The organism is Bacteroides sp. RCH18 (assembly GCF_058231005.1).
Window position 1 is genome coordinate 2,075,895 of the sequence record NZ_JBIPTC010000002.1, and the last position, 57,671, is coordinate 2,133,565.

General features: G+C 41.7%; 48 protein-coding genes and 1 pseudogene (2 of these 49 cut by a window edge). 34 read left to right on the forward strand and 15 right to left on the reverse strand.

What is annotated here, in order from left to right:
- From ACHLI0_RS23305 to ACHLI0_RS23325, 5 genes are all read right to left on the reverse strand, one after another.
- A protein-coding gene (locus ACHLI0_RS23305; protein WP_490750134.1) for a SusC/RagA family TonB-linked outer membrane protein crosses the window boundary here: on the reverse strand, positions 1–888 show its 5' portion. The gene continues 2,262 nt to the left of window position 1, outside the view; the window shows 888 of its 3,150 coding nt (coding positions 1–888); it begins with the start codon at positions 886–888; its stop codon lies off the left edge, out of view.
- 4 nt (positions 889–892) lie between these two features.
- Positions 893–2,668, reverse strand: coding sequence for a RagB/SusD family nutrient uptake outer membrane protein (locus tag ACHLI0_RS23310; protein WP_490750135.1), 1,776 nt, complete (start codon positions 2,666–2,668; stop codon positions 893–895).
- A gap of 12 nt (positions 2,669–2,680) precedes the next feature.
- Positions 2,681–5,764: a SusC/RagA family TonB-linked outer membrane protein gene (locus ACHLI0_RS23315; protein WP_490750136.1), complete on the reverse strand. Its 3,084-nt coding sequence runs from the start codon at positions 5,762–5,764 to the stop codon at positions 2,681–2,683.
- A 19-nt stretch (positions 5,765–5,783) separates the two neighbouring features.
- Positions 5,784–8,093 carry a LamG-like jellyroll fold domain-containing protein gene (locus tag ACHLI0_RS23320; protein ID WP_490750137.1) on the reverse strand — a complete coding sequence of 770 codons (2,310 nt, stop codon included), beginning with the start codon at positions 8,091–8,093 and terminating at the stop codon, positions 5,784–5,786.
- A gap of 229 nt (positions 8,094–8,322) precedes the next feature.
- The gene (locus ACHLI0_RS23325) at positions 8,323–12,585 is read right to left on the reverse strand and encodes a hybrid sensor histidine kinase/response regulator transcription factor (RefSeq protein WP_490750138.1); all 4,263 of its coding nucleotides are present in this window, start codon (positions 12,583–12,585) and stop codon (positions 8,323–8,325) included.
- Between the two features lie 155 nt (positions 12,586–12,740).
- Between ACHLI0_RS23325 and ACHLI0_RS23330 the strand changes: the two genes are divergently transcribed.
- Genes ACHLI0_RS23330 through ACHLI0_RS23340 form a run of 3 tightly spaced genes read left to right on the forward strand, consistent with a single transcriptional unit; the run spans position 12,741 to position 17,257 of the window.
- Complete coding sequence (locus ACHLI0_RS23330; protein ID WP_055217423.1) at positions 12,741–14,282, forward strand: arabinan endo-1,5-alpha-L-arabinosidase; 1,542 nt, start codon at positions 12,741–12,743, stop codon at positions 14,280–14,282.
- A gap of 25 nt (positions 14,283–14,307) precedes the next feature.
- Positions 14,308–16,290, forward strand: a complete 1,983-nt coding sequence (locus ACHLI0_RS23335) for an alpha-L-arabinofuranosidase C-terminal domain-containing protein (RefSeq protein WP_490750139.1) — start codon at positions 14,308–14,310, stop codon at positions 16,288–16,290.
- Position 16,291: 1 nt separating this feature from the next.
- Complete coding sequence (locus ACHLI0_RS23340; protein ID WP_490750140.1) at positions 16,292–17,257, forward strand: glycoside hydrolase family 43 protein; 966 nt, start codon at positions 16,292–16,294, stop codon at positions 17,255–17,257.
- A 119-nt stretch (positions 17,258–17,376) separates the two neighbouring features.
- On the opposite strand, the gene galK is transcribed toward ACHLI0_RS23340, so the two are convergent.
- From galK to ACHLI0_RS23355, 3 genes are read right to left on the reverse strand one after another with little or no spacing between them, the layout of a single operon-like run.
- Positions 17,377–18,531: a galactokinase gene (gene galK, locus ACHLI0_RS23345; RefSeq protein ID WP_008760656.1), complete on the reverse strand. Its 1,155-nt coding sequence runs from the start codon at positions 18,529–18,531 to the stop codon at positions 17,377–17,379.
- Between the two features lie 42 nt (positions 18,532–18,573).
- A complete protein-coding gene (locus ACHLI0_RS23350) occupies positions 18,574–19,884 on the reverse strand; it encodes a sugar MFS transporter (RefSeq protein WP_008760657.1) in 1,311 nt (436 codons plus the stop codon).
- Positions 19,885–19,937: 53 nt separating this feature from the next.
- Positions 19,938–21,035, reverse strand: a complete 1,098-nt coding sequence (locus ACHLI0_RS23355) for an aldose epimerase family protein (protein WP_008766110.1) — start codon at positions 21,033–21,035, stop codon at positions 19,938–19,940.
- A gap of 228 nt (positions 21,036–21,263) precedes the next feature.
- On the opposite strand from ACHLI0_RS23355, the gene ACHLI0_RS23360 reads away from it, so the two are divergent.
- The 20 genes and pseudogenes from ACHLI0_RS23360 (at position 21,264) to ACHLI0_RS23455 (ending at position 42,467) form a co-directional block, all read left to right on the forward strand.
- Entirely contained in the window at positions 21,264–22,235 is a 972-nt protein-coding gene (locus tag ACHLI0_RS23360) for a type I phosphomannose isomerase catalytic subunit (RefSeq protein ID WP_008760658.1), read from the forward strand.
- Between the two features lie 87 nt (positions 22,236–22,322).
- Positions 22,323–22,520 (forward strand): annotated as a pseudogene (locus ACHLI0_RS23365) (PD-(D/E)XK nuclease domain-containing protein); the annotation flags it as partial.
- Between the two features lie 113 nt (positions 22,521–22,633).
- A complete protein-coding gene (locus tag ACHLI0_RS23370) occupies positions 22,634–23,599 on the forward strand; it encodes a tyrosine-type DNA invertase cluster 3b (protein ID WP_234118568.1) in 966 nt (321 codons plus the stop codon).
- Between the two features lie 336 nt (positions 23,600–23,935).
- A complete protein-coding gene (locus ACHLI0_RS23375) occupies positions 23,936–24,514 on the forward strand; it encodes a UpxY family transcription antiterminator (protein WP_234118566.1) in 579 nt (192 codons plus the stop codon).
- A gap of 26 nt (positions 24,515–24,540) precedes the next feature.
- Positions 24,541–24,909, forward strand: coding sequence for a UpxZ family transcription anti-terminator antagonist (locus tag ACHLI0_RS23380; RefSeq protein WP_490750188.1), 369 nt, complete (start codon positions 24,541–24,543; stop codon positions 24,907–24,909).
- Between the two features lie 15 nt (positions 24,910–24,924).
- Positions 24,925–27,336, forward strand: a complete 2,412-nt coding sequence (locus tag ACHLI0_RS23385) for an SLBB domain-containing protein (RefSeq protein ID WP_490750141.1) — start codon at positions 24,925–24,927, stop codon at positions 27,334–27,336.
- Positions 27,337–27,350: 14 nt separating this feature from the next.
- Positions 27,351–28,481: a chain-length determining protein gene (locus ACHLI0_RS23390; protein WP_490750142.1), complete on the forward strand. Its 1,131-nt coding sequence runs from the start codon at positions 27,351–27,353 to the stop codon at positions 28,479–28,481.
- A 37-nt stretch (positions 28,482–28,518) separates the two neighbouring features.
- On the forward strand, positions 28,519–30,447 hold the full coding sequence (locus ACHLI0_RS23395) for a polysaccharide biosynthesis protein (RefSeq protein ID WP_490750143.1): 1,929 nt from the start codon (positions 28,519–28,521) through the stop codon (positions 30,445–30,447).
- Positions 30,448–30,668: 221 nt separating this feature from the next.
- Positions 30,669–32,207, forward strand: a complete 1,539-nt coding sequence (locus tag ACHLI0_RS23400) for a lipopolysaccharide biosynthesis protein (RefSeq protein ID WP_490750144.1) — start codon at positions 30,669–30,671, stop codon at positions 32,205–32,207.
- Between the two features lie 65 nt (positions 32,208–32,272).
- Complete coding sequence (ispD, locus tag ACHLI0_RS23405; RefSeq protein WP_490750145.1) at positions 32,273–32,932, forward strand: 2-C-methyl-D-erythritol 4-phosphate cytidylyltransferase; 660 nt, start codon at positions 32,273–32,275, stop codon at positions 32,930–32,932.
- 6 nt (positions 32,933–32,938) lie between these two features.
- Positions 32,939–33,634 (forward strand): SDR family oxidoreductase, encoded by a 696-nt coding sequence (locus tag ACHLI0_RS23410; RefSeq protein WP_490750146.1) that lies wholly within the window; start codon positions 32,939–32,941, stop codon positions 33,632–33,634.
- A gap of 21 nt (positions 33,635–33,655) precedes the next feature.
- Positions 33,656–34,465 (forward strand): LicD family protein, encoded by an 810-nt coding sequence (locus ACHLI0_RS23415; protein WP_490750147.1) that lies wholly within the window; start codon positions 33,656–33,658, stop codon positions 34,463–34,465.
- A 316-nt stretch (positions 34,466–34,781) separates the two neighbouring features.
- On the forward strand, positions 34,782–35,990 hold the full coding sequence (locus ACHLI0_RS23420) for a hypothetical protein (protein ID WP_490750148.1): 1,209 nt from the start codon (positions 34,782–34,784) through the stop codon (positions 35,988–35,990).
- Positions 35,977–36,930: a glycosyltransferase family 2 protein gene (locus ACHLI0_RS23425; RefSeq protein ID WP_490750149.1), complete on the forward strand. Its 954-nt coding sequence runs from the start codon at positions 35,977–35,979 to the stop codon at positions 36,928–36,930. The genes ACHLI0_RS23420 and ACHLI0_RS23425 overlap by 14 nt, the downstream gene beginning before the upstream one ends.
- 6 nt (positions 36,931–36,936) lie before the next feature.
- Positions 36,937–37,746, forward strand: a complete 810-nt coding sequence (locus ACHLI0_RS23430) for a glycosyltransferase (protein ID WP_490750150.1) — start codon at positions 36,937–36,939, stop codon at positions 37,744–37,746.
- 4 nt (positions 37,747–37,750) lie between these two features.
- Entirely contained in the window at positions 37,751–39,058 is a 1,308-nt protein-coding gene (locus ACHLI0_RS23435; RefSeq protein ID WP_490750151.1) for a UDP-glucose dehydrogenase family protein, read from the forward strand.
- On the forward strand, positions 39,058–40,080 hold the full coding sequence (locus ACHLI0_RS23440; RefSeq protein ID WP_490750152.1) for a glycosyltransferase family 2 protein: 1,023 nt from the start codon (positions 39,058–39,060) through the stop codon (positions 40,078–40,080). The genes ACHLI0_RS23435 and ACHLI0_RS23440 overlap by 1 nt, the downstream gene beginning before the upstream one ends.
- Before the next feature lie 269 nt (positions 40,081–40,349).
- Entirely contained in the window at positions 40,350–41,567 is a 1,218-nt protein-coding gene (locus ACHLI0_RS23445; RefSeq protein WP_490750153.1) for a DegT/DnrJ/EryC1/StrS family aminotransferase, read from the forward strand.
- Positions 41,564–42,151, forward strand: coding sequence for a sugar transferase (locus ACHLI0_RS23450; RefSeq protein ID WP_490750154.1), 588 nt, complete (start codon positions 41,564–41,566; stop codon positions 42,149–42,151). Before ACHLI0_RS23445 ends, ACHLI0_RS23450 begins: the two co-directional genes overlap by 4 nt.
- 82 nt (positions 42,152–42,233) lie before the next feature.
- Positions 42,234–42,467 carry a DUF4248 domain-containing protein gene (locus ACHLI0_RS23455; RefSeq protein WP_008760682.1) on the forward strand — a complete coding sequence of 78 codons (234 nt, stop codon included), beginning with the start codon at positions 42,234–42,236 and terminating at the stop codon, positions 42,465–42,467.
- A 70-nt stretch (positions 42,468–42,537) separates the two neighbouring features.
- On the opposite strand, the gene ACHLI0_RS23460 is transcribed toward ACHLI0_RS23455, so the two are convergent.
- The 4 genes from ACHLI0_RS23460 to ACHLI0_RS23475 all read right to left on the reverse strand — a co-directional run bounded on the left by ACHLI0_RS23460 (position 42,538) and on the right by ACHLI0_RS23475 (position 46,203).
- Positions 42,538–42,981, reverse strand: coding sequence for an N-acetylmuramoyl-L-alanine amidase (locus ACHLI0_RS23460; RefSeq protein ID WP_490750155.1), 444 nt, complete (start codon positions 42,979–42,981; stop codon positions 42,538–42,540).
- A 9-nt stretch (positions 42,982–42,990) separates the two neighbouring features.
- A complete protein-coding gene (locus tag ACHLI0_RS23465) occupies positions 42,991–43,092 on the reverse strand; it encodes a smalltalk protein (RefSeq protein WP_008766084.1) in 102 nt (33 codons plus the stop codon).
- A gap of 34 nt (positions 43,093–43,126) precedes the next feature.
- Positions 43,127–43,624: an HU family DNA-binding protein gene (locus ACHLI0_RS23470; protein WP_011107253.1), complete on the reverse strand. Its 498-nt coding sequence runs from the start codon at positions 43,622–43,624 to the stop codon at positions 43,127–43,129.
- Between the two features lie 251 nt (positions 43,625–43,875).
- On the reverse strand, positions 43,876–46,203 hold the full coding sequence (locus ACHLI0_RS23475; protein WP_490750156.1) for a DUF3987 domain-containing protein: 2,328 nt from the start codon (positions 46,201–46,203) through the stop codon (positions 43,876–43,878).
- A gap of 153 nt (positions 46,204–46,356) precedes the next feature.
- Between ACHLI0_RS23475 and ACHLI0_RS23480 the strand changes: the two genes are divergently transcribed.
- Positions 46,357–46,716 (forward strand): hypothetical protein, encoded by a 360-nt coding sequence (locus ACHLI0_RS23480; protein ID WP_055217453.1) that lies wholly within the window; start codon positions 46,357–46,359, stop codon positions 46,714–46,716.
- Between the two features lie 23 nt (positions 46,717–46,739).
- Here the strand turns inward: ACHLI0_RS23480 and ACHLI0_RS23485 are convergent, their stop codons facing one another.
- Genes ACHLI0_RS23485 through ACHLI0_RS23495 form a run of 3 tightly spaced genes read right to left on the reverse strand, consistent with a single transcriptional unit; the run spans position 46,740 to position 47,603 of the window.
- Positions 46,740–46,997 (reverse strand): hypothetical protein, encoded by a 258-nt coding sequence (locus ACHLI0_RS23485; RefSeq protein WP_008760686.1) that lies wholly within the window; start codon positions 46,995–46,997, stop codon positions 46,740–46,742.
- Between the two features lie 8 nt (positions 46,998–47,005).
- Positions 47,006–47,365, reverse strand: coding sequence for a phage holin family protein (locus ACHLI0_RS23490; protein ID WP_048698453.1), 360 nt, complete (start codon positions 47,363–47,365; stop codon positions 47,006–47,008).
- A gap of 28 nt (positions 47,366–47,393) precedes the next feature.
- Positions 47,394–47,603, reverse strand: coding sequence for a YtxH domain-containing protein (locus tag ACHLI0_RS23495; protein WP_008760688.1), 210 nt, complete (start codon positions 47,601–47,603; stop codon positions 47,394–47,396).
- A 201-nt stretch (positions 47,604–47,804) separates the two neighbouring features.
- Between ACHLI0_RS23495 and ACHLI0_RS23500 the strand changes: the two genes are divergently transcribed.
- The 10 genes from ACHLI0_RS23500 to ACHLI0_RS23545 all read left to right on the forward strand — a co-directional run.
- Positions 47,805–48,575: an SDR family NAD(P)-dependent oxidoreductase gene (locus ACHLI0_RS23500; RefSeq protein ID WP_008760689.1), complete on the forward strand. Its 771-nt coding sequence runs from the start codon at positions 47,805–47,807 to the stop codon at positions 48,573–48,575.
- 117 nt (positions 48,576–48,692) lie between these two features.
- Positions 48,693–49,187 (forward strand): SPOR domain-containing protein, encoded by a 495-nt coding sequence (locus ACHLI0_RS23505; RefSeq protein WP_008766080.1) that lies wholly within the window; start codon positions 48,693–48,695, stop codon positions 49,185–49,187.
- A 250-nt stretch (positions 49,188–49,437) separates the two neighbouring features.
- Positions 49,438–50,262: a 3'(2'),5'-bisphosphate nucleotidase CysQ gene (gene cysQ / locus ACHLI0_RS23510; protein ID WP_490750157.1), complete on the forward strand. Its 825-nt coding sequence runs from the start codon at positions 49,438–49,440 to the stop codon at positions 50,260–50,262.
- 11 nt (positions 50,263–50,273) lie between these two features.
- Positions 50,274–51,827 (forward strand): SLC13 family permease, encoded by a 1,554-nt coding sequence (locus ACHLI0_RS23515; RefSeq protein WP_008766078.1) that lies wholly within the window; start codon positions 50,274–50,276, stop codon positions 51,825–51,827.
- 16 nt (positions 51,828–51,843) lie between these two features.
- Positions 51,844–52,449, forward strand: coding sequence for an adenylyl-sulfate kinase (cysC, locus tag ACHLI0_RS23520; RefSeq protein ID WP_011107257.1), 606 nt, complete (start codon positions 51,844–51,846; stop codon positions 52,447–52,449).
- An 8-nt stretch (positions 52,450–52,457) separates the two neighbouring features.
- On the forward strand, positions 52,458–53,378 hold the full coding sequence (gene cysD, locus ACHLI0_RS23525) for a sulfate adenylyltransferase subunit CysD (protein ID WP_255309879.1): 921 nt from the start codon (positions 52,458–52,460) through the stop codon (positions 53,376–53,378).
- A 39-nt stretch (positions 53,379–53,417) separates the two neighbouring features.
- The gene (gene cysN, locus ACHLI0_RS23530; protein WP_055217458.1) at positions 53,418–54,875 is read left to right on the forward strand and encodes a sulfate adenylyltransferase subunit CysN; all 1,458 of its coding nucleotides are present in this window, start codon (positions 53,418–53,420) and stop codon (positions 54,873–54,875) included.
- 11 nt (positions 54,876–54,886) lie between these two features.
- Entirely contained in the window at positions 54,887–55,993 is a 1,107-nt protein-coding gene (locus ACHLI0_RS23535) for a cholesterol-responsive sulfotransferase (protein ID WP_008760696.1), read from the forward strand.
- A gap of 18 nt (positions 55,994–56,011) precedes the next feature.
- Complete coding sequence (locus ACHLI0_RS23540; protein WP_490750158.1) at positions 56,012–56,980, forward strand: PCMD domain-containing protein; 969 nt, start codon at positions 56,012–56,014, stop codon at positions 56,978–56,980.
- 318 nt (positions 56,981–57,298) lie between these two features.
- Positions 57,299–57,671, forward strand: partial view of an OmpA family protein gene (locus ACHLI0_RS23545; RefSeq protein WP_008760698.1) — the 5' portion only. Its footprint extends 773 nt past the window's final position; 373 of the gene's 1,146 nt are visible here — the first part of the coding sequence; its start codon is at positions 57,299–57,301; its stop codon lies beyond the right edge, outside the window.

The following is a 57,671-nucleotide window of genomic DNA, read 5'->3' on the forward strand; positions in this document are numbered from 1 at the left end:
GTCCAGGTCTTCATCGGAATATTCGGGACTTAATCCGTCCAGATATCGTGCCTGATTACGGCTCAGCGCATAGTTATAAGAATTCTGGCTTTCGGGAATTCCGGCAATGGTCTGGAAGCCGACTTCTTGTGTGAAGTTGATTTTAGTCTTACCGGTTTCTCCGCGTTTGGTCGTTACGAGTACTGCGCCGTTGGCTCCACGCATTCCATAGATAGCAGTGGCGGCGGCATCCTTCAATATCGTAATCGATTCAATAGGGTAGGCATCGAGGAATGAGAGGTCACGTTCCACATTGTCAACGATGATCAGCGGACTGCGTGCACTGGCATTCATGGTACGGATGCCACGGATATACATAGCCGTTTCACTCCATCCCGGTTCGGATTGCGCCTCATACGTCTCTACACCGGTGACAGTGGAGGTAAACGCATTCTGAAGAACGGTTACCGGATGTTTTTCCAGTTCTTCTCCGGTGACGATGGAGGTGGACTCTGTCACAAACTTCTTGGGTTTGCGATTGAAAGGAAGCGGAGTCGTATGAGCATATTCATCCAGGTCGGCATCCATGACAATCTTGAAGTTCTCTTCAAAGTCGGCAATGGCTGTTGTCGGCAGATAACCTACGCTGCTTACATAAAGCTCGTCGGCAGGTTTTACATTCTTCAAAGTGAAGAAACCGTCCTTGTCCGAGAGTGCGATGCGGCTTGCTTCCGCTACGTTGACCACCGCACCTGCGATAGGTTCACCCTCTGCATTTACGATTCGTCCTTTCAGGACTTTAGCATCTTGCGCCCATCCATTGCCCAGCATGAAAACTGCGGCTACGGTGAGCAGGATTCTTTTGAATCCTGTCTGTATGTTATTTAATTTCATCGGTTGCATATTCATTCAGTTAATTGTTCCAACCCGGGTTGTTTTCGATATTCGTTTTCCATACTTCTCCTTCCGGTATCGGGTAGAGATACATTTTCTCTGTAAATACCCGGTTCTGGGCAACTTTACGTGTATAGACAAACTTTCCGTTTTCCTTGGTAATCTCCATTCCGTAGATAGGACGTGCCAATGCTTTTTCCGCTACATTCCAGCGACGTACGTCCCAGGCGCGATGATCTTCAAAAGCGAGTTCGACGGTACGTTCCTTGCGGATGAAGTTGCGGCGGTCGGCAATGGTCTGAAGATCGCTGCGGTCTGTGAGTTTGGCAGTCATCCCTACACGGTTGCGGAGAGGCTGGATGGCGTTCAGTACGTCCGAGCGTGAACCGCCGGCTTCATTCAAGGCTTCTGCGTAGTTCAATAAGATTTCTGCATAGCGGATGATAATCCAGTTACGGTAGTTGCTGCCGGTATGGTTGTTGTTCAGGATCACTTCCGGAATATACTTGCGGGTATAGTATCCGGTCGGTGTTGCATTGGCATTTCCTTGCGGGTTATCCCGTTGTCCTTTGAGTACATTAATGATGCCATTACCCCAGTTCACACCGTTGTAGAGTACGGTAGCCGCCAGACGTGGGTCACGGTTGCTGTATGGATCATTGCTCTTGTATCCGCTGGCATTGTTGATGGCCGGAGTGGCTGTTTCGTTATAAACAGGGGCACCGGTTTCATCATAACTGCTGAAAGGAGACTGTCCGTTCGCCATATCATACATATCCACTAAATTCTGTGACGGACACAAACCTCCGTTGCCGCCTTCGCCTACAGGCGTATCGTTATAGATCGCTCCCCATCCTACAGCCACATCATTACGCCAGAAGATCGTTTCATTATTTTTCTCGTCATGTGCGTTCTTCAGGATGGCGTTGGTATAGCATGTCTTCGGGTCGGTGTCGGTCGTGTAGAGTCCGTAGAGCGTTCCGTAATCTGTCATGAAGCTTTGCGCTGCATCGGCGGCTTGCTGCCAGCTGATACCCGATTCATTTCTGAAACGGTCGCTTGCCATGTAGAGCATGACACGTGAATACAGTGCACGTGCCATTGGCTGGCTGATACGTCCGGGATTGCCCGATTCGGCAGAAGTGGCTTTATCCATCAATCCTTCTTCGCAATCTTTCAGTTCTTTCAGAATGAAGTCAACTACATATTCTTTCAGGGAAGGGCGGGTGGTATAGTTGCTCAGCAAGTCTCCGTCCGGATCGAGTACATCTGTAACCAAGGGGACGGGACCGTAGCGGAGAAACATTTCCCAGTAGAAATAAGCACGGAGGAAATGAGCTTCCGCCTTGTATTGTTTCACATAGGTAGCGTGTGCTTCTTCCGAATCGTCCGTAGCTTTGGGCACGTCGTCGATGTTCTTTAAAAGCATATTGCATTTACGGATACCCCGGTAATAGTGTTCCCATGTGCCGGTAAGTTCAGTGGCGGCACCGCTGGCATAATAGTTACCGATGTTGAAACTTGTACGCGTGCCGCCGCTGGCGTAGCTGGTTTCGGCTAAGTCGGTAGCTGCATCCATCCATGAGTTGTTGATGCGGCAGGCACCGTGGCGCAGGAAGTTGTAAGTATCGAAATGGAACTCACGGGTAGTAGTCCATTGGCTGAATACCTCTTCTTCTGTCAGTTCGTTGCTGGGCTGTTTGTCCAGAAAACCACCGAATATGTCTTCACAGGAAGTCAGGGCGATTCCGGCGGTTGCCAACCAAAAGGCAGTATATATGATTGTCTTTTTCATGTCTTATATCTGTTAGAATTTAATGTTTACACCAAAGTTCACAGTCTTCATAATCGGGTAACGGTTGGAACCTTCACTTTCCGGATCGCAAAGACCATCCAGTTTATCCCACGTGATGAGATTGTTTGCATTTACATAGACGCGGCATTCGTTCATGGCTACTTTTCTGATCCATCGGGTCGGAAGCGAGTAGCTTAGTTCGATATTCTTCAGACGAAGGAAGTTACCGTTTTTCAGGAAGAACGAGTTTTTACGCTGGTTATGGTCGCCGTAGCTGTCATAATGGAGCAGCGGATAGCTGGCATGGGTAAGGTTGTATGCTTCCGACTGATTGGGATTCCAGCGGTTCAGATGATGTTCTTTTACCTTACCGCCATTCACGAAAGCGTACATTGCTTCCGCATCATAATATCTGGAAACATGATCTACTCCCTGAAACATGATGCTGAATCCGATGCCTTTGTATTCGCATCCCAGAGACAAGGCGTAAGTGTTTTCGGGAACATCGCTATAGCCGATAAATGTTTCGTCACGGCTGTCGATAAATCCGTCTCCGTTCATATCACGGTATTTCAGGTCGCCTACCTGTACATTGCCGAAAGTAGAAACCGGAAAATCGGGATTGTTCAAGTCGGCTTGGGTTACAAAACCATCGCACACCAGACCGAAGTATTGGTTGATCGGATGACCTTCCTGCTTGCGATAAGCTGTCTTTGTGGCGGGTTCGTCCATGTTCCGGATTTCATTGCGGGCGTGTGAGAAAGTCAGACTTGCATTATAGGTAAAGTCCTTTCCGATATGGTTCGCATGTTTCAGTTCGATTTCGAAACCCTTGTTGTTGGTTTCTCCCAGATTGCCGGCAGCCATATTGACGCCTACCCATTGCGGACGGGTGAGATAAGGAGTCAGGATATCGTTTCTCTTTTCGTAGAATACGTCGATATTACCGTTCAGCAGTCCGTTCCATAAACCAAATTCCAGTCCCAGGTTGTATTTGTGAGCACGTTCCCAAGTCACTGCATAGTTAGGGTACTGGCTTTCATAGATACCGGTATATCCGGTTGTTCCGAAGTGATAGTCGTTGGCTATCTGTGTCCACACTGCCTGATACAGGAAACGTTGTTTTACGCCATTCACTTTGTATACATCGTTACCTACTTCACCGTAGGATGCACGGATCTTCAGATTGTTCAGCCACTCCTCCGTTCCTTTCATGAAAGCTTCGTTGCTGATTCTCCATCCTACGGAGAAAGAAGGGAAGAAACCGAAGCGTCTGCCTCGCATGAAGTTTTCCGAACCGTTATAGCCGAAGTTGACTTCTGCCAGGTAACGGTCGTCGTAGCCGTATGTGGCACGCCCTACCAGTCCTTGGTAACGTTCGGCAAGGTCTGCCTGATAACGGTAGTCATTCTGGTTGTACAGTGCCATAGCGGTAATGTCATGTTTGCCGAATTTACGTGCCCAATTCAGCTGGAATTCCATGTAAAGTTTATAAGTAGTAGTCTGATCATTGCCCAGATAAGCAAGTTCCGTGTCCGTATTGAACTGGGTATAGGCGTCTATCGAATTGTAGTTAGTACGGTCATTCAACTCATAAGTGGCAAAGTCGGCACTGAAAGCACGCCTATAGTAAGCGTCGTAGTCGAAAGATACCATTCCCTTTGCTGCCAGCCCTTTGGTGAGCCAGTCCATCTTATAATCCACAATGAAATTTGTTTCATTGATCGTATTGGTGGAGCGGTAGAAACCGGCTTTGGCAAAACGGGCCACAATATTATTCTGATATTGTGAACTGCCGCTGTACAATGTCTTTTGGTCTTCACCTTCACCTACGGTATAGGATACCGGAAACAACCATCCCGGTGTATGATTCATTTCATAAAATGCCTGACTGTAAGTTCCGTCTCTCGATTCATTCGAGTTCGGGCCTCTGCGTTCTTCGAAACGTGTCCCGAAGTTGACGGAAAGAGTCAGGTCTTTGGTCATCAGGAAGTCGAGATTGGCACGGAAAGCGAAACGCTTGAAGCTGGAGTTTGACTTGTTTCCGTATTCGTCCTGACTGAATTCCTTGAACAATCCCTGTTGGTTATAATATTCGGCGGAAGTAAAGTAACGCATACGTTTGGTACCGCCCTGTATATTGACGTTGTAGCGTTGTGCCGGTGCACTGTTGCGCAAAACGGTGTCATACCAGTCTACATTCGGGTAGAGGAGGGCATCGATTCCGCTAAGTTGTCCGGCTGAGGCTCTTTTATACATTTCGATGTCGGATGCCGAATATTGAGAAGGCAGTCCGTCGTTAGCCAGCGCTTCTTCCAGCAATACAACCGAATTGTAAGAATCCAGATAAGTATCCTGGCGGGTAGGGGACTGTATTTGCCAGTTGGCGGTCAGGCTGACGGTCGGTTTCTGTTCCTTACCACGCTTCGTTGTAATCAGCATCACACCGTTTGCACCACGTACACCATATACGGCAGTAGCGGAAGCATCTTTCAACGTAGAGATCGATTCGATATCATCCGGAGCAATCTGTGAGAACTCACGTTCTACGCCGTCTACCAGAATCAATGGTTGGTTGTCTCCTGCGAAAGAAGCACGGCCACGGATATAAATCTTCATATCGTCAGCTCCCGGCGCACCGGAAGTCTGAGAAGTGATTACACCCGAAATCTTACCGGCAATCGCCTGTGAAATGTTGGCTGCCGGAGATTTCAACAGTTCTTTGGAAGAAACCTGTGAGATGGCACCTACCACACTCTCTTTCTTCTGCGCACCGTAACCGACCACTACGACTTCATCCAGCACTTCCGTGTCTTCCTCCATGGTGATATTCAGTTTCGTCTTGTTGGCTACAGGAATTTCCTGTGTCTTATAGCCGATATAACTGATTTGTAACACGGCTTTCGGTCCGACCGTCAGTTTGAAGTTACCGTCAAAGTCGGTAATGGTTCCGTTTGTAGTTCCTTTTTCAAGTATGCTTGCACCAATGGCGGCTTCGCCTTTGGTATCAACTACCCGTCCGGTGATCTGCTTGTTCTGCGCATACACCCATTGGCTGAATGTGGCGAGGCAGAGTATCAGTATAAAATTCTTCATGTATACTAAACTTTAAGGTTTAATTCTTTTTCTTTTTCATAATAGCCTGTATCTCATCGATTGTCAGTGCTTTGTTGTAGATAGCGATGTCGTCGAACATAAATCCGGGATCAGGATCGCCCCATGTCCATGCCTGGTTTCCGCCCAATGAGATGTATTTCAAGTCTGCACCGTTGGTGAATATTCCGGAGATGGTATTGCCGTCACCGCTGCCTGACACCGTCCATGAGTTGGCGACTTCTCCGTCAATGTAGATTTTACAGGTGGTAGACGTGAGAACGGCTGTGTAAAGATGCCATTCATGATCCTTCAGCCAGTCTTCCTCACAAACGATTCCATCTGCTGCATATTCCGAGCAATAAACGGTGTTGACACCTTTCTCGTTCTGTGCGGCGGTGAAGTCTGTCCATCCGTTACAGTTTATCTGGGCGAGACCGCGTGATTGCAGGACAAACAATGGCCATATATTCTCTGATCCTGCTGACGGCTCATTTCCGTATGCCGTGAAAAGCGGTGAATAACGGTAATCATCCGACCCTCCTGCATTCTTGGCATTCACCCATACACTGATACTCACTTCTTGAGATTCTACGGAGTGAGAAAGAGCATCCTGAGGCAACATCAGATAATTAGTGCCTTTAGAACCGGCTACATTCTGGAATATCTGTCCGAACCCTTTGTCTTCCACTGAAACTATTTTGCCCGAACCTACGATTTTTGCATCTCCGGCTCCTTCTTCAAAGGTATTGATGTAGACAGGAGTTGGTAGAGCCAATGTCTTGTCTTCCATAATTTGTTTGATCTGTTCCGGAGATAATTCTTTGTTATAGACTGCGAAGTCGTCAAACATGAATCCCGGATCGGGATCGCCCCAGTCGAACGCCTGATTTCCGCCTAAAGTGATGTATTTGTAGTTGGCACCATAAATGAATGCACCTTCAATTGTATTATTATCTCCGGTACCAGCCACCTGCCATTCGTTCTTCAGTTCGCCATCCATATATACTTTGGCGGAAGTAGCGGTGAGAGTTACTGTATAGTAATGCCATTGATGATCAGCCAACCAGTCAGTGGCGTCATGATATAGAGCATTGGTACCATTTACATTCTGTGCATCATCAAAGTTGCACCATCCGGCATTATTCAGTTGTAATGTTCCTCTTACATACAATGCAAACATAGGCCAGTTGTCTGTATTGGCAGTACCTGCTATGCCCGGTGCCTGTCCGTGAGCACTGAATAATGGTGACCACATATAAGTAGATGAGATTCCGGCATCCTTCGCATTCACCCACATTCCGATAGACATTTCCTTCGTTTCGGCAGAATGTGACATTACATCTTCCGGAAGCAACAAGTAATTCTGACGCATTCCTCCGGGGATATTCTTGAATACGGTTCCGAAGGCGCTATTATCATCTGTAACAAAGCTGCCACCGCCAATGATCTGTAGTCCGGTAGTCGTTTCGAAAGTAGCTTTATAAACAGGATCGGGCACATGTATTCCGCCACCGATATTCGGTCCCTGAGCATCGCTGTCCGAGAAAGTATTTGTCCAGATCTTCAGATTATCATAATAGGCTTCGGCTGTTTCCGTATCCGAACCATAGCCTAAATATATATAGGTCGCAGATGACAATAAATCGATCATATTGGAATAATCGAAGTCACCTACGCTCACAGCCCTTGTCTTTCCGGAACTGATGCTGGCATGGTTGTTGGTATCGTATTTCTTGGTGCCATCGATATAAATGGCGTATCCTTTCTCTGTGAAAGTCAAGGCAACATAATGCCATGTCCCGTAAGGCATTGCGTTCGTTACACTGACTTCCGGATCATTTACGTCCAGATAGCCTCCTGTGCCGGTATAGCTCAAAAAAGCATTTGCAGTGAAATACAGTTTGTTTGTTCCGTCACTGAATGAGATCAGTGCGCCTGTATGGTCTGTTTTAGTAGATTTTACGAAGAAACTAAATGAGACTCCTGTCTGGATATCTGCACCGATAAGAGGGTTGGGAATGCGGAGGTATCCGCCGTTGGCGTGCATAACTCCACTTTCTCTTTCATCATCCTGTACGATTTCCGGAATCTCCTGATCTGCACTGTATGCAAAACCTTCCCCCGATATAGGTGTTTCGCCTTCGGTGGCAGTAGAGTTGAAATCTTCGTCAAATGTAAATTCAGCTATTAATTTAGCGGAGGTATCCGGCTTTGCCGGAAGTTTTTGATTTCCTGCCGGTGGGTCGGCTTCTCCCCAATCCTGACAAGAACTCATGCTGAGAACGGTAAGAATTGCCATAAGTAGTAACGGCCATTTCCTTGTCTTCATAGATATTGATATTAATGGTTCAACAATAATTCTACTCGTTGTAGTGTCGCAAAAATACAACCGATGAGTATATTAAAGGTGGACAAATGAATTTTCGAGGTGGATAAACGACTATATAAGTGTCTTTTTTACACTTTGGGTATAATCTCGGACGGATGTCTCTTAAAATGAGCTCATTTTAAGACGAAGGGCTGCTATCATTGTTTCATAATAGCAACCCTTATATCAGTTATTCTTCGTTATTTAGCAGTGCGCTTGGTGTCACATTGAAATGTTTCGTGAAGCATCTTGTAAAATATTTGGGATCATTGAATCCTACTTCGTAGGCAACTTCCGCTATATTCATATTCTTCGTTTCCCGATTCTTCAGAATCAATTCCCGAGCGATGTTCAGTCTGTAATTCCGGATGAACTGTCCGGCGGACTGACCGATTAAGTTTTGCAGTTTTTTGTTCAGCAGGCTTTTGCTTACCCCGACGGCTTCACAAAAATCGCTGACTTCAAAATAGGAGTTCTTGTAGTTCTCTTTGATAACCTCCATTACTTGATTGAGGAACTTCTTATCACCGGATTCTTCTTCCATATTAAGTACGTCCACGTCCATATCAAGCGTAAATTTACGTTGATATCGTTTCCGGTTCTCCAGAATATTCTGAATACGGGTCAATAATAATGTCTCATCAAAGGGTTTCAGCAGATATTCATCCACTCCCATACGATAGCTTTCCAGTCGGGCTTCTTGTGAGGTTTTGGCAGTCAGCATCAGGAAAGGAATATGCGAAATGGTAAATGTTTCTTTTACCTTTCGGGACAGTTCGATTCCGTCCATGACGGGCATCATCAAATCACTGATAATAAAGTCTATTGGATTACTATTAAGTATATGTAATGCTTCTTCGCCATTGGCAGCTTCCAGTACATGATACTGTTCACGAAGAATAGACCGGATATATCCCCGCATATCAGCATTATCCTCCACAACCAGTATACTTAAAGCCTCTTTCTCTTTTGGAGAGCCGGAATCCTGAACAGGAATTGCGGACGAATCGTTGTGATCAATAATGATTGTCTTTTCGTCTTTTCCTTCTTCCCGTTGCAAGGGGAGGAGGATGCGGAAAGAGCATCCTGCATGACGGTTATTGAATGCTTTGATCTCTCCGCCGTGCATTTGTACAATCCGTTTGCAGAGGTATAAACCGATGCCTGTTCCTGCTTGTCCGTATACCGGATATTTCACTTGATTCTGCGACTGGTAGAAACGGTTGAAAATTCGGTTGAGGTCTTCTTCAGGGATGCCCGAACCACTGTCTTTGACACAAATATACAGAGTCTCTTTTTCACTGTCTTTGGCGAAAAAAGCAGATAGGTAGAGAGACACAGTTCCCCCGTTCGGAGTAAACTTGATAGCGTTACTCAACAGATTGGTGACCACCTTACGCATTGCTTCCTCATCGTACAAAATCTCCGGCATCTCCATCCGGTAATAGCGTTTGAGCACAATGTTCCGCTCTTGGGCGAATACTTCAAACGGAGTGATCAGTGAATCGATAAATTTCAGAAAATTTCCCCGAGTCTTCACAATCTCCAGTTTGCCGGACTCTACCTTCCGGAAATCCATCAACTGATTGACGAGAGACAATAGATATTTGGAATTGCGTTCCACGAAGTTCAATTGCTCAATGACTTGCGGATTGTAGCTTAATTTCAACGCACGTTCGATAGGACCGATAATGAGGGTAATCGGTGTACGGAATTCGTGAGTAATATTCGTAAAGAATGAAATCTTGTCAAGCGTCAATTCCTGCACTTTACGGGACATACGAATCAGTTGTGCCTTCTGCCTCGTGATTTTCTCATTCTGCTGAATCAGCATCTGGTTTTGGCGTGACAGCTCATCCGTTTGATTTTCTAACAGATGCTTTTGCTGTTCCAGTTCATGAGTACGTTCTTCTACCGTGCGGTGCAGATATTCTTTCTGTCGTTTCAGATTACGGATGCGCCATTGATAGAATTGCCATACACTGACAGACAACAATACGATGATGAATAGAATAAACCATACGGTCTTATAGAAATAAGGTACAATCGTAATCTTCAGTTCCGTTATGTTTTCTCCCTCGTTTTCGCCGTCAGGAGTATATCTGACCTGTAGAGTATATGAACCGGGAGGTAAATTCGTATAACTGGCAAAACGTCGGTTGCCCGGAACCTGTACCCATTTATCGTCAAAACCGACCAGACGATAACTGTATATGGCTGTATTGTTTGACTCAAAGTTAAGCGCTGCAAATTCGAGTGAGAAAGATTTCTCTTTTTCATGCAGTTTCAGTTCCGTCGTTATGGCAATATCTTCCGACAGGTATTCGCTGCCTGGCAATATTTCTTCATTACCTATCCGCAGACGGGTGAAACGTACTTTGGCAGCCGGAAGAGACATCGCCGGACGATTACTTTCGATTGCAACCAATCCGCCTACACTGCCGAAATAGAGTAAGTCATGAGAAGAACCGCATGAGGCGTTCCAATAAAACTGTGTGTCAATCAGACCATCCTGTATGGTATAGTTAATGAAACGATTCTCTGCCTGGTGATAACAGGAGAGTCCATTATTGGTACTGATCCATAAGTTACCGTTGTTATCTTCCAGTATTCCCCGAATACTGTTGTTCGGTAATCCTTGCGCTGTGCTATAAGAGATAAACTGTTCTTTTCCTTGAGCATCGATTTTTCGTTGATAAATGCCATATCCGTTACTGCCCAGCCATAAAGTTCCGTCCTTACCTTCATAAAAGCAGGTTATTTTCTCAATCAGGCGGGAGGACGGATCGTCCAGTTTGTAGTTCAGGTGCCTGTACTGGAATTCTCCTTTAGAGGAACGGGAATGCAGATTGATGATATAAACCCCTTCCAGACAACCGACCCAAAGTTTACCCTCCTTATCGATGATGGAACCGATACAGCCATGAATATTTTCAGCAGCCTTATCCGGTAATGGAGCAGTTATTTCCTTTTTTACCGGATCATAAAAATAGAGTCCTTGATTGGCGCCTATCCATATACCTTCATTAATAGGGTCATAATTCAATACTCCGATAAAGTTAATCGGAAAGCCTCCGCCGGTCTGTGAGGAAATTATCTCTAGTATCTGTCGGGGAGCTTTCAGATCAAGCAGATTGAGACCTCCTCCCCATGTACCTATCCATAAGTGATTGTCGGTATCGGCAGTCAGGGCACTCACGGAGTTGTGACTCAGCCCTCCGTGTTCACGTGTATAATGGGTGAAATCTTCGCTGTTCCGTTCTTTTCTGTTCAGTCCGCCTTCTACTGTCCCTACCCATAAGGTTCCGTATACATCTTCATAAATTGCATTGACAGGATTATAGGATAAACTTGACGGATTTTCCTTGTCATGCCGGTAGCTCCGTATTGATAGTTGCCGTGGATTCAACAGATTGATACCTCCGGTTTCCGTACCGAACCAGATATGTTCTCCATCAGTCAATATGCAATTAATAAAGTTACTGTTCAGCAGATTGGTGCCGCCATTTGGAAGGTCACAGGCTATACGTTCAAAATTATCCGTCATCGGGTTATAGATATTAATACCACGTAGTGTCGCGACGATTAATTGTTTGTCATCGGTGATAGCTAAATTTGTCAGATAATTTTGCGACAGGGAATAGGGATTGCCGGAATCATGCTCATATCGTTTTATCATATTGCCGCTTTTATTATAACGGAATAGTCCGCGGTCACTGGAGATCCAGACTTCATTCTCTTTGCTGAGGAAATCCGAAATATAAGTTCCCGCTTCGAACTTCAGGCAGTCGGCTATGGGAATGGTTACCAGTCTCTTTTGCGGACTTAATGCCACTTTTCGTATTTCTCCATTGTTTCCCATCCATATTTTCCCATCCTCGTCAATGTCTTTCAGAGCAATGTCCGGACCATTCAGATAGACAGGGCTGAGTGTAGACAGAATTTGCACTTCCCCTTTGTCATTGAATTCGATACGGTGAAGGGTGTTGTCGCAATGAAGCCAGATACAGCCTTGCGTATCTTTCATGATACGGGTAGCCGGTAGTTCCAGTATCTTTGGAAGTATCCCTTTCGGGTCATGGGGGATAATCGGTTTTAAAGTAGATAAGTCAATAATATCCGTTCCCCCTTCGGAGACGATCCAAAGGCGTTGGAAGGCGTCTTCACAGACATTGCGTATAAAGTTGCTTTTTAGTTTGCATTGGTGATTATTGGGAGTGTAGTTTACAAACTCATAGCCATCATAACGGGAAAGCCCGCCTCCGGCAGTCGAAATCCACATAAACCCCCGGCTGTCTTTGTACAAATCGTCGATAAAATTATGTGGAAGCCCCTCGTTCATGGTCACATACGTAATATTATAGCGGTCGGCAAAACGTTCCTGTGCCCGAACCTGTCCGGCCAGTGAACAGATACTATATATTATAAGGTATATAAGTAGGTGGTTTTTCATATATGTACGTATTAATAAGGGCAAAGTTAGAAGAATCTCTTCAATCACAAAAATGAGAAGAGCTTCTTTTCAGCAGATTATCGGATTGTCCACCAATCGTGTTCGTATGTCCACCTTCCATAGGGGAAACGGGACGTATTTTTGTAACATAATTGATGAACGAATACACAGATATTATGAAAAACTTGTTTTTGCCAGTTCTTTTAGTAGCAGGCAGCTTCTTTGTAAGTTGCACTTCTTCCGTGTTTACTCCGACTCCTTCTGCTAATCCTTGGGATGATAATTATTTATCAGTAGCCAAAATGGAAGATTACCGTCAATGGGGAACATACAATGTACACGATCCGTCCTGCCGGAAGCTGGGCGACTATTATTATATGTATTCTACAGATGCGATTTTCGGTGAGAACCGGAAAGAGGCGAGAGAGAAAGGCGTGCCGTTGGGATTTATCCAGATGCGCCGTTCTAAAGATTTAGTACATTGGGAATTTCTGGGATGGGCATTTCCCGAAATACCGGAAGAAGCGGTTCAATGGGTACAGTCTCATGCAGGAGGGCAAGGGGCGACCAATATCTGGGCACCGTATATCATCCCTTATAAAGATAAATATCGCCTCTACTATTGCGTATCTGCATTCGGACGTAAGACATCCTATATCGGACTTGCCGAATCAACCTCTCCCGAAGGGCCGTGGACGCAGAAAGGCTGTATTGTTAAAACAGATGATTCTACCGCCATGAATGCTATCGATCCGAGCGTCATAGCTGACGAAAATACCGGAAAATGGTGGATGCACTACGGCTCCTTCTTCGGTGGTCTGTATTGCGTCGAACTGAATCCGGAAACCGGATTAGCTCTAAACGAAGGCGATTTGGGGCACCTTGTAGCACGGCGTGCCAACTATCGGAAGGACAATCTCGAAGCACCGGAAATAATCTATCATCCGGAGCTGAAACAATATTATCTTTTCACTTCCTATGATCCGCTGATGACGACTTATAATGTACGTGTCAGCCGTTCGGATGCTGCCGAAGGTCCATTTACGGACTACTTTGGCAAGGCTGTGAAAGATACGACCAACAACTTCCCGATACTGACTGCACCATATCGTTTTGAGAACCATACCGGATGGGCGGGTACAGCGCATTGTGCCGTCTTTTCTGATGGTGAAGGAAACTATTTTATGGCACATCAGGGACGTCTGTCACCGCAAAATCAGTTAATGGTGTTGCATATACGGCAGTTGTTCTTCACTCCCGAAGGCTGGCCGGTTGCTTCTCCCGAAAGATATGCAGGGACTGCTCCACGTCAATTCAGCAAAGAAGACCTGGTCGGTGAATGGGAAATCATCCGAGTGCAGGAACCAAGGTATGAGCGCCAGCTGGAAGCCGGACAGATCTTATGGGGAGAGGGAGAACTGAAAGAGAAGGAATGGAACCTGTCCACCCGAATGACTTTGGCAAAAGACGGCACGTGCGAAGGGCAGATGACCGATAATGGATGGAATATAGTTCAAATGAATGGAAAATGGTCCTTTTTGACCGAAAAACATCTATTAATGGTAGATTTGAACTCGGAGAAGATTGAGAATCTGGTTATCTTTGCAGGACACGATTGGGAGAATGAAACCGAAACAATTCTCTTTACCGGACTCGATAGCCGGGGACGTTCTGTCTGGGGAAAAAGAATCAAATAACTATATATAATTTTTATTGAAAACCATGAGAAGATACACAGAATTACTGGCTGCATTAGCCTTATCTACCGGCATGGCACTTCATGCACAAACCAATGAAATGGTGATCCAGACTAAGAAGTTGGGTGCTGAAATCCAGCCGACAATGTACGGACTCTTTTTTGAAGACATCAATTATGCTGCCGATGGCGGACTTTATGCCGAACTGGTAAAGAACCGTTCATTCGAATTCCCTCAGCGTCTGATGGGATGGAAGACTTATGGAAAAGTGACTTTGCAGGATGACGGTCCTTTTGAACGCAATCCGCATTATGTGCGTCTTGATAATCCGGGACATGCCCACAAGCATACCGGACTGGATAATGAAGGCTTCTTCGGCATCGGGGTTAAGCAAGGTGAAGAATACCGCTTTTCCGTGTGGGCACGTTTGCCGCACGGAGGTACAGGTGAAAAGATACGTGTGGAACTTGTAGATACCAAATCTATGGGCGAACATCAGGCTTTTGCCTCTCAGACACTGACCATTGATTCCAAAGACTGGAAGAAATATCAGGTAATCTTAAAAGCGGGTGTTACCAATCCTAAAGCAACGCTTCGTATTTTCCTTGTTTCCCAAGGTACGGTAGACTTGGAGCATATTTCCCTTTTCCCTGTCGATACTTGGAAGGGACATGAGAATGGTCTTCGAAAAGACCTTGCGCAGGCTTTGGCGGATGTTCATCCGGGAGTCTTCCGTTTCCCCGGTGGTTGCATCGTTGAAGGTACGGATCTCGAAACCCGTTATGACTGGAAGAAATCCGTGGGGCCGGTAGAAAACCGTCCATTGAACGAAAATCGTTGGCAATATACCTTTACCCATCGTTTCTATCCAGATTATTATCAAAGCTACGGACTGGGATTCTATGAATATTTTCTTCTTTCTGAAGAAATGGGAGCGGCACCGCTTCCGATCCTGAATTGCGGACTTGCCTGTCAGTATCAGAACAATGAAGAAAAAGCTCACGTAGCAGTTTGCGACCTGGACAGCTATATTCAGGATGCACTCGATCTGATCGAATTTGCCAATGGAGACGTGAACACGACTTGGGGGAAAGTACGTGCCGATATGGGACATCCGGTACCTTTCAATTTGAAATATCTGGGCATCGGTAATGAACAGTGGGGAAAAGAGTATCCCGAACGTCTCGAACCGTTTATCAAGGCTCTTCGCAAGGCGCATCCGGAAATCATGATTGTAGGCAGTTCCGGCCCGAACTCCGAAGGAAAAGAATTCGATTACCTGTGGCCTGAGATGAAACGTCTGAAAGCTGATCTGGTAGACGAACACTTCTACCGTCCCGAAAGCTGGTTCCTTAGTCAGGGAGCACGCTATGATAACTACGACCGTAAAGGACCGAAAGTATTTGCCGGCGAATATGCTTGTCATGGAAAAGGAAAGAAATGGAACCACTTCCATGCTGCCTTGCTCGAAGCAGCCTTCATGACCGGATTGGAACGCAATGCCGATATCGTACACATGGCTACTTATGCGCCGCTTTTCGCTCATGTGGAGGGATGGCAATGGCGTCCGGACATGATTTGGTTTGATAACCTCAACTCGGTGCGTACCGTAAGTTATTATGTGCAGCAGCTATATGCACAGAACAAAGGAACGAATGTACTTCCTCTCACTATGAACAAGAAACCGGTAACGGGGGCGGAAGGACAAAACGGACTTTTTGCCAGTGCAGTCTATGATAAGGATAAGAACGAACTGATTGTCAAAGTAGCTAATACTTCCGATAAGACACAGCCTGTATCCTTGACTTTCGAAGGTCTGAAAAAGCAGGATGTATTGTCCGAAGGACGTTGCATCACTCTTAGCTCACTCGATCAGGACAAAGATAATACGCTTGACCAACCGTTTGCCATCACTCCGCGGGAGACACCGTTAACGATCAATGGTCATGCGTTAACCACCGAACTCGGACCGAACACGTTTGCAGTTTATAAATTCACGAAGAAATAAAATGAATAGCGTTAAACTAGTTATGATTTCATGCGTATTGGCAGCCTTTTCCGGGCTGTCTGCGCAGAATGACACTACTTTTGTAGCCAATGGCAATCCCATCATAAAATATAAATATACAGCCGATCCGGGTGCTATGGTGCATAACGGTAAGGTGTACATTTATGCCGGACATGACGAATGTCCTCCTCCCAGAGAACATTACCAGTTGAATGAATGGTGTGTATTCTCGTCTCCCGATATGAAGACATGGACGGAGCATCCTGTTCCTTTGAAAGCCAAAGATTTCAGTTGGGCAAAAGGGGAAGCATGGGCTAGTCAGGTGATAGAACGTGACGGGAAGTTCTATTGGTATGTGACGGTGGAACACGGCACTATTCACGGAAAATCCATCGGTGTAGCCGTATCTGATTCGCCTGTCGGTCCTTTTGTGGATGCCCGTGGTTCTGCGCTGATCACCAATGATATGACGACCGAATTTACCAAGATCTCTTGGGAAGATATCGATCCGACCGTTTTTATTGACGACGACGGACAGGCATATCTTTATTGGGGGAATACCCAATGCTACTATGCCAAACTGAAACAGAATATGATCGAGCTGGATGGTCCTATCGTACCGGTTCATCTGCCCCGATATACGGAAGCTCCGTGGATACATAAGCGTGGAGACTGGTACTACCTTTCATATGCTTCTGAATTTCCGGAAAAGATATGCTACGCCATGAGCCGTAGCATTACCGGACCTTGGGAATACAAAGGCATCCTTAATGAGATAGCCGGCAATTCCAATACCAATCATCAGGCTATTATCGAGTTCAAGGGCGACTGGTATTTCATTTATCATAATGGAAGCATCAATACAGCCGGAGGCAGTTTCCGCCGTTCCGTCTGCATCGATCGTTTGTATTATAACGAGGACGGTACCATGAAACGCATTCAGATGACAACGGAAGGCGTACAATAAACAGGAAATTATAGGGTTAGGTTAGATAATAGGTTTTTAGATTTTTGTTAATTGAAAAGTAAGGGCGTCCTTCCATTCCGGAAAGACGCCCTGCTTATTTAATTCTGATGAATAATAACTTATTCTACTCTGCGTGAACCGTCACCGATTACTACATCATATACTTTCGGGCTTCTGCCGAATTTAGCTTTGAAAGCTTCTTTTGTCTTTTCAACGAAGTTGTCATACAGTTCGTTCTTGACAAGGTTGATAGTACAACCACCGAAGCCACCACCCATTACGCGTGAACCGGTTACACCATATTCTTTAGCGCAATCGTTCAGGAAGTCAAGTTCTTCGCAGCTCACTTCGTACAATTTACTCATACCGTGGTGAGTTTCGTACATCTTCTGACCTACTGTTTCGTAATCGTCTTTTTCCAGCGCATCGCAAACATCAAGTACGCGTTGGATTTCTTCGATTACATATTCGGCACGCATATAATCTTCAGCGCTGATATCAGCTTTCGCTTCTTCCAGCATGTCCATTGTACAGTCACGCAGGAATTCTACATGCGGATGTTTTTTCTGGATAGCAGCAACAGCAGCCTCACAGCTCTGACGACGCTTGTTGTAAGCGGAAGAAGCCAGTTCGTGTTTCACTACTGAATCCATCAATACCAGACGATAACCTTCCGGATGGAATGGGAAATATTGATATTCCAGTGAACGGCAGTCCAGACGGATCAAGCTGCCAGCTTTACCGAATACAGAAGCGAACTGGTCCATGATACCGCAGTTTACACCGCAGTAGTTGTGTTCAGTAGCCTGACCTACTTTAGCCAATTCAAATTTGTCGATTTTACCTTCACCGAACAGTTCATTCAATGCGAAAGCATATGTACTTTCCAGAGCAGCAGAAGAAGACATACCTGCACCCAGAGGCACATCACCGGAGAAAGCGGTATTGAATCCTTTCACGTCTACGCCACGTTTGATCATTTCACGGCATACACCGAAAATGTATCTTGCCCAGCTTGCACGGGGAGCATCCTCTTCGTTCAGACCAAATTCTACATAATCTTTCAGGTCGATAGAATAAGCTCTTACTTTGTCAGTGCCGTTCGGTTTGATTTCAGCAAGCATACCTTTGTCTACAGCTCCGGGGAATACGAATCCACCGTTGTAGTCAGTATGTTCGCCAATCAGGTTGATACGACCCGGAGAGGCATATATAAATCCTGTAGTTCCATCAAAATGCTTAATGAAGCGACTTCTTACGTGTTCTATATCCATGATAAATCAATTTTATAAGGTGAATAAATTAAATTCAGAGTTTTATTCTACTGGAATGTCTTTATTAACGTTCTTGCAACCTACCAGACCGTAGTACAGCAAGTAAGCCAGAGCAGCGATAATTACCCAATAGCTAGCCATGAAACCGGCTACGTCAGCTACCCATCCTTGAATTACAGGCAGGATACCTCCACCGCATACCAGTACCATAAACAGACCGGAAGCAGCAGCCAGATATTTACCCAGTCCTTCTACAGCAAGGTTGAAGATACCACCCCACATAATAGAAGTACAGAGACCAACTAATACCAAGTACATAGCGTTAATGGGCACTTCTGCAAAACCGAATGACAAACCGCCAGTTGCGCTTTGTTGAAGTACAGGCAGATTCACCAATGTTCCTGTAGAAGAGAAGATAGCAAGGAATACTAAAATCAATCCCAGAGCGGATGTAAATGTAAGCATCGCTTTACTGGAAACTTTTGCACCGAGTGAAGCACCGGCCAGACGACCGATCAACATCAGGAACCAGTAAGTTCCTACTACGAAACCGGAGATTGTAGAAGCGATACCGGCACCGCCTTTTTCTACAGGGTCAGTAAGGAACAGGTTCAGAGTACCTGGTACACCTACTTCAATACCTACATATACAAAGATAGCGATAGCGCCCAATACAAAGTGACGGAACTTCAAAGCACCTTTCATCAGTGTGCTGATTGGTTCAGTTGTAGCAGCAGCGTTCGGTTCCGGAATGCGTACAAACAGGAGTACGAAGAATGCGAAAGCGAATACAGCCATTGCAGTGTACATTACAGGGAAAATCTGAGAGATAGTAGCTTTTTCGATAGATCCGGCGATCAGGATACCAACGAACATCGGAGTGATGGTAGCCATTACAGAGTTGAAAGAGCCGCCCACTTGGATAAGCTGGTTACCTTTGTTACCTTCACCACCCAGTTTGTTCAACATCGGGTTTACTACAGTGTTAAGCAAACACATAGAGAAACCTGCTACGAATGCACCAATCAAATAAACGGCAAAAGCCATCTCAGGGCTTGAATGACCGGACAGGAACTGGATACCTACGCCGATAAAACCGATAGCTACTGCGATAAGTGCTGTTTTCTTATATCCCACACGTTGCAACAAGATACCGCTGGGGATACCCATTACTGCATAAGCTATAAAGTTACCGAAGTTTCCCAGCATACCCAAAGCATTGGATACGTCGAATTGGTTCTTCAGCACAATACCCATAGGAGCTGCGAGGTTAGTAACGAATGAAATCATACCGAAAAGGAAAATCATCGTGATAATGGCAATGATTTTTCCATTCTTTTTTTCTTGTGTCATGGTTCTATTAAAAATGTTAGTTTATAAAATTAGGTTAGTTATTTTTTTATCTTTTATTTTTCCACACCGAATTTGTAGATAGTCACCTGCTGGTATTCATCGCCCGGCAATAAAGTAGCCGAGGGGAAATGAGGTTTGTTCGGAGTGTCGGGGAAACATTGTGCCTCGAAGCAGATAGCGCTTCTTGCAGGGAATGTAGCACCGTGAGCACCTTCGAAACCATTCAGCCAGTTACCGGTGTAAAGTTGTACACCTGCTTCAGTAGTGTATACTTCCATGGTACGACCGCTATTCGGTTCGAAACAAGTAGCAGCGAGATCCAGTGAACCTGTTTCAATCTTGTTCAGTACGTAGCAGTGGTCGTATCCGGCACCGTTAATCAGTTGTTGGAATTTATCGTTGATACGTTCGCCTACGGTATGCGGAGTGGTGAAGTCCATTGGAGTACCTTCTACTTTGGCAACTTCTCCGGTTGGGATAGAAACTTCATCGATAGGCGTGTAGAAATTAGCGTTGATAGTAACAATATTGTTTTCGATAGTAGGAGTAGGATTGCTGATACCAGCCAGATTGAAGAAACCGTGATTGGTCAGGTTGACTACAGTAGCTTTGTCAGTTGTGGCACGATATTCGATTACCAGTGCATTTTCTTCTTCTTCCAGGCGATAAACCATTTCAACCTCCAGATTGCCGGGGAAACCTTCTTCGCCGTCGGCTGAAACATAATTGAACTGGATTATATTTTCAGCCAGTTGGTCGGCATCCCAAACGCGGGCGTGAAAACCGGTAGGTCCTCCGTGCAGGGAGTTGGGTCCGTTGTTGATAGTGAGCTCGTGCTCTTCTCCGTACAATGTGAATTTTCCTTTGGCGATGCGGTTGCCATAGCGTCCGATAGTAGTGCTGAGGAAGGGTTCCGGGCTGTTGACAACGTGGTCTATGCTGTCGTGTCCGAGGACAACGTTTGCATATTTTCCATCTTTATCCGGTACCATGATAGCGAGAATGGCGCATCCGTAATTAGTTACGGCGACTTCCATTCCCTTTTTATTTTTGAGGATAAATAAATCAGTTTCTTTATTATTTATCTCCTTTTGGAAATCTTTCCGGCTGAGCCCTGATAGATTCCCTTCCGTTGGGAATGTGTTATTCATGTCTGGTATTCTTAAAATTTTCTTGCAAATAAAGGTAAATTCTTTGTTACTCACAAATTATTCCGGCTAAATATGGTGGGTAGTTTAGGAAAGTTTAGCGTTCTCACTTAGGTTTCTGTATTTTTCATCCTTCTTTTCTTTTAAAGTGAACAATTTTTCGTATGTTTGTTCCCGGATTATTATAATCCGGGAGAATTTAATCTAAGTTTATTAACAAGAAAAACAAAAATGTATCCATTAAAATTCGAACCTATTCTGAAGCAGACGCTTTGGGGGGGCGACAAAATTATTCCGTTCAAGCATTTGAATTCAGACTTGAAAGGAGTAGGAGAAAGCTGGGAGATTTCCGGCGTAGAGGACAATGAATCTGTTGTGGCTAATGGCCCGGACAAAGGTTTAACTCTGGCTGATATGGTGAGAAAGTATCGCGAGGAACTGGTTGGCGAAGCGAATTATGCTCGTTTTGGCAATAAATTCCCACTGCTTATCAAATTCATCGATGCAAAGCAGGATTTATCCATTCAGGTGCATCCGGCAGATGATTTGGCAAAGAAAAGGCACAACTCAATGGGTAAAACCGAAATGTGGTATGTAGTGGATGCTGATAAAGGAGCGAAACTGCGTTCTGGATTTTCCGAGCAAATCACCCCGAAAGAATATAAAGAGCGCGTGCTGAACAATACGATCACTGACGTATTGCAGGAGTATGAGATCAAGCCGGGAGATGTATTCTTCCTTCCTGCCGGACGTGTGCACAGTATTGGCGCTGGTGCGTTTATTGCCGAAATCCAGCAGACTTCGGATATTACTTATCGTATCTATGACTTCAACCGTAAGGATGCAAACGGAAAAACTCGTGAACTGCATACTGACCTGGCGCGTGAAGCCATCAATTACGAAGTGTTGGATGATTATCGTACCAAATACGAAGCGGTGAAAGATGAGCCGGTAGAACTTGTAGCCTGTCCGTACTTCACTACTTCCGTGTATGATATGACCGAAGAAATCAGCTGTGATTATTCAGAACTCGATTCATTCGTGATCTTCATTTGTATGGAAGGTGCATGCAAGATAAAAGACAATGAAGGTAATGAACTGAAAGTAGGTGCCGGAGAATCTATTCTGCTTCCTGCTACAACACAGGATGTAACAATTACTCCGGAAGCTGGAAACGTAAAATTGCTGGAAACATACGTGTAAATAATAGACAATATTATTGATAAAAGTATAGACCGGGCAGGCGAGAAAAACTTTCTCGCCTGCTTTGCGTTGTAGAAAGAAAGGTGTATCGATTTTGTCTTACAGACTGACAAATTCATATATGTGATGGAATTTAAGTTGGATGGTACTGCTGAAGAAGCTATCAAACAGATTAATGAAAAGCATTATGCACTTCCTTTTGAGACTGATGAACGCAGACTATTCAAAATTGGTGTCAATTTTAGCTCAGAAACACGCAATATTGAGAAGTGGATAGTGAAGTAGCATCAATTCTATCCCCGTTCAGTTTTATATAATTTTTGGAAAGGTTTTGAACTTCTGTTGCTAAATCGTTTTTTTCGTCTTATCATTGTATAAATTTACTAGTGATATATAAGATGAAGAAAAATGGATTTAGCCGTTGTGCAGAGTTGTACATCGGTCTTTTAAAAAAAGAGGGGCGTTATTCCACAGCACATGTTTATAAGAATGCTCTTTTCTCTTTTACTAAGTTTTGTGGCACTGCTAATGTGTCTTTCAGACAGGTCAGCCGTGAACGTTTGCGTTGTTATGGAGAGCATCTTTATAGTTTCGGTTTGAAGCCTAATACAGTTTCCACCTATATGCGCATGCTTCGTAGTATCTATAATCGTGGAGTAGAGGCAGGAAATGCACCATACGTGCACCGCCTGTTTCATGATGTATATACAGGTGTAGATATCCGTCAGAAGAAAGCGTTGCCGATTGGTGAACTTCACCGTCTTCTCTATGAAGATCCCAAGTCAGAACGTTTGCGCCGTACTCAGGCTATTGCTGCTTTGATGTTTCAGTTTTGTGGCATGTCCTTTGCCGATTTGGCACATTTGGAAAAGTCCTCTTTGGATGGTTGCAACATTCTCCGGTATAACCGTATCAAAACGAAGACCCCAATGAGTGTCGAAGTCTTAGATACAGCTAAGGATATGATTGACCAGCTTCGCAATGACAAGCCTTCTCTTCCTGATTGTCCAGATTACCTGTTTAGCATCCTTCATGGCGATAAAAAACGCAAGGACGAATGTGCCTATCGTGAATATCAATCTGCCCTCCGTTTGTTCAATAATCATTTGAAGTGTTTGGCAAAAGCTCTACGACTAACTTCTCGAGTGACTTCTTATTCGCTTCGTCATTCTTGGGCTACCACTGCTAAATATCGTGGAGTCTCCATTGAAATGATCAGTGAATCGCTTGGGCATAAATCGATTAAGACGACACAGATTTATTTGAAAGGTTTCGGCTTACAAGAACGTACGGAAGTGAATCGAAAGAATTTATCTTACGTGAAGAGTTGGACTTTAGGACGGGGTGAAGATGCAAAATGTTAATAATCAATATTAAAGTATGTGTGTTACTTCTTAGGTAACAGAAGCAAATTTTGGGCAAAGATAGACAAAAACACATGTAACAAACAAATAAAACCCCATTTTTTTTAGCCTTATTCGAAATATAAGGCAAAAATAGATGTAGACATGAAAAAAAACTTATTTTCATGTCCTGACTCTTATATACCTAATTTCTTCTAGTATATCCTCTTTCTCTTAGAGTTTAAACGCTCTTTACAACGCATTTGTCGGTGTTTTTCAGTATTCTCATCTTATTTGGTTTGGATGTGTGATTTTCTGTTACCTAAGAAGTAACAGAAACACATGGGGTAAAATATTATGATTCTAACAAAAGAGAAATCAGCCATCCTCGGGACCAAAAATGGGACAGGGGAGGGCGTAGCATGTTCAAAACGCTGGTATGTGGCTCATGTACGCATTCATCATGAAAAAAAAGTAGCTGAACTTTTGGGGAAAATGGGAATTGAGACTTTTGTTCCTGTCCAACAGGAAATTCATCAGTGGAGTGATCGTCGCAAATTAGTTGAGGCTGTTCTTCTTCCAATGATGGTATTTGTCCATGCTGATCAGAAGGAACGGATGGCTGCTTTGACCATCTCCACAGTAAGTCGCTATATGGTGTTACGTGGTGAGGGAAAGCCTGCTGTGATTCCTGATGATCAGATGGCACGTTTTCGCTTTATGCTTGACTATTCAGATAAGACCATATCTATGAATTATTCTCCTTTGGCTCGTGGTGAGAGAGTCAGAGTGATCAAAGGACCTTTGATGGGACTGGTGGGTGAGCTTGTCACGTTGGATGGGAAAAGTAAAGTTGCTGTTCGTCTGGATATGTTGGGATGCGCTTGTGTTGATATGCCTATCGGCTATGTTACGCCTATTTCTACAAATGTTTGAGTAAAAAATGAAATTTTAAGGGTGAGATTATGGGGATATTACTACAGAAAAAGATAGCGGATCTGTATTCTTTGGCAAATCGTTTACTTCACATCGGTGATAATGAGGGGTATGTTTACGCCGATGACCTTTCTGTATTACAACAATCAATCCACGAACAGATAAACGATTTATATTCACAACGGGGGGAGACACCGGAACAGGATGCTACCCTGTGTTTGGCTATCCTTCAGGGATATAATGTGTCGATGTACGCCAATCCGGAAGACGAGGATAGAAAACGGTCTGTCTTGCAGCGTTCTCTGACCCTTCTTGATGCTCTTCCCCCTTCTCTTCTTAAACAACAGTTGTCTGCGGTCTGTCACGGTATGCAGGAACTGTGTGAAACCAACTAACTTTTTTATTTGTCAATGAAAATACAACGACTTTTTAGCATTCTACTTTTTTGTTCTATGCTGGGAAGTGGCTCGCTTATGGCCCAGTCCATGAGTGACTCACAGGTACTGGAATATGTAAAGGACGGTATCCGGCAAGGCAAGGAACAGAAACAGCTTGCTTCCGAACTTGCGCGTAAAGGTGTGACCAAGGAACAGGCTATGCGTGTGAAGCAGCTGTATGAGCAGCAGAACAATGTAAACACCTCCCAATCTACGGGTACGGATATCAACGAGTCCCGCCTTCGTGAAGAGACAAAGGAGAATACTTCCGACATGCTGGAAGATCATCCGACTACGGAAGATTTGGCCCGTGAGGACCAGGTTTTCGGGCGCAATATTTTCAATACCCGCAACCTGACGTTCGAGCCTAGTGTCAACCTTGCCACTCCTGCCAACTATCGTCTGGGTCCCGGTGATGAAGTCATCATCGATATTTGGGGTGCCAGCCAGAACACGATCCGCCAGCAGATCTCTCCTGAAGGCACCATCAATATTCAGAAGATCGGGCCTGTCAACCTTAGCGGTATGACAGTCTCCGCCGCCAATGACTATCTGAAGAACGCCCTGAATAAGATTTATAACGGCCTGAACAATACTACCGACCCTACTTCCGACATCCGTCTGACGTTAGGTAACATCCGTACTATTCAGATCAACGTGATGGGAGAAGTCGTACAGCCCGGTACTTACGCCCTTTCTTCCTTCTCTACCGTCTTCCATGCGCTTTACCGTGCAGGCGGTGTGAGTGATATCGGCAGCCTCCGAAACGTTCAGTTGGTACGCAACGGAAAGAATATCGCCACCATCGACGTCTACGAATTTATCATGAAAGGCAACACACAGGATGACATCCGCCTTCAGGAAGGTGACGTCGTGATTGTTCCTGCTTATGATGTCTTGGTAAAGATCAGCGGTAAGGTAAAACGTCCTATGCGTTTCGAAATGAAGAAAGACGAGAACCTTGCCACTTTAATCAAATATGCCGGCGGCTTTGAAGCTGACGCCTACACCCGTTCATTACGTGTTGTCCGTCAGAATGGTGAGGAATACGAAGTCAACACAGTCAAGGATATGGACTACAGCATCTACACAATGCGTAACGGTGACGTTGTAACAGCCGAAGCCATCCTTAACCGCTTCACAAACAAACTGGAAATCCGTGGTGCGGTCTATCGTCCCGGCATCTACCAGCTCAGCGGTAAACTGAATACGATCCGCGAACTTGTCAATGAGGCTCAGGGTCTGACCGGTGACGCTTTCCTGAATCGTGCCGTCCTTTATCGCCAGCGTGAGGACCTGACCAGTGAAGTTGTTCAGATAGATATCAAGTCTATCATGAACGGTACTTCCCCGAACCTCGCCCTGATGAAGAATGACATCCTCTACATTCCGAGCATCCACGATCTGGAAGATCGTGGCAATGTCATAGTTCATGGTGAAGTCACGCACCCTGATTCCTATCCCTATGCTGATAACATGACACTTGAGGATCTGATCATCCAGGCCGGTGGCTTGAAAGAAGCCGCCTCCACTGTCCGCATTGATGTGTCGAGACGAATCAAGAATCCCCGTAGTATCGCGGATAATGATACTATCGGTCAGATGTATACCTTCTCTTTAAAGGATGGTTTTGTCATCGACGGTCAGCCCGGTTTTATCCTTCAGCCTTATGACGAAGTTTATGTCCGTCGCAGTCCGGGTTATCAGGCGCAACAGAATGTAGTCATTGATGGTGAAATATTGTTTGGAGGAAATTATGCCATGACCAACCGTGAGGAACGTCTTTCCGATCTGGTGAATAAAGCGGGTGGTCCTACTAACCTTGCTTATCTTCGTGGTGCAAAGCTGACCCGTGTGGCAAGTGCCGGTGAGAAGAAACGTATGGGAGATGTGATTCGCCTGATGAGCAGGCAATTGGGTGAGGCCATGATTGACTCTTTGGGTATTGGTGTTGAGGATACCTTTACGGTAGGCATTGATCTGGAGAAGGCTTTGGCTAATCCTAAGGGTAGTGCCGACCTTGTCTTACGTGAAGGTGATGTGGTCTTCATACCAAAGAATACTAATACTGTAACTATCAATGGTGCTGTCATGGTCCCCAATACGGTTTCTTATATGAAGGGCAAGAATGTGGATTATTACCTGAATCAGGCCGGTGGCTATTCTGATAATGCAAGGAAGAGTAAGAAATTCATTGTTTACATGAATGGTCAGGTGACTAAGGTTAAGGGTAGTGGTAAGAAACAGATTGAACCGGGATGTGAGATTATTGTGCCTAGTAAGGCTAAGAAGAAAGGGAACATAGCTAATATTTTAGGTTATGCTACTTCTTTCAGTTCTTTGGGTATGATGATTGCTTCCATTGCTAATCTTATAAAGAAATAATAGAATTTACTTTTATGTCAGAACAACGACAGGATAAAAACTTGCTCTCTGAACCATACAAAACAGAAAGTGATGAGATAGAAATTGATTTGGTCGATATCTTTCGCAAGATTATTGCTATTCGTAAAAAATTATACAAAGCCATTGGAATTGGTTTTATTATTGGAATAATTGTAGCGGTGAGTATACCTAAACAGTATACAGTAAAGGTTACCCTTTCTCCAGAAATGGGGAGTTCTAAGAGTGGTAATGGTTTAGCGGGACTTGCAGCATCTTTTTTGGGAAGTTCGGCTGCTACAGGAGATGTTTCTGATGCTTTGAATGCATCTCTTTCTTCTGATATTGTTTCTTCTACACCTTTTCTTTTAGAATTGTTAGAAATGAAGGTTACTTTATCGGATGAAAGAACAGTTGTAACTTTTATGGATTATTTGGATAGGCAATCTTCTCCTTGGTGGATTTATGTTATAGGCTTGCCTGGGAAAGTAGTGGATAGTGTGAAGTCCTTGTTCAATAGTAGCGATAATGACAATCCTATTAATAACGTGAAATATGGCACTATTGAACTCACGAAAGAAGAAAGTATAAAAATCACTGCCTTAAAAAAGAACATAGCTGCCTCTGTTGATAAAAAGACGGCTATCACAAGTGTCTCGGTTACTTTACAGGATCCTAAAGTAACTGCGGTTGTTGCAGATTCTGTAGTTCATAAATTGCAAGAATATATCATTGGTTACCGTATTTCTAAAGCGGAAGAAGATTGTATTTATCTGGAAAAACTATATAAAGAGCGCCAACAAGAGTATTATGTTGCTCAAAAGAAATATGCGGATTATGTAGATACACATGATAATCTCATACTTCAAAGCGTCCGTACGGAGCAGGAACGATTGCAAAATGACATGAGTCTTGCTTATCAGGTATATAGTCAGGTTGCTAATCAGTTACAAGTAGCCAGAGCAAAAGTTCAGGAGGAGAAACCTGTTTTTGCGGTATTGGAACCGGCGGTTGTTCCACAACAACCATCTGGAATGGGGAAAAAGGTTTATATTCTGCTTTTTATTTTTCTGTCGCTAGTACTTGCTATTGCATGGGAACTGTTAGTGAAAGATATATATAAGAAGATGAAAAGAGAACTGAACTAGGATATTAAAAAAGAAGTATTTATCTATAAATGAAATTATGAAAAAATCAATAGAAAGATTCCTGCAATACATCAGTCGGAATTTTTTTAGCTGTTGGATTGTATTAGGGGTAGATACTGTTATTGCCAGCCTGTGTACACTATTCACGTTCATCGGTATCCATTATATTACAGGGATAGGATGGAATGTCTTTCAATTATTAGAGGTTGTAGCAATTGCTTTTTTGGCAAGTATTGTTGGGGATTTATTATTTAATACTTTCCGGAATACCATCCGCTATTCTGAAATAAAAGACTTGTGGAGAATAACTTGCAGTGTGTTATTCAAAACTGCTTGTATGGCAATCTATATATTTATCTTTTTTAGCGGTACCCGGTTATTCGGTAGCCAAAGTCTTGTTTTCGTTATCTCTGACGGAATGTTAACGTTAATTTCTTTGATTGGACTTCGTGTTGTAGTGATTGTGATATATGAATCATTGATAGGAATGGTCAGAAAAACTGATATGCGAATTCTTATTTATGGTACCGATGATAAGAGTGTGGCCCTTAAAACTCGTCTACGCAAAAGTTCTCATTATAAGATTGTTGGGTTTTGTGTTTTTAGCTCTGATAATAGTCGGAGAATATTAGCGGATTCGCGAGTCTATTCTTTTAATAACAAAGTGGATTTTGATCTGTTGGTCAGTAAACACGATATTCAAGGTATCCTTTTTTCTCGCTATGATTCAATAAAAGAGGAAGAAAACAGATTGCTTCAATATTGTAAGAGTAATGGAGTAAAAACTTTAATAGCTCCTTCAATCAGTGAAACGGATGTGAATGATCTTTCTTATCAATTTGTTCGTCCTATTCGAATAGAAGACTTGTTAGGGCGTGAAGAAATAAAGATTAATATGCAGGAGATAACTTCGGAATATCAAAATAAGATTATATTGGTTACCGGAGCGGCAGGAAGTATTGGGAGTGAACTTTGCAGACAGTTGGCGCAAATAGGAGTCCGCAAATTAATATTGTTCGATTCTGCTGAAACACCTCTTCATTATGTACGTCTGGAGTTTGAGAAAAAATATCCGGGCATTGATTTTGTGCCTGTAATAGGTGATGTGCGTGTGAAACAGCGTCTGCGTATGGTTTTTGAACAGCACCATCCGGAAATCGTGTTTCATGCTGCTGCTTATAAACATGTTCCCTTGATGGAGGAGAATCCATGTGAGGCTGTTTATGTGAATGTTGTTGGAACTCGTCAAATAGCAGATATAGCAGTGGAATTTGGCGCAGAAAAGATGATTATGATTTCAACGGACAAGGCTGTGAATCCTACCAATGTGATGGGAGCGTCCAAACGTTTGGCAGAAATCTATGTTCAGAGTTTGGGATATGCTATTGTGGAAGGAAAGGTAAAAGGAAAGACTAAGTTTATTACTACTCGTTTTGGTAATGTTTTAGGCAGTAATGGTTCTGTAATACCTCGTTTCAAGGAACAGATTGAAAATGGGGGGCCTGTTACTGTTACACATCCTGATATCATTCGTTATTTTATGACTATTCCTGAAGCTTGTCGTCTGGTTATGGAGGCTGGAATGATGGGAGAGGGCAATGAGATTTTTGTATTTGAGATGGGTGAGCCGGTGAGAATAGTCGATCTTGCAACCCGGATGATCGAACTGGCTGGTTATCGTCCGAACGAAGATATTAAGATAGAGTTTACAGGACTGCGACCTGGAGAGAAACTATATGAGGAATTATTGAGCACAGAAGAGAATACACTTCCTACATCCAATAAAAAGATTAAGATAGCTAAGGTTCGTCGTTATGAATATAATGAGGTGTTGGCTGATTTTTCAGCTTTTGAGGGCTTGGCACGAAATGTAGAGATAATAAATACAGTCACTTTAATGAAAAAGATTGTGCCTGAATTTATTTCTAAAAATTCACGATTTGAGATTTTAGATAAATTGAAATAAATTCTATGTTAATATTTGGAAAAAAAACTTATTTTTCTAATGAGTAAATTAAATAATATGAATTTTATAATAGATATGGCTTGTTGATTATTGATGAAGGTATTATGTATTGTTAGATAAATAAAAAAAATGTATGTACAAGGATACAGATAACTGTATTTATATGGTGAAGTATTTAGTATTCATTAAGTTAAAAAGTACGAGCTTTATTAGTAAATTATATGTCAGTAGTAGAATCTCGAACAGCTAAAAGTCTTAAGAATGCAAAGATAGCTGTTGTCTTTTATTTTATAAATCTAATTCTTCAGTTCTTTTCTCGAAAAATTTTCTTGGAATATTTAGGAGCCGAAGTGTTGGGGCTAAATACTACAGCACAAAATTTATTGGGTTTTTTGAATTTGGCTGAATTAGGAATCGGTAGTGCTATTGCTTATACACTTTACAAACCTCTATACAGGAAAGATATACAAACTATCAATGAAATAGTCTCAGTACAAGGTTGGCTTTACCGTAAAGTTGCTTATGTTGTCGTTGCTGGTGCTTGTCTTTTGATGTTTTTTTTTCCACTTATTTTTGAAAAAGCTGAAGTTCCTTTATGGTATACTTATGCATCATTTTTCGTTCTCTTAGTTGGTGCATTACTAAGTTATTTTATCAATTATCGTCAAATAGTCTTGACGGCTGACCAAAAAGAGTATAAAATTACTCTCAATGTGCAGGGATTTAAAGTTTTGAAAGTCGTTTTACAGATTTTAGCTATTTATTACTTGTTGAATGGTTATGTGTATTGGATGGCTCTAGAATTACTTTTTTCTGTTACGGCTACACTAGTTTTAAACAGGGTACTGAAAAGAGAATATCCATGGCTGAAATCAACTCCTAAACAAGGTAAAGAACTGAAAAAGAAATATCCCGAAATTATAATTAAAACAAAGCAAATATTTTTTCATCAAATAGCAATTTTTGTTTTAACACAAACAAGTCCACTTATTATCTATGCTTATTCTTCGTTGACTTTAGTCGCAAATTATGGTAATTATATGCTCATTATTACAGGAGCCACTTTATTAATGAACTCACTTTTGAATAGTGTTAGTGCTGGAATTGGAAATTTGGTAGCTGAAGGGGATAAAAAAAATATAAAATCGGTATTTTGGGAATTAACATCTTTGCGAATTTGGTTAGCTTCTATTATTTGTTATGGAATATATAAATTGGGAGATTCTTTTATAATACTTTGGTTAGGAAAAGATTTTGTGATAGAACAGTCTGCTTTTCATTTATTAATTCTAATAGCTTTTATTAATTTAACTCGCACAAATAGTGTGTTTTTGGCTGCTTATGGCTTGTTTCATGATATTTGGGCTCCTTTGATAGAAGCTGTCCTAAACTTGGGACTTTCAATTATACTTGGCTATTTTTATGGGTTAAGAGGTATTCTTTTAGGAGTTGCTATTAGTTTATTATTGGTTGTGTATTGTTGGAAGCCATACTTTCTTTACAGTCGTGGGTTTAAAGAAAATATATGGGAATATGTCAAACGTTATATTAAATATATTTCAATATTAGCTGTTTCATTCACAGTAACTTCTTATTTGATTAATAATTTATTTTCAGATTTGATATCATCATATTGGGAATGGGGAATATTTGCCTTTAAACTGCTTTTGTTATATGTTTCTATTAGTCTTTTACTGTTCTTGTGTGTAGATAGCGGCTTGCGTTCTTGTATAAGAAGAATTAAGCTACTTGGTTTATAATTTGATATTTATTGATACTTGTAAGTAGATAAGTTTTTAAGAACAATTTGATATTTAATGATTTTATGGATGCAATATTATTATCTGCGGGGATAGGCTCGCGTACGGGACTAAATTATCCCAAACAATTTTTATCTATTAGTGGTAAGCCAATGTTGGTTTATTCATTAGAAGTATTAAGAAAATGTCATGAAGTAGATAAAATAATAGTGACTTGTACTCAAGATTATTTAAATGTTTATCAAGAGTATATTGAGAAGTATCATATAGTTAATGTAGATTGTATTCTTGGTGGAAATACTCGTCAAGATTCTGTTAACATAGCTTTGAACTATGTAAATACTAATAAAGTGTTGATACATGAAGCTGCCCGTCCTTTAATCTCTGTTGAATTTGTCGAAAGTGTTTTAGCAGTAAAAAATGAGGTTGCAGTGGTACCTACGCTTCCTGTAAAGTTTACAGTAGTCGAAGGAGGTATGTATATGGAGAAAGAATTAATAAGAAGTCGTTTGCATAATGTGCAGTTGCCTCAAGTCTTTGATACGTTAATTCTTCGTGAGGCACATCAAAAAGCGGTGATGGATGGATATTCTGCTACTGAAGATGGAATGCTAGTTTTTCACTATGGGCATAAAGTTCGTTTTATTGAAGGAAGAGAATCGAATATAAAAGTTACTACAATGTTAGATATTGAGATTGTAGAGAAATTATTGAAACTATCATAGTAGGTTATGTTGGAGAGTAAAATTGTTGTTATCACTGGGGCAAGTTCAGGTATTGGTCAAAGTACTGCTATTAAATTACAAAATCAAGGGTACACTGTAATTTGGGGAAGTCGTCATATTCAGCGTGATACAAATATTCAGCAGTTATTAAAAGGTAATTCGGTGAGTTGGGATATTGATGTTTCTAATGAGGAATCTGTTTCGGCCTTATTTAGTTTTGTACGGGAACGTTTTGGAAGGCTGGATGCTTTAATAAACTGCGCTGGATATGTGGAGCCAGAAGGGATATTTACTACTACTCTTGAAAATTGGGAAAAGACTATAACAGTTAATTTAACTGGGACATTTCTTTGTTGTAAGTATGCAGGTTTGTTGATGAAACATTCTGGAGGTAAAATTGTAAATATAGCCTCCACTGCAGGATTGACTCCTCGTCCCGGATGGAGTGCTTATGCAGCTGCAAAAAGTGGAGTTATTAATTTCTCTTCAGCTGTAGCAGAAGAATTATCTGTTTATGGTATTAAAATTTTTGTGATTTGTCCAGGACGTACAGCTACTCCTCTACGGAAGATATTAGCTCCTATGGAGGATCCTAAATCCATCATGCAACCTGATACTGTTGCTGATACAATTGTTTTTTGTTTATCGGATGCTGCCAACCCAATAGAAGGACAGCCTATTCTTGTTAGAGAAAGATTTTAGTATAGTTAATAATTGTAGATAATGGGAGTTAATGTTGATATTCAGGAAATTCATAGTGTTTTACTGAATATGTTAATTGATTTTGATACTATATGTCGCAAGCATAAATTGACATATTATATGGTAGGAGGCACTTTGCTTGGTGCTGTTAGGCATAATGGTTTTATACCTTGGGATGATGATATTGATATAGGAATGCCACGGCCAGATTATGAACGCTTTGTAAATTTAGCTCAAACAGAGTTTCCTGATTTTCTTCAAATATGGAATTTAAAGAAAAAAAGTAAAGGATATACATTAAATTATTCGAAATTGGTGAATGTAAACACATCAATGGTACCAATAGAATATCCTGACTCTGTCATTGGTTTATTTCTTGATATATTTCCTATAGATGGTGCTTCTAAATTTGAATTGCTAAGAAAATTTCAGGTTAAATTGATTCAATATTTTCAAGTACTTCGGTATTATAAGTATTCTCAAAAAAAGAAAGATTTCACTTTAAAGTCTTATTTATTAAGATTGTTAGCCGTAATATTATCTAATAATATTCACAAGGCCATAGAAAGGATAATTACTTTTTATGATTATTCTGCTTCTGAATTTGCAGGTAATTTATTGGGTGTGTACAAAATAAAAGAGATTGTTTCTAAGGATGTTTTCGGAGAGCCTGTGGAGTTAGAATTTGAAGGACATTACTTTTATGCACCCCAAAAATATAATTTGTGGTTGAAAAATGTATATGGAAACTATATGATATTACCTCCGTTAAGTCAAAGAAATACAACTCATGAATATGAGTATGTGGATTTACATCGGTCATGTCTTTGATGATTGTATATGCACATAATATGATTTTCTAGTGGAGGTAGTTAACTGCTAGAATTTCTACAGATTTAATAAATATATTATTGAGATTTATTGTTTGTTATTCATTACTCAATTAGGATTGTATAATAATTGGTTTGTAAGTTGTAACATGGTTCAAAGTGTACTAAGGGATGGATATTATGCTGAATAGCATACAATGAGTGTTTACTTATAAATTGCTGTTATGTATTCTCATCATATTAAAATATTTTCAGTGTCTTATTTGCTGGATATCTTTTTGGTATTTTCCTTTATTTTTTGCTATTCTCTTCCGATTGTGAAAAATAGCGTATACTTTTTATGTCCATTTTTGTTGTTTCTTGTTTTTCTTTCTAAAAGAAGAACTTCTATTTTTAAAGGCTATTTTTACTCAAAATATTATTTTAGACAATTATTTTTACTACTTGTTATAATTGCTTTTTCTTTAGTTATTACATTACTGCATCAAGCCTCTGATTTTTCTATTATTCCTTCTTTTATTAATTTGGGAATAATGTCGTTTATAGCTCTTTTGCTTATAGTTTATTTTTTAGATAGAGAGTATGATCCAAAAGAATTTTTATTCTTAATAATCCTTTCTTTTGTTATTCAATCGATTATTCAAATGTTGAGCTTTTTGATTCCTGATTTTAGAGAATTAGTTCGACTAACTTATACAGATGAAATGATTAAAAAAGCGCAAGGATATTCTAATATGAGAGGATTGGCTTTAACTGACAGTGTATTTTTTAGCTTATCTGTAATCTATGGGTTAATCTTCTTGTTTTATATGAGATATATAGAATACAAGATAAAAAATATCACTCTATTAGATATTTTTCTCTTTGTATTATTATTTATGGGAGCATTATTTAGTGGGAGAAGTTTTTTTGTAGGTTTAATTTTTGCTTGTTTATATTTCGTATCACTGAAAAATGTAAAAAATGCAGAGAAAATATCATTTGTATTGAATATTATTTTTACAATGTTAACAACAGCCTTTTTAATATATATATTATTGCCTGTTGAATATAGAGAATTTATTAATAATATTTTTTTTCGGTATGTGTTTGAATTTTTGTATTCATTTGCTGATTCTGGAAAGTTTGAAACCACTTCTTCTGATCACTTATTGAATGATATGTATTATGTGCTACCTCTATCTACTTATATTTTTGGAGATGGTTATTATACTTCTCCTTTTGGTGGATATTATGGATCTACTGATTCTGGGTATATGCGGAATGTTTTATTTTTTGGCATTGGTGGCTTGTTTCTTTTATTATTGTTTCAAATTAGTATTCTTATTGGATTTAGTAAAAAATATTCTTTTGATAAAATAAAATTTCCGTTATTTCTTTTGGCTTTTATATTGGTTATGCATATTAAAGGAGAAACACTTGGCTTTTTACAATCCCTTCAAAGATTACTCATGATATATTGCTATTATTTCTACTTTTTATATTATAAAACAAAATATAAAGCTTCTATTTATGGTTTTAGTTAGTGTCTTGTTGCCGGTTTATAATGGCGAGTTATTTTTGGAGTCGTCAATAAGATCTGTTTTAAATCAAACATTTACAGATTTTGAGTTAGTGATAATAAATGATGGGTCGTCAGATCAGTCTGAAAATATTATATCTTCGTTTAATGACACAAGGATTGTTTATAAGCGTAATAGGCAGAACTTAGGACTTATTGCAACACTCAATTATGGATTAACTCTCTGTAGAGGTAAATATATTCTTCGGATGGATGCTGACGATATCATGTATCCAAATCGTATTTTTGAACAATTTAAGTTTATGGAGCAAAATCCTGATATTGTAGCATCAGGAACTTCTATTAAACGCTTTGGTGCAAAGACAGGTATATATCATCCTCCTGTTTCAGATTCTAATATTAGGGAAATATTATTTTTAGGTTCTCCTATTCCACACCCTACAGCTATCATAAGGAAATGTATTATTGATAGGTTTGAACTGCAATATAATTCGAATTATCTCCATGTTGAAGATTATAAATTTTGGTATGACCTATCAAAATATGGGAGATTGGCAAATATGAGAAAATGTTTACTGTTATATCGCGTATCTGCTTCTCAAATATCAACTAAGTATTTTGGCATTCAAATAGAACATAAAAATAAAGTAAGAAGAGAGATATTTAGTGATTATTTAAAAGATCTAGGAGTTGATTTTCCTGAATGTTTTGATATAGCATTTATTCAAAAAGTAAAGTTGAAATGTAGGTTGTTTAAAGGTGGAAAAGAAATTCTTTGTGATGAGCTTTTACCTATTGTTCTATTTGTTTCTTACCTATCAATATCTAAATATACGTTCTCTTTTTTTGGTTCTTTGATTACAGATATTCCTTTGTTAGGGCTAAAGTATTCGTTAGCTATCGGGGGGTACTTATTGGGTTACGGAGAAATACTTTTTATTTGAAATAAAATGAAACTAGATATATTAATATCAACGTTCAATGAACGAATCCAAAATGTACCTAGTATCTTACTAGATGAACGTAAAGATGTATATTATAAAATATCATTTCAAGTTACTGATGAGAAGTACCTTCATATACCGTCGTTATTGTTAGAACGAAAGGATGTACTGATTTCTGTAATTTATTCTAAAGGAATTTCGAATAATAGAAATAATGCATTGAGGATGTCTACATCAGATTATTGTTTGATTGCTGATGACGATGTGTGCTATACGAATCATTATATTGATGATATATTTAATCTATTAAAATTCAATAAGAATATAGATATATTTATAGGTAAAATTTATACAGGAAAAAATGAAAGAGAATATAAATCTTATAAGAGAAATTCTCATAAAATAGGATGGATGAATTATTCGCAGGTCAGTAGTATTGAAATAATATTTAAACGGGTATCACTTATTCATGCTAATATATTATTTGATTCAAATTTTGGTTTAGGTGGAGATCAATATACTCAAGGTGAAGAAGTTATTTTCTTATCAGACTGTCTAAAGAAAGGACTCAATATCAAATATTTTCCTGTTTATTTCGTTCAACACCCTTATGAAAGTTCTGGTAAGATGATTGTTTTTGATTGTGAACATGTAATGTATTGGGGGGCATTATGTAAAAGAGTATATGGGCATTTAGCTTATTTATTGTTGTTTGTTTTGCTTGTAAAGCATTTTTTTTACTGGAGAAAAAAAATGTCCATAAGAGAATACATTTATGCGTTTTATCAAGGAGTACAAAAGTATAAAAAAAAGTAATATAATGAATATAGCAATTGTTGGGACTGGTTATGTTGGTCTTGTATCAGGAACATGTTTCGCTGAACTCGGTGCAAACGTTACTTGTGTAGATGTTGATGTACAAAAGATTAAAAAATTGAGTAATGGAAATATTCCTATTTATGAACCAAATCTTGAAGCATTACTGACTCGTAATGTGAGAGCTGGACGTTTACGTTTTACCACAGATTTAGCTTCAGTTCTTAATGAAGTGGAAGTCGTTTTTACTGCTGTAGGCACTCCTCCTAATGGAGATGGGAGTGCTGACCTACACCATGTACTAGAAGTAGCTAAAACTATTGGCCAAAATATGAATAAGTATATATTAATAGTGACTAAAAGTACAGTGCCAGTTGGTACATCTCAAAAAGTACGATTAGCTATCCAAAAAGAATTAGATAAGCGTAAGTTAGCTATTGAATTTGATGTTGCTTCTAATCCTGAATTCTTGAAAGAAGGTAATGCTATAGAGGATTTTATGAAACCGGATCGTGTGGTGGTAGGTGTAGATTCAGACCGTGCAAGAAATTTGATGACAAGGCTTTATCAGCCTATGCTATTAAATAATTTTCGTGTTATTTTTATGGATATTCCTTCAGCAGAGATGACTAAGTACGCAGCAAATTCAATGCTTGCTACACGTATTAGTTTTATGAATGATATTGCAAATCTTTGTGAATTGGTTGGGGCGGATGTGAATATGGTCCGCAAAGGAATTGGATCTGATAGTCGTATTGGAAGTAAATTTTTGTACTCAGGATGTGGATATGGTGGTTCATGCTTTCCTAAGGATGTAAAAGCATTGATTAAAACTGCTGCGGAGAATGGCTATGATATGCGGGTGTTGAATGCGGTAGAAGAAGTAAATAATGTGCAAAAGAATATTCTTTTTGAAAAATTCAAAAAAATATTTGATAATCAAATAAAGGGAAGAAAGGTTGCAATATGGGGGCTAGCTTTTAAACCTGAAACTGATGATATGCGTGAATCTCCAGCTTTAGTTTTGATTGATAGTTTATTAAAGGCAGGGTGTGAAGTATGTGTATATGATCCCATAGCTATGAGTGAATGTAAACGTCGTTTGGGAGAAGTTGTGACATATTCTAAAGATATTTATGATACGGTGATAGGTGCAGAAGTAATTTTTCATGTGACGGAATGGAAAGAGTTTCGTATGCCTAATTGGGAAATGATTAGAAAAGTGATGAAACCTAATCCTGTTCTAATTGATGGACGTAATGTTTTTAATCATAAAGAGTTAAACGGAATTACTTATTTAAAAATAGGCTGATGAAAGTTCCATTTGTGTCAATAGTGTGCCCTGTATATAATGAAGAAAGTTTTATTAGTCGTTGTATTGATTCTCTAATTGCTCAAAATTATCCTAATGATTTACAGGAAATATATTTTGTAGATGGAATGAGTACAGATCATACACGTCATATTATACAAGAGTATTGTCAGAAATATTCTAATATACATTTGTTGGATAATCCAAATAAGATTGTACCTCCTGCATTGAATCTTGGGATTAGGGCCTCTAAGGGTGAAGTCGTAATTAGAGTTGATGGGCACTGTTTCTATCCGTATAATTATATTTCTACATTAGTGTATTATTTGTATGAACTTAATGCGGACAATGTGGGGGCCGTTTGGAATACCTTACCTGCAAAAGAAACTTCTGTATGTAAGGCAATCGCAATTGGGGTTAGCCATAAATTCGGTATTGGTAATTCTTTACATAAAACAGGGACATCTCAAGTTGTTGAAACAGATACTGTACCGTTTGGATGTTTTAGGAGATCTATATTTGATAAAATCGGTTTGTTTGATAATGACTTAATACGTAATCAAGATGATGAGTTTAATGCACGTATAATAAAAAGTGGTGGTAAAATCTATTTGATACCAGATTTAAAGATTGATTATTATGCGCGTGGGTCTATAGGGAAAATGGCTAAGATGTTTTACCAATATGGATTATTTAAGCCATTAGTAAATAAAAAGCTGGGTAGTCCAGCAACTATTAGACAGTTTTTTCCTGTGTTATTTTTATTAGGTCTAATATTGGGGGCTCTATTGTTTTGTTTGAATAAATGTTTTGCAGCTATTTATATAGTAGTACTATTTCTATATATTACAACAGCTTTCACTATAGGTCTTGTTGAAGCTCGTAAAATGAAAGATTGGAAAATACTTTTTCTATTGCCTATCATATTTGTAACAATACATGTAAGTTATGGATGGGGGTATTTGAAGGGAATTTACAATATATTGCGGAAACATAAATTTAATGTAGACGTTAATCGTTAATTTTTTCCTGTATGATGAGGGAAATGCTTTTAGAGTGGGAACTAAAGAGTAAATGTTAGTCTTATTACTATAATTGAAGTAATTAAGAGTGTGTGAAATTTAGGATAACCTGACTTGGCTTTTCGAAATTTAAATGTGATAGATCATTTCTGATTGATTTCTTTTTGTCTTTTTTATAATCTGACTTTTAACTAATTAAATGTTTATTGCGAGCTAAAAAGTGATATAAAGGCTTTATACAATAGATGTTTATAAGTAATGCATAACTTATGAGAATATTATTTTCACCGCCTTATATCGATGAAGCGGTAATATGTGAGGTTGTAGATTCTCTGCAATCAGGCTGGATTACGACCGGTCCTAAAGTGAAAGCTTTGGAAGAAGAAATTAAAAACTTTTCAGGTGCAAAAGAAGTCCTTTGTGTGAACTCATGGACATCAGGTGCCATTATGATGCTTCATTGGCTGGGAGTAAAAGAAGGAGATGAAGTTATAGTACCTGCTTATACATATAGTGCTACCGCATTGGCTGTTATTCATGCTGGAGCAAAACCGGTCATGGTGGATTCTAATGCTGACTTTAATATCTCAGTAGAATCAATTAGGAATGCTATCACTGAAAAAACTAAAGCAATCATTCCTGTAGACATAGCTGGATTTCCGTGTGATTATGATCGCATCATGGCATTGGTCAGTGAACCGGAAATTCGCAAACTGTTTTGTCCGGAGTCAAAAGTTCAGGAGAGATTAGGACGTATACTTATAATGAATGATGCCGCCCACTCTTTAGGAGCATATTACAATAAGAATCAGCGTACCGGCTGCGAAACTGATATTGCTATTTTTTCCCTTCATGCGGTGAAGAATGTGACTACTGCGGAGGGAGGAGCTATATGTTTGAATCTTCCGGAAATGTTTGACAATGCAGAGTTATATAAGGAGTTGCGAATGATGACCTTAAATTGCCAGACAAAAGATGCTTTTAGTAAAAGTAAGGCAGGAGGATGGCGATATGATATTATCGGATTGGGGATGAAAATAAATATGGCAGATATAAATGCGGCTATCGGTTTGGCGCAAATACGTGAATATCCGAAACTATTGCAAGAACGAAAAAGAATCTTTCATGCTTATAATGCTGGTTTCTCCGGATGTAGCTGGGCTATTTTACCACCTTCTTCTGAAGGAGGGAAGGAGAGTTCCTATCATATTTATGCATTAAGAATAAAAGGATTTACCGAAGAGCAAAGGGATAGAATGATAGATGAGATTGCTAAAAGTGAAGTAGCTGTTAATGTGCATTTCATCCCAATGCCAATGCTATCTTATTTTCATTCTTTAGGGTATAGGATTGAGGATTATCCGCAAGCGTATGAAAACTATAAATGTGAAATCTCTCTTCCGATTTATCCTCAACTGGATGAGGAAAAAGTAAACTTCGTTATTCAAACCGTGAAAGTTGCATATAAAAAAGTAAATGAAGGATGATACGCTTTCTGGATATTTTCTTCTCTTTTTGTGGGCTCTTATTGCTTTTGCCTGTTTTTCTTATTCTTTATCTTTTTATTCGAATAGAAAGTAAAGGTCCTGGCTTTTATTCTCAGATTCGTGTCGGTAAAGGAGGGAAAAATTTTAGGTTGTATAAATTTCGTTCTATGCGAGTTGGAGCCGATAAGAAAGGATTGATAACTGTGGGAGAGAGGGATTCTAGGATAACTCATGTAGGATATTTTATTCGTAAGTACAAATTGGATGAGCTTCCTCAATTATGGAATGTGTTATTGGGAGATATGAGTTTGGTTGGACCACGTCCGGAAGTTCGCAAATATGTAGATATGTACACGGAAGATCAATGGAAAGTTCTGAGTGTTCGTCCCGGAATAACTGATTACGCTTCAATTGAATATGTAGATGAAAATGAGATTTTAGGGAAAGCGATTGATCCGGACAAAGTCTATGTTGAACAGATTATGCCAGACAAGATTCGATATAACATGAAATATATTCAAAGTCGTTCAGTATTTGAATATTTTAAAGTTATTATTCTTACAATACTGCATGTTGTAAGATAATGGCATCTCTTTATAAGATTTTCTTGTGGAATTACCGTTTATTTTGTATCTTTATTGCTTATAAACCAAGTATAAAGAGATAATGAATCAACCGGATTTTGTAGTGAAATGCTACAATAAACAAGACTTAGCCCAAATGTATTTTCCTGATATAACTGTTCGCGCTTCAGTAAATAAACTTCGTCGTTGGATGCGTAGGTGTCAACCATTAATGGATGAAATACTTTCTACGGATTTTCATCCGAAAACGAAGGCTTTTTCTGTGCGGGAAGTAAGGTTAATCACTTATTATTTGGGCAAGCCGGGAGATTTATAACCCAAAATCCTTTTTATTCATTCAACAAAAACTACGGGAGGCAGCACTTTCGCCATCTCCCGTAGTTTTTTTATAATTCTGAATATTCCTTTCTCGGATCGTAGCAAGGACATGCCTTGTGGATCGTAGCACTCAGCTGATAATGTCCAAGGATTTGCGCCTCCGGATACTGATGCTTGAGAATCGTCAACAGATCGAGCAGAGCAAAGCGTTGTGCCGTAGTTCTTGTATCCGTCGGTCTGCCATTTTCATCCAGCCCGCCTTCATAACAAATCCCGATACTATGCCTGTTAAATCCACGCACATGGGCACCGATTTCGGAGACGGGACGACAATGATGAAGAACTCCGTCCCGGGTGATATAAAAATGATAGCCAATATCACGAAAACCCCGTTGCAAATGACATTCTCGAAGCCGTTCTACAGGGAAGGAAACATTGCAGCGCGTAGCGCTGCAATGAATCACCAACAACTTAATCTCTCTCGGGAGATACTCATCTTTAGAACTTTCCATGCGGATGTATTACAGATGAGCCGTACAGGACGTTACCCCGATAGCAGAAATGATAGACGTTGCAATTGTCACAATGAACTGAAGAATATTCTTCCAAACTTGCTTTTTCATACAATTTTAATCTTTAATAGTAAATAATGATTGATTAAACAGTCGGGTCCGGAGCTTCATCGCCATCGTCACCTGAACCACCGCCGGGCTGATCGCCCTTACCATCGTCCGGCAACGGTTCGTCTCCCGAATCGGGCTTACCGTCACTTTTATACAGTGCAAAGTCCAGCGTTTTACACAACTTGCGGAGATCACTTCCCGGATAGAAAAGCACTTTACCTTTCTCGATACACGATGCCTTGAATTCCTTCTCCGTTGCGGTAGCCGTTGCCGTCTTAAGACTCATGCGGAAATTCCCCAGATCGCCCATCTGAACGATATTCCCTTCATCCAGTACATTGACGATTTCGAGCAGAAACTCTCCGATACAACCTTCCAACTCGCCTTTTGAATAAGACGAACGTTCGGTAATACGTTTGCAGACCTCCTTGACGGTCACTTTCCGTCCGCTACGTGCCACTGCATAATACTTGGGAGCTTCACTGGGTTTCAACAGGTTCTTGCGAGCCATAACAACATAATTCTGTGCCATAATTTTTAATACTTATTACTTATTACTTAATACCTGTAACCGATTACACAACAAAGATACTACATGAGCAAGTGCCCGTGATGTACAGTGACGCACACAGACGCACTGATAAAAGGAAAAAACATTGAGAAGATTGTATTGAATCTTCCCAATGTTTGCATCCGATCATTGAGAAGGTTTTTTCAAACTTCCCAATGTTTTCAGAGAGTCTTCAAAAGGACAAAAGGTCAAAAATGACAGATAGGACTATTTCATGAGATCTTCTGATACTTCCCGTGAGATATCTTATTGATTTTGACGCCAATGAACGATTTTATCAGCCTGCTGATCTTGCGGCGGCTGAAATCGTATTTTACGCCGATCTGCATTGCATCTTCGGTAGTGAATGTTTCCGGCAACTCGCTGATGAACTTCCGTGTACTGTTCGGATCTTTCAACGGATGGAGCTGGGAAGACGGCATGGAAGACAATAATAGCCTGCTATGCTCATAACAGCAGAGAACGATCTGGAGAGAACGATCGAAATCTACATCCTCACAATAGATATCCGGTGCGCCATCATTCGCCTCGAACTGGCGGATGCGTGCCTGGATCATGCTGATGCGCATCACAAGACAGGCATACCGCTTGACAACGGCCTGAAGGTCATCGTTACCTTCCAGAACCACTTCGGCAAGCAGCTTAGAAAACGTATGATTCAGATAATCCCATTGAGAACGGCTGAAGTGAAACAATACAGGATGATTCTTGCAGAAATGATAAAGCTCGAAGACGCGGTGAGCCAGCGGCTTGAAAGACTCTTCGAGCGAGATACTGTCATCTCCCATGGGCTTCCACTTCGGAATGCTGCGGAAAGTGTAGAGCATGATACGGCTCGGAAGTCCTTTTTCCGAAGTCTCTATCAGTGAAGCCATCTGACTCGGGGTGCCGGTGAGGAACATGGCAAGCATGGGAAAACGGATATAAATGGGGGCTAAACCATTGATCTTGAAAGCGGAATCGATATTCTCATGCTCGAATGCCTTGCGGAGCATATCGTCAAAGTTACCGCAATCCAGATGATTGGCTGTAGCCAGCGTCTGCGCCTCGGTATCGAATATGATGCTTCCCTGCGGACCGTTGTCCCGCATTTGGATCTGCATACGGCTGTAGCTGGTAGTGGCAGGGAGAAAAAGCATTTTGTAAGCTGGTTTTTCCGGCTCTTCGGGACACTCTTCATGTGCCTTTTTCTTATAAGTACAGTCCAGTTTCCATTGGGTGTACTTATGGTTATAAGTTTTCTGCTGAAGTTCGCTATTGGAAAGTATCCAGTCGTGGACCTCTTCCAGCAGATAACGTCCTGTTTGTGCAATGCTCTTGTTGCTCCCGGCGGGGGCAATCCCGAAACTGTAGAAATGGGGCGAATACTTTTTGTGATTATAGATGCCGAATGTGGCGGGCAGTACGGAACTCAATGCGGTGAGGTTGGAGAGAAAGGAAAGATCCTGTTCACGATCACCTTCCTCTTCGAGGATACATTCGTTCAGCAGATCGGGCAGATATTTGTACACGCTTTTGGGAAAACAGGGCGTTTCTTTTCTGAATTCTTCGCCTTGCCAATACGCTTCATCTGCTTCATAGACGTTTTCGGATGGGCTATATGTCACTTTTGTCATTTTGTCCTTATGAAGAGAAGAGCAAAGCGGAGAGGCGGAGACGGATGGAGTAGAGGTAACTTTTTGGTAACCAGATTGTAGGATGCTCCTGATTTCCTGTGCGGGAAAGTCGGAGTGCTCAAAATAAACCGTAATCCCGCGTAATATGCTTTCTTGCGAATATCTTCTCCGGCAAGCTTCGCAGGCGAGTTTAAACAGATTGGTGTGTCGTTGCCCGGCGGTCAATGGATTTAAGAAAATGTAGGACGAAAGGAACAAGTTGACTTCCTCTTCCGAGAAGTTCTCGGAGGTTTCGTTTGCTTTTGCAGGTAGCGGAGGAGAGGGGAGGTTTTCTGCTGTCGGCTGGAACGGTTGTGTTTCCACAGCTGCTTCCAGAACGAATGACTGATAGAGACTGGCTACGTATCCGTCCGGTGAATAGGTGAAATAGCACAGGCGGCTTTCGTCTTTACAGGCGGGATCGCTGGTGAGGCCGGTCAGCTGGTCGTAGTAACGGCTGACCAGTAGCTGCCCTTCCCGGTGACGGCCTTCAATGCCTTCCACATAGGCGAAGATTTTCACGCCGTCCGTAGGGCTTTCCAGAGCAGCTACGGTATGAGGGTCGGCAGCGCAAAGACGGATGATCTCCAGCCGATTGGGAACGTGGTCGTAGTCGAGTCCGATAATGTGACTGGGCAACCGGAAATTTCGGATGGCATGCGCTCCGTCGAAGGTGCCGGCAGGAGTGAAGCAGGGGAGCTGACTTTTTAGTTTTTGGGCGGCTTCATGGTCGCCTTCCTGATGGTACCGCCGGATGGATTGGATGATGGAAGCATAAACCGGATGAATACACATAAAGATGACTTCGAGGAAAGACATGATTTTAGGCTTTTTGGAATACACATTTTCGTAAACGGAAACTTTAATTTCTTCGAGTACTTGCATTTGATTTTGATGTTTTATGATTGTCTATCCCACTATCGGGGTAGCGGGTGCAAAGGTAAAGGAGGGGGAGTTAGAACTTGTTTCATAGGTTGAAACAGATTGAATAACCAAATATATATCTATTTTTTATTAAATTTTAAACAAAGAGTAAACATGACAAAAGAAAATCATGGACCTTATGAGTTTTTGGGAAGTATGGTAGTGAACCTGATGAATATCGACAAATCGATTTCGTATTCTTTTCTGGAAGATGAGTTGCATATCTCCGGAAGGGATGTGAGTGCCATGCGGCAGGGGAAGGATTTACACGTTTATCAGTATGTGCGTGTCATCAGCTGTATCATGGATGAGATACATCTGGAAATTCTGTTGAATGCACTGCTGAAGGAGTTGAAGAATGTATTTGCAGCCCATTGTGATTTAGTGATCGGTACGATTCCACATCGGCTTTACGGAAACGGACAGCCGGCAGAATGGGTGGTAGTGATGAGATGGGACGGGGTAGGGGTCTGATCCTTCTTGTCATACCCGGATTGCTATCTTAGTCTTCTAAAGTACGTCCGCATTTTTTTCATGATCTTGATACCCAAAACTACTCCGTCAAAGATGGCCATGCCGGTATTGAACGAACGCATGAGCGAATCCGCTTTGTTGGCGGCGGGTGCAAGAGGCGAGAATATTTCGCGGGTGGTGGCCGTCATAGCTCGTTTTTGAGCCTGAATTTCATTCAAGAGCTTCTTTTTGCGTTGGGTGATCTCTTCTAATGTAATTTTGGCAGGTGTTTGCGCACTCATAATTTCATTTATTTTGAATCGGTTAAAAACAAGTTAGCGAGGAAGTTTACCATCGGGGAGATGATAAGCTGTTTGCGGAAAATAATGACTAAAGCCATGATCAGTATATTGATGCCGGCAATGATAGCGAAGCTTGCCATAAGTCCGCCTACCAGAGGTTCCAATACATAAGCCAAGGCAAATAACAGATAAAACAGGGCCACCATGCCAAGGATGATAAGTACTACAATCATGATTAACGTTGAAAGAAGTATGGTTAACTTCTCCGTCAACTCTAACTTGGTGTATTCTTTTTGAAGTTCCAGATACTTTTTGAACTCAAAAAACAACTGTTGAAAGTTCTCAATACTTTTATCGTCTGCAAACATGGTCGCTCTGTTTTAGTCCTTTACTTACTTATTCTCCTATTTCTCCTTTAATTTCAGCTGCGATTTCGTCAACGAGATTTTCCATTTCGTTGCGGTTCAGCTTGATTCCTTTTTTACGAAGAATTTCTGCGATCTTATTACGGGTATCTTCTCCCTTTTCAGGAGCAAACAAAATACCAAGGGCTGCACCTACGGCTGCACCACCCAGAAAAGCTGCTAATACATTTAATCCTTTCATAATTTATACTGTTTAAAATGATTATGATACAACAAATATAACATTTTTCTCCAAAGGTTGTTCGCAAAAACAGAAAAAAAGTACTTCCTTTTTATCATTCTTGATTTCTTTTATGGTTTAATCTTATTTAACTAGACTTTTGGACTAACAAATGAGACTTAAGGCGTACTTTTGTCATTCAATATTGTAATTCAAAACATAATGAAAGCGAAGATTGTTTTTATAACCGGAGCAAGCAGCGGAATAGGCGAAGGATGCGCCCGTAAATTTGCTAAGGAAGGATGGAACCTGATTCTGAATGCCCGTACAGTGTCGAAGCTGGAAGAACTGAAGGCTGAACTGGAAAAAGAGTATGGAATACAGGTCTGTGTGTTGCCTTTTGACGTTCGCGACCGGAAGCAGGCTGCCGCCGCACTGGAAGCGTTGCCGGAAGAATGGAAATCGATTGATGTATTGATTAACAATGCCGGACTGGTGATCGGTGTGGACAAAGAGTTCGAAGGTAGTCTGGACGAGTGGGATATCATGATCGATACGAATATAAGAGGTTTGCTCGCCATGACACGTCTGGTAGTTCCGGGCATGGTGGAACGGGGATGCGGACACATTATTAATATAGGTTCTATTGCCGGAGATGCCGCCTATCCCGGAGGCAGTGTTTACTGCGCCACCAAAGCTGCCGTGAAGGCACTTTCGGACGGACTTCGGATAGACTTGGTGGATACGCCGCTGCGGGTGACGAATATCAAGCCGGGCATGGTGGAAACAAACTTTACAGTGGTTCGTTACCGTGGTGACAAGCAGGCGGCTGACAATTTTTACAAGGGAATCCGCCCGCTGACCGGAGATGATATTGCCGAAACGGTATATTATGCTGCCTCGGCTCCTGCGCATATTCAGATTGCAGAGGTGCTTTTGATGCCGACTTATCAGGCAACGGGCACTATTTCTTATAAGAAGAAGGCGGAATAGATGTTTTTTCGCTCATTTTCTTTGCCGGATGATAAAATTTCTATTATTTTGTTGCCCGAAAACTAAATGTGAACGAACAAGATTATTGAATTATTAATTAAATACAGAATATTGGATATGAAAAAATTGGTCGTATTAGGAATGGGAGTATGCATGGTGCTTGCGTTTGCATCTTGTAAATCCAGTGAAAGCGCCTATAAAAAAGCTTACGAAAAAGCAAAACAGCAAGAATTGGCAGAACCGCAGGTGGAAGCTCCGGTAGAAGTGACTCCGGTAGTTGCAGCTCCTGTGACAACACCTAAGGCTACAGATACAACCGGCGTTCGTCAGGAAAAGGTGACAGTCGTTTCCGGTACCGACGGATTGAAGGATTACAGCGTAGTAGTAGGCAGCTTCGGTGTGAAAGCGAATGCTGAAGGCCTGAAAGACTGGTTGGACGGACAAGGTTACAACGCAACGATCGCATTCAATGCGGAAAAAGCAATGTACCGTGTGATTGTAAGCTCATTCGCTGACAAAGCGGCTGCTGTCGATGCACGTGACGCATTCAAGGCTAAATACCCGAGTCGTACAGACTTCCAGGGAGCCTGGTTGCTGTATCGCATTTATTGATTTCTTTTTGGTAATATATATCGGGATGTATAACCTATTTTCCCGAAATAAGAAGGCGGTAACTGGGAAGTTACTGCTTTTTTGTTGCACAATGTAAATTTGTTTTTTAGAAATTTTTATCATTCTACTAAAAGAAGTTATAAATAGTAGGTGGGAAACTTTTATAGCAAAGAAAGTTTTTACTTTTGTCAACTCTTATCTTGGAGGATTTATTGCCTTAGTGTAGATGAGATTTTAATAATGAAATTGAATGGAACAGAAATACGTAATGGCTGCTATCGATGCAGCGTTGAAAGCAGGTGAAAGAATTCTTTCTATCTATGAAGATCCGAGGTCGGATTTTGAAATAGAGAGGAAGGCGGATAACTCTCCCTTAACGATAGCAGACAGGAAAGCCCATGAGGCGATTGTGGCCATTTTGAATGAAACTCCTTTTCCGGTTCTTAGCGAAGAAGGCAAGCATATGGACTATGCAGTGCGGCGAGGTTGGGATACTTTATGGATTGTAGACCCGCTGGACGGAACGAAGGAGTTCATCAAGCGTAACGGAGAATTTACGGTAAATATAGCTTTGGTGCAGAACGCTGTACCTGTAATGGGTGTTATTTACGTGCCTGTAAAAAAAGAACTTTATTTTGCAGTGGAGGGGACAGGTGCCTATAAGTGTTCCGGCATTGTCGGTCTGGAAGACGAGGGAGTGACCTTACAGCAGATGATTGAGAAATCGGAACGGATGCCATTGGCGGATGCGCGCGATCATTTTATTGCTGTCGCTTCCCGTTCACACCTGACGCCTGAAACTGAAACATATATTGCAGACTTAAAAAAGAAACACGGCAGTGTGGAACTGATATCAAGCGGAAGTTCTATTAAAATCTGTCTGGTTGCCGAAGGAAAGGCGGATGTCTATCCGCGTTTTGCTCCGACGATGGAGTGGGATACGGCTGCCGGACACGCGATAGCCCGTGCCGCAGGGATGGAAGTATATCAGGCAGGGAAGGAGGAACCTTTGCGATATAACAAAGAGGATCTGCTGAATCCGTGGTTTATCGTTGAAGCAAAAAGAGAACACTAATTAATGTTTATATGACATTTGAAATTGTATTTGTACTATTATCCTTATTAGGAATGATGGCTGCCTTGATCGCGGATAAGATGCGGCCGGGCATGGTGCTCTTTTCGGTAGTGGTTTTGTTTCTGTGCGTCGGCATTCTGACTCCGAAGGAAATGCTCGAAGGTTTCAGTAATAAAGGAATGATTACCGTCGCCTTGTTATTCTTGGTAAGTGAAGGTATCCGTCAGTCGGGTACATTGGGGCAAGTGATCAAGAAACTGCTTCCGCAGGGAAAAACGACGGTGTTTAAAGCGCAGTTGCGTATCCTGCCGTCCGTTGCATTCATTTCCGCCTTTCTGAATAATACTCCGGTGGTAGTCATCTTTGCCCCGATCATCAAGCATTGGGCGAAATCGGTAAAGCTTCCGGCTACCAAGTTCCTGATTCCCCTTTCTTATGTGACTATCCTTGGCGGTATCTGTACGCTGATCGGTACTTCTACCAATCTGGTAGTGCATGGTATGATTCTGGAAGCCGGCTATGAAGGCTTCACCATGTTCGAACTGGGAAAGGTCGGCATCTTTATTGCCATTGCCGGTATCATATATCTTTTCATTTTCTCCAAACGACTCTTGCCCGATGCACGTCCGGATACGGCTGTGCCCGATGAAGAAGTGGAGGAAGGAGAGAAGCTGCATCGTGTAGAAGCTGTATTGGGAGCTCGTTTCCCCGGTATCAACAAGAAGCTGAGTGATTTCAATTTCCAGCGTCACTATGGTGCGGAAGTGAAAGAGATCAAAACACGTAACGGTCAGCGCTATGTCGATCATCTGGAGGATGTAGTGCTCCGTGAGGGGGATACGCTTGTGGTGATGGCGGATGATACGTTTATCCCGACTTGGGGAGAATCTTCGGTATTCGTGCTGCTTACTAACGGCAATGATCCGGATACTTCGGGAAAGAAGAAGCGCTGGCTGGCGTTGATCTTGCTGGTACTGATGATTGTCGGTGCTACGGTGGGCGAACTGCCGGCAACCAAAGAGATGTTTCCCGATATCAAGCTGGATATGTTTTTCTTTGTCTGCATTACTACTATTATCATGGCGTGGACCAATATTTTCCCCGCCCGTAAGTATACCAAATATATTTCGTGGGATATTCTGATTACGATTGCCTGCGCGTTTGCCATCAGTAAGGCTATGGTGAACTCCGGTGTGGCCGATTGTGTGGCAGGATTTATCATCGGTTTGAGTGACGATTACGGACCGCATGTATTACTTGCTATATTGTTTGTCATCACGAATTTGTTTACGGAACTGATCACGAACAATGCGGCTGCGGCTCTGGCATTCCCGTTGGCACTGTCCATCTCGGCGCAGTTGGGCGTAAGTCCGACACCTTTCTTTGTCGTGATCTGTATGGCTGCGTCTGCCAGCTTCTCCACACCGATCGGTTATCAGACTAATTTGATTGTGCAAGGTATCGGCAACTATAAGTTTACGGATTTTGTCCGTATCGGTCTGCCGCTCAATATCATCACTTTCTTAATCTCTGTGATCCTGATCCCGTTGATCTGGAACTTTTAATAAACATATTCTATAAATGGAAGAAAAAAATCATATATATCCGATTTTTGACCGCATGATGACGCGGGAGGACAAAGAAGAACTTCTGGGACAGCATAGCGTGATGATCTGGTTTACAGGTCTGAGCGGATCAGGTAAAAGTACGATCGCGATTGCATTGGAACGCGAACTCCATAAGCGCGGACTGCTTTGCCGTATTCTGGATGGAGACAATATCCGCAGCGGTATCAACAATAATCTGGGCTTCTCCGAAACTGACCGTGTAGAGAATATCCGTCGTATCGCCGAAGTATCCAAGTTGTTTCTGGACAGCGGCATCATTACGATTGCGGCATTTATCAGTCCCAATAATGATATCCGTGAAATGGCAGCGAATATTATCGGAAAAGATGATTTTCTGGAAGTTTTCGTAAGCACCCCGCTGGAAGAGTGTGAAAAGCGGGATGTGAAAGGACTGTACGCCAAAGCGCGCAAGGGAGAAATTCAGAATTTCACCGGAATTTCCGCACCGTTTGAGGTGCCCGAACATCCGGCCTTGGCATTGGATACTTCTAAGTTGAGTCTGGAAGAATCGGTCAACCGCCTGCTGGAGATGGTGTTGCCGAAAATAGAAAAGAAATAAATGAAGAAATTTCAAAAAAGATGGAAGAATATAAACTGAGCCATTTGAAAGAACTCGAAGCCGAGTCAATTCATATCATCCGCGAGGTGGCGGCGGAATTTGAGAATCCGGTGATGCTGTACAGCATCGGAAAAGATTCTTCGGTGATGGTGCGCTTGGCTGAAAAAGCGTTTTATCCGGGAAAAGTTCCCTTCCCGTTGATGCATATCGATTCGAAGTGGAAGTTTAAGGAAATGATCCAGTTCCGCGACGAATATGCCAAGAAACATGGTTGGAACCTGATTGTGGAAAGTAATATGGAGGCGTTTCATGCTGGGGTAGGACCTTTCACGCATGGAAGCAAGGTGCATACGGACCTGATGAAGACTCAGGCATTGCTGCATGCGCTGGATAAATATAAATTTGACGCTGCATTCGGCGGCGCGCGCCGGGATGAAGAAAAGTCACGCGCCAAGGAGCGTATCTTCTCTTTCCGTGATAAATTCCACCAGTGGGACCCGAAGAACCAGCGTCCTGAATTGTGGGATATCTACAACGCCCGTGTACACAAAGGTGAGAGTATCCGTGTGTTCCCGATCAGTAACTGGACGGAGCTGGATATCTGGCAGTATATCCGTCTGGAGAATATTCCGATCGTTCCGCTGTATTATGCCAAGGAACGTCCTGTGATCAATCTGGATGGTAATATCATCATGGCGGATGACGACCGTCTGCCGGAAAAATATCGTGATCAGATCGAAATGAAGATGGTGCGTTTCCGTACTCTGGGCTGCTGGCCGTTGACGGGCGCAGTAGAGAGCGGTGCGGCTACCATCGAAGAGATCGTGGAAGAGATGATGACGACTACCAAGAGCGAACGTACTACCCGTGTGATCGACTTTGACCAGGAAGGCAGCATGGAGCAGAAGAAACGTGAAGGGTATTTTTAAGCAATTAAAAATGAATGATTAAAAAACTAAAAGTTGGAAATGGATAATAAGCTGGATATAAAGGCCTTTCTGGATAAAGACGAACAGAAAGACTTGCTGAGACTGTTGACTGCCGGTTCGGTGGATGACGGAAAATCGACTTTGATCGGACGTCTGTTGTTTGACAGTAAGAAACTGTACGAAGATCAGCTGGATGCATTGGAACGTGACAGTAAGCGTGTAGGTAATGCAGGCGAACATATAGACTATGCTTTGTTGCTCGATGGATTGAAAGCGGAGCGTGAGCAGGGGATTACGATTGATGTGGCTTACCGCTACTTCTCTACCAACGGCCGTAAGTTTATCATTGCGGATACTCCGGGACACGAACAGTATACACGTAATATGATTACCGGTGGCTCTACGGCCAATCTGGCAATTATCTTGGTAGACGCCCGTACGGGTGTGATTACCCAGACCCGTCGTCATACTTTCCTGGTATCTCTGCTGGGCATCAAGCACGTGGTGCTGGCGGTCAATAAGATGGACCTGGTGGACTTCTCCGAGGAACGGTTCAACGAAATTGTAGCGGAATACAAGAAATTCGTAGAACCGCTGGGTATTCCGGATGTGAACTGTATTCCTCTTTCTGCCTTGGACGGTGACAACGTTGTGGATAAGTCCGAACGCACACCGTGGTATAAAGGAATCTCTTTGCTGGACTTCCTCGAAACGGTTCATATCGATAATGATCATAACTTCACGGATTTCCGTTTCCCTGTGCAGTATGTGCTGCGCCCGAACCTTGACTTCCGTGGTTTCTGCGGTAAAGTGGCATCGGGTATTGTCCGTAAGGGAGATACAGTGATGGCATTGCCTTCCGGAAAGACTTCCAAGGTGAAAAGTATCGTGACATACGACGGCGAACTGGATTACGCTTTCCCGCCGCAGTCGGTTACACTGACACTGGAAGACGAAATCGACGTATCCCGTGGTGAAATGCTGGTGCATCCGGACAACTTGCCGATCGTTGACCGCAACTTCGAAGCGATGATGGTATGGATGGATGAAGAACCGATGGACATCAATAAATCGTTCTTTATTAAGCAGACTACCAATTTGAGCCGTACCCGCATCGACGCGATCAAATATAAAGTGGATGTCAACACGATGGAGCATCTTTCCATTGACAATGGACAACTGACAAAGGACAATTTGCCATTGCAGCTCAATCAGATCGCCCGCGTTGTGCTGACTACTGCCAAGGAGCTTTTCTTCGATCCTTATAAAAAGAATAAATCTTGCGGTTCCTTTATCCTGATCGATCCGATTACGAATAATACCTCTGCCGTAGGTATGATTATCGACCGGGTGGAAATGAAAGATATGGCTGCCACGGACGATATCCCCGTACTGGATTTGTCGAAACTGGACATTGCCCCGGAACATCACGCCGCCATAGAAAAAGCCGTGAAGGAACTGGAACGCCAGGGACTCTCCATAAAAGTGATTAAATAAAATGTAGAACGATGGGATTACTTGAATTTAATAAACTTCCGATTAATACGTTGGTAGGTGCCGACTGGAAAACGTTTAAGGCAATCACTGCCGGCCGTGATATTGATGCTGCTTATAAAGGCAAGTACCGGTTGACGAAAGCGGTGTGCCGCCTGCTTTCTCCGTTGGCTGCATTGCAGGATAAACGCTACGAAAAGTTGTTGGCCAATCAGCCGCTGGAACATGATCCGGTATTCATTCTGGGACACTGGCGGAGTGGAACTACTTTTGTACATAACGTGTTCTCCTGCGACAAGCATTTTGGGTATAACACAACTTATCAGACCGTATTCCCGCATCTGATGATGTGGGGACAGCCTTTCTTCAAGAAGAATATGAGCTGGCTGATGCCGGACAAGCGTCCGACGGATAATATGGAGCTGGCAGTGGATCTTCCGCAGGAGGAAGAGTTTGCATTGTCGAACATGATGCCGTATACCTATTATAATTTCTGGTTCCTGCCGAAATATCAACAGGAATATGCGGACAAGTATCTGCTGTTTGATGATATCACGGACAAAGAACTGAAAGTGTTTGAAGAGGTATTCACAAAATTGATCAAGATTTCTTTGTGGAACACCAAGGGTACGCAATTCCTCAGCAAGAACCCTCCTCATACGGGCAGGGTGAAAGAATTGGTGAAAATGTTCCCGAACGCCAAGTTTATCTACCTGATGCGTAATCCGTATACGGTATTTGAATCTACACGCAGTTTCTTTACAAATACAATCCAGCCTCTGAAACTGGAGGATGTCAGCAATGAACAATTGGAGGAGAATATCCTTTCTATTTATGCAAAGCTGTATCATAAGTATGAATCGGATAAGAAATTCATTCCGGAAGGCAATTTGATCGAAGTGAAGTTTGAAGACTTTGAAGCGGATGCGATGGGAATGACGGAGAATATTTATAAGTCACTTTCTATCCCCGGCTTCGCCGAAGCACAAGGAGATATCGAAAAATATGTCGGCGGCAAGAAGGGATATAAGAAGAATAAGTATAAATATGACGACCGGACGATTCGATTGGTAGAGGAAAACTGGGATTTTGCTTTGAAACAATGGAACTATAATTTATAAAAGAAAGGATAAGTATTGATGATTAAGAAAATGGTTCATCGCCTGTTTCTGACAGGCTTCGTTGCATTTTTTTCTTCCTTGTCTTTGATGGCGCAGCATAAAGTGGAGATGGTCCCCTTCGGGGATATGGACCAATGGGTGGACCGCCAGATAAAAGAGTCGGGGATTATCGGAGGGAATACGAAGAATGTGTATGAGATTGGTCCGACGACTGTAATTAAGGGAGATCAGGTGTATAAGAATATGGGTGGCTCACCGTGGGCGACTTCGAATGTGATGGCGAAAGTGGCAGGTATTACCAAGACAAATACGTCGGTTTTTCCGGAGAAACGGGGAGACGGTTACTGTGCACGCCTGGATACGCGTATGGAGAGTGTGAAGGTACTGGGGCTTGTCAATATAACCGTATTGGCTGCCGGCTCTATCTTTACGGGATCTGTGCACGAACCGATCAAGGGTACCAAGAACCCGCAGAAGATGCTTCAGACGGGGATTCCGTTTACCAAGAAGCCGGTTGCCCTTCAGTTTGACTATAAAGTGAAGGTGTCCGACAGGGAAAAACGTATACGTGCTACCGGTTTCAGTAAAATTACAGATGTAGCGGGCAAGGATTATCCGGCTGCTATTTTATTTTTGCAGAAACGCTGGGAGGATGCCAACGGAAATGTTTATGCCAAGCGTATCGGAACGTTGGTGACTTATTACTATCACTCTACCGACTGGAAGAATAATGCCACGTATGAAATTATGTATGGAGACATTACCAGCCGTCCCGAATATAAACCTCACATGATGCGTCTGCAGGTGACTGAGAACTATACAGTCAACAGCAAAGGTGAAAGCGTGCCTATCCACGAAGTGGCATGGGGGGATGAAAATGATGAACCGACTCATCTGTATCTCCAGTTCACATCCAGTCATGGCGGAGCTTACGTCGGTTCACCCGGAAATTCATTGTGGATTGATAATGTAAAACTGGTATATTAATTAAGGTAGCGGAAAAAATAAGGGATAACCAATGATAATCGATATCATTGGTTATTTTTTTGCTTTTATTTTTCTTTCAAAAATGTTGGCTATACCCTTTGTAGGCTATCTAACACTTTTATCATCCCATATAAATATCACGAAGAAATGTTTTTTTACGAGTTTTTTTGTGTGTATTACAATAAATATCTATATTTGCACCAAATTTAAAGAAAAAGGGTAGAGATTTATATCTCTTTGTTTAAGATTTAGAGCCTGTAGAGTTGTGGTTATAGCGTAACACAAACTGCATTATATTATTTACTAAAATAAATTGAGATGAAAAAGGGTTTATTGTTTATTTTAATGGTAGGGGCTTCTGTGTGCCTGTCTGCTCAGGAAAAAGGAAAAACAGAAGGTAAAGCCTACACTGTAGAGACTAATCGTTTTGGGGCCAATTGGTTCATTAGTGGTGGCGTTGGTGGTCAAATGTACTTTGGCGACAACGACGGTAAAGCGGATTTCGGAAAACGCATTGCTCCGGCACTTGATATTGCCGTAGGTAAATGGTTTACTCCGGGTATCGGATTGCGTGTTGCATACAATGGTCTTCAAGCTAAGGGAGCTGCTCCTAGTGCTAATGACTTGTATACAAAAGGTGGCAAGTATTCTAACGGTTACTACAAGCAGAAATGGAACATGGCTAATTTCC

Excerpts from the sequence above, each read along its gene's own strand:
- ACHLI0_RS23310 (WP_490750135.1), bottom strand. The coding sequence starts at position 2,668 with ATGAAAAAGACAATCATATATACTGCCTTTTGGTTGGCAACCGCCGGA.
- ACHLI0_RS23315 (WP_490750136.1), bottom strand. The coding sequence starts at position 5,764 with ATGAAGAATTTTATACTGATACTCTGCCTCGCCACATTCAGCCAATGG.
- ACHLI0_RS23320 (WP_490750137.1), bottom strand. The coding sequence starts at position 8,093 with ATGAAGACAAGGAAATGGCCGTTACTACTTATGGCAATTCTTACCGTT.
- ACHLI0_RS23325 (WP_490750138.1), bottom strand. The coding sequence starts at position 12,585 with ATGAAAAACCACCTACTTATATACCTTATAATATATAGTATCTGTTCA.
- ACHLI0_RS23330 (WP_055217423.1), top strand. The coding sequence starts at position 12,741 with ATGAACGAATACACAGATATTATGAAAAACTTGTTTTTGCCAGTTCTT.
- ACHLI0_RS23335 (WP_490750139.1), top strand. The coding sequence starts at position 14,308 with ATGAGAAGATACACAGAATTACTGGCTGCATTAGCCTTATCTACCGGC.
- ACHLI0_RS23340 (WP_490750140.1), top strand. The coding sequence starts at position 16,292 with ATGAATAGCGTTAAACTAGTTATGATTTCATGCGTATTGGCAGCCTTT.
- galK (WP_008760656.1), bottom strand. The coding sequence starts at position 18,531 with ATGGATATAGAACACGTAAGAAGTCGCTTCATTAAGCATTTTGATGGA.
- ACHLI0_RS23350 (WP_008760657.1), bottom strand. The coding sequence starts at position 19,884 with ATGACACAAGAAAAAAAGAATGGAAAAATCATTGCCATTATCACGATG.
- ACHLI0_RS23355 (WP_008766110.1), bottom strand. The coding sequence starts at position 21,035 with ATGAATAACACATTCCCAACGGAAGGGAATCTATCAGGGCTCAGCCGG.
- ACHLI0_RS23360 (WP_008760658.1), top strand. The coding sequence starts at position 21,264 with ATGTATCCATTAAAATTCGAACCTATTCTGAAGCAGACGCTTTGGGGG.
- ACHLI0_RS23370 (WP_234118568.1), top strand. The coding sequence starts at position 22,634 with ATGAAGAAAAATGGATTTAGCCGTTGTGCAGAGTTGTACATCGGTCTT.
- ACHLI0_RS23375 (WP_234118566.1), top strand. The coding sequence starts at position 23,936 with ATGATTCTAACAAAAGAGAAATCAGCCATCCTCGGGACCAAAAATGGG.
- ACHLI0_RS23385 (WP_490750141.1), top strand. The coding sequence starts at position 24,925 with ATGAAAATACAACGACTTTTTAGCATTCTACTTTTTTGTTCTATGCTG.
- ACHLI0_RS23390 (WP_490750142.1), top strand. The coding sequence starts at position 27,351 with ATGTCAGAACAACGACAGGATAAAAACTTGCTCTCTGAACCATACAAA.
- ACHLI0_RS23395 (WP_490750143.1), top strand. The coding sequence starts at position 28,519 with ATGAAAAAATCAATAGAAAGATTCCTGCAATACATCAGTCGGAATTTT.
- ACHLI0_RS23400 (WP_490750144.1), top strand. The coding sequence starts at position 30,669 with ATGTCAGTAGTAGAATCTCGAACAGCTAAAAGTCTTAAGAATGCAAAG.
- ispD (WP_490750145.1), top strand. The coding sequence starts at position 32,273 with ATGGATGCAATATTATTATCTGCGGGGATAGGCTCGCGTACGGGACTA.
- ACHLI0_RS23410 (WP_490750146.1), top strand. The coding sequence starts at position 32,939 with ATGTTGGAGAGTAAAATTGTTGTTATCACTGGGGCAAGTTCAGGTATT.
- ACHLI0_RS23415 (WP_490750147.1), top strand. The coding sequence starts at position 33,656 with ATGGGAGTTAATGTTGATATTCAGGAAATTCATAGTGTTTTACTGAAT.
- ACHLI0_RS23425 (WP_490750149.1), top strand. The coding sequence starts at position 35,977 with ATGGTTTTAGTTAGTGTCTTGTTGCCGGTTTATAATGGCGAGTTATTT.
- ACHLI0_RS23430 (WP_490750150.1), top strand. The coding sequence starts at position 36,937 with ATGAAACTAGATATATTAATATCAACGTTCAATGAACGAATCCAAAAT.
- ACHLI0_RS23435 (WP_490750151.1), top strand. The coding sequence starts at position 37,751 with ATGAATATAGCAATTGTTGGGACTGGTTATGTTGGTCTTGTATCAGGA.
- ACHLI0_RS23440 (WP_490750152.1), top strand. The coding sequence starts at position 39,058 with ATGAAAGTTCCATTTGTGTCAATAGTGTGCCCTGTATATAATGAAGAA.
- ACHLI0_RS23445 (WP_490750153.1), top strand. The coding sequence starts at position 40,350 with ATGAGAATATTATTTTCACCGCCTTATATCGATGAAGCGGTAATATGT.
- ACHLI0_RS23450 (WP_490750154.1), top strand. The coding sequence starts at position 41,564 with ATGATACGCTTTCTGGATATTTTCTTCTCTTTTTGTGGGCTCTTATTG.
- ACHLI0_RS23455 (WP_008760682.1), top strand. The coding sequence starts at position 42,234 with ATGAATCAACCGGATTTTGTAGTGAAATGCTACAATAAACAAGACTTA.
- ACHLI0_RS23460 (WP_490750155.1), bottom strand. The coding sequence starts at position 42,981 with ATGGAAAGTTCTAAAGATGAGTATCTCCCGAGAGAGATTAAGTTGTTG.
- ACHLI0_RS23465 (WP_008766084.1), bottom strand. The coding sequence starts at position 43,092 with ATGAAAAAGCAAGTTTGGAAGAATATTCTTCAGTTCATTGTGACAATT.
- ACHLI0_RS23470 (WP_011107253.1), bottom strand. The coding sequence starts at position 43,624 with ATGGCACAGAATTATGTTGTTATGGCTCGCAAGAACCTGTTGAAACCC.
- ACHLI0_RS23475 (WP_490750156.1), bottom strand. The coding sequence starts at position 46,203 with ATGCAAGTACTCGAAGAAATTAAAGTTTCCGTTTACGAAAATGTGTAT.
- ACHLI0_RS23480 (WP_055217453.1), top strand. The coding sequence starts at position 46,357 with ATGACAAAAGAAAATCATGGACCTTATGAGTTTTTGGGAAGTATGGTA.
- ACHLI0_RS23485 (WP_008760686.1), bottom strand. The coding sequence starts at position 46,997 with ATGAGTGCGCAAACACCTGCCAAAATTACATTAGAAGAGATCACCCAA.
- ACHLI0_RS23490 (WP_048698453.1), bottom strand. The coding sequence starts at position 47,365 with ATGTTTGCAGACGATAAAAGTATTGAGAACTTTCAACAGTTGTTTTTT.
- ACHLI0_RS23495 (WP_008760688.1), bottom strand. The coding sequence starts at position 47,603 with ATGAAAGGATTAAATGTATTAGCAGCTTTTCTGGGTGGTGCAGCCGTA.
- ACHLI0_RS23500 (WP_008760689.1), top strand. The coding sequence starts at position 47,805 with ATGAAAGCGAAGATTGTTTTTATAACCGGAGCAAGCAGCGGAATAGGC.
- ACHLI0_RS23505 (WP_008766080.1), top strand. The coding sequence starts at position 48,693 with ATGAAAAAATTGGTCGTATTAGGAATGGGAGTATGCATGGTGCTTGCG.
- cysQ (WP_490750157.1), top strand. The coding sequence starts at position 49,438 with ATGGAACAGAAATACGTAATGGCTGCTATCGATGCAGCGTTGAAAGCA.
- ACHLI0_RS23515 (WP_008766078.1), top strand. The coding sequence starts at position 50,274 with ATGACATTTGAAATTGTATTTGTACTATTATCCTTATTAGGAATGATG.
- cysC (WP_011107257.1), top strand. The coding sequence starts at position 51,844 with ATGGAAGAAAAAAATCATATATATCCGATTTTTGACCGCATGATGACG.
- cysN (WP_055217458.1), top strand. The coding sequence starts at position 53,418 with ATGGATAATAAGCTGGATATAAAGGCCTTTCTGGATAAAGACGAACAG.
- ACHLI0_RS23535 (WP_008760696.1), top strand. The coding sequence starts at position 54,887 with ATGGGATTACTTGAATTTAATAAACTTCCGATTAATACGTTGGTAGGT.
- ACHLI0_RS23540 (WP_490750158.1), top strand. The coding sequence starts at position 56,012 with ATGATTAAGAAAATGGTTCATCGCCTGTTTCTGACAGGCTTCGTTGCA.